Genomic DNA, 57,281 nt, shown 5'->3' with positions numbered 1-57,281 from the left:
GTCGTCAGCATCGTACGCGGGGAGGTGGCAGCCCGCGCCGCGTTGGCCGCGTGGAAGGCGGCGACGGACAGGCCGAGTGTCGCGAGGTCGGCGCCGACCTCGTTGCGCGACAGCGCGCGGGCCCAGCGATAGCCGACCGTGTCCTCGACCGATTTCGCCGCGAGCGGCGCGGTGACCTGGGCGAAGCGGATCTGCGCGTCACGCAGGCGCCGGCGCCGTCGCGGCGCGTCGGCGCCGAGCCAGCGGTCGAGCTGCGCAAGCACGGGCCGGTCGAGCGGATGCAATTCGGTCCGCGCGCGTTGCAGCGCTGCCGCGAAGACGGCCGCGTCGACCGCGCTGCGCGGGCCGGCAGACGGATACGCGCGGTAGACGGGAAAGTGGCGCGCCAATGCGCGCACGCACCGCTCGATGGCGGCCGGGCTGACGTCGCAAACGGACGGCTCGCGGCTGGCGATATCGCCGAGAACGGCCATCAGCCGTGCGATTTCGCTGCCGAACGTCTCGTCGAGCAATTGCGCGCGGGCGGCGACGACGTGCGCCGCGAGGCTGCGCGCGTCGCCGCTGTGCTCCCGCCATATCTCGGTAAGTGCCTGGGCGCTCGTGTCGTCATGGAGCACCGCCGCGACGTCGTTCATGAAATCGTATCCCGTCGTGCCGTCCGTACCCCAGGCCGGGTCGAGCGTCTCGCCGGGCATCAGGATCTTCTCGACGACGACATACGGTTGGCGGCGGCCCGCGCGCCGCAGCGCATGCGCCAGCCGCCGGCAATACGCGCCCGGGTCGGCCAGGCCGTCGATGTGATCGATGCGCACGCCGTCGATCAGTCCGTCGCCGAACAGGCGCAGCAGCAGCGCATGGCTCGCGTCGAATACCGCCGGATCGTCGACGCGGACGGCCGCGAGCGTCGTGATGTCGAAGAATCGCCGCCAGTTGAGCGCGTCGCGGCCGAGCGGCCACCATGCGAGCCGGTAATGCTGGCGTTCGAGCAGCGCGTGCCAGTCGTCGGCAGCGCGCACGGACAACGCCGCGTCGCGCGTGGCCGGGGACAACGGGAACCGCTGCCCGGCATAGTCGATCTCGGGTTCCCCATCGGTTCCCCATGCCAGTCGCAGCTGGTCACGCGCAAGCACGGTGGCGAGCGGCTCGGCGAGCACCGGCAACAGCACCTTGCCGCGCACATCGATCGCACGGTGCGCCCAGTCGATGTCGAAAAACGACGCGTAGCGGCTCGCCCGGCCATGGGTCAGCACGTCGCGCCACCAGCGGTTCGTGGCGCCAATGCCCATATGGTTCGGCACGATGTCGAGGATCAGGCCCATGCCCTTGTCGTGCAGCCGCGCGGCTAGGCGCCGCAAGGCCGTCTCGCCGCCGAGTTCGGGGTTGACGAGGTTCGGATCGACGACGTCGTAGCCATGACGTGAGCCGGGCTGTGCCGCGAAGATCGGCGATGCATAGAGATGGCTGATCCCCAGCGCCGCAAAATAGTCGATCGAAGCCTCCGCGGCACTGAACGGGTAACCGTGATGAAACTGCAGCCGCAGTGTCGCGGTCGGCTGCGTCATCGCTGCACCTCTTGGCGCACCTCGTCGCGCACTTCTTCGCGCGCCTGCACGAGCGCCCGCAGCCGAGCGACGACGCAGGCGTCGGCCAGCAGGCGCGGCGCCGCGGCCGGCAGGCGCCGGCGCCAGTTCGGGTGCCCCGTCACCACGCCGGGGAGGTTGACCGGCTCGCGCTGGCCGATCGCGTCCTCGAGCGGCAACAGCGCGAGCGGCGCCGGCGTGCGGCCGACGAACGCGGCGATTGCCGCCAGCGGCGGCTCGCGCGGCGGCGTGACCGGCGCCCCGGGCGCCAGCCCTGCGTCGCGCAGCGCACGCCACAGCGCGACGCGCGACGTGCGCCGCTGTCGCCGCGCGTCATGCGTATCATGCGCGAGTTCGCCGAGCCCGATGCGCTTTCGCCACGCGATATCGCGGCCTCGCCACCAGCCGGCCACGGTCGGCAGATCGTGCGTGCTGGTCATCGCGACGGCCTCGGCGCGCCACCGTGCGGGCAACGTGAAATCGTCGCCGTTGCGCGCGAACCAGAGTACGTCGAGGCCGAGCAAGCCCGCCGCGGACAAGTGCGTGCGCAGGTCCGGCGGCACCGTGCCGAGATCCTCGCCGAGCACGATCGCGCGATGGCGCCACGATTCGAGCGCGACCAGCGCGAGCATGTCGTCGAGCGGGTAGCGCAGGTAAGCGCCGTGGGCGGCCGGCATGCCGTCGGGCACGATCCACAGGCGCGCGAGGCCGAGCACGTGATCGATGCGCACGCCGCCCGCATGGGCGAGCACGGCCCGCAGCATCGCGATGAATGCGCGGTAGCCATGCTGCCGCAACGCCCACGGCGCGAATGTCGACAGGCCCCACGATTGCCCGAGCGGATTGAACGGATCAGGCGGCGCGCCGAGTGCCACGCCGGTCAACATGTCGGCGGCGTGGCACCAGCACTCGCTGCCGGCCGGGTCGACGCCGACTGCGAGATCGGCCAGCAGGCCGATCGACATGCCTGCATCGCGCGCGGCATGCTGCGCCGTCGCGAGGCCCTCGCGCGCGAGCCACTGCAGGAACACGTGAAACGCCACCTCGTCGCGATGTTCACGCGCGCAGCGTTCGACGTGCGGCGACTCGGGTGCGCGCACGTCGGCCGGCCAGCGGCGCCAGTCGTCGCCATGCTCGCGGCGCAGGCGGGCATGCAGCATCTCGAAGCACGCATGATGTTCGAGCGGCGCGCCGCCCGCGTCGCGGAACGCGTCCAGCGACGCGCGTTGCATCGGGCTCAGCCACCGGTCGCGCTGCGCGAACAGAAACCGCAGAACCCGCAGGCGGGCGCGCACCGCCGGTGCCCACGCGACGAGCTGCTGCGACTCGCGGCGCGCGAAGCCGGCCGACAGTGCCAGGGACACCACCGCTTCACGTACGGCGTGCGTGCCGCAACACATGGCCGGATCGACGTAAGCGACGTTGTACCAGTTGCGGTTCGACGGCGAATAGGGGCTGTACTGCGCAGGACGCGCCGCGAACATCGCATGGACCGGGCTCACGGCGAGCGCTTGAGCCCCGAGCGGTGCCGCCGCGCGCGCCAGGTCGGCCAGCGCGCCGTAGTCGCCGAGTCCGCCGTCATGCTCGTGCCGCAGGCTATAGAGCTGCACCGCCAGGCCCCATTCGCGCGCACGCTGCGGCAACTCATGGCAGCGCGGTGGCGCGACGGCGACCGTCAGGTGGCTGTCGCCGATTTCGAGGCCGTGATAACCGGGCCGGGTGAGCGGCGGCAGCCGCGGTGCGTCGCCTCCGGCGCCCGCGGCGACGTGGCCGTCGTGCGTGCCGCCGTCTTCCCAATGGAGCCGATAGCGCATGCGGCCTCGCCCGCCGAGCCAGGGCAGCGAAGCCGGTTCGCCACAGCGCGCGATCAGCAACGGCGGCGCGTCGACGACGCGTGCCGCGTCGTGCAGCCGCGCCGCGCTGTCGCCGCATTGCCGGGCCGTCATGCACGGCAGGCCGAACGCCGACAGAACGGCGCGCAACGTATCGGCCTCGACGTGGCGTGCATGGCCGGCGGCATCCTGCCAGTCGATCGCGATGCCGGCCTGCCGGGCCAGATTCGCAAGGGCGTCGGCAGAGGCGTTCATGCCGGCGCCTCCAGCCATGCGACGCAACTGGCCGGCGCCAGCATGCCGGCCGCGAGCCGCATCGCCGCGTCGTCGGGTGTGCTGCACAGCACCGTGCCCGCCGGCATTGCGGTGCAGCTGACGGCTTGCCCGTGCAGGTTCACGCACAGGGTCAGCGCGGCGCCATCGTTCATGCGCCAGCGCGCCCGCACGGCGCCGGCGCCGATCGCCTCGGCGCCGAGCGCGCGGGTGCCGGGCAGGCGCGGCACGAGCATCGCGCGTCGCGTAGCCAGCAAGGTCCGGTACCAGGCCAGCCATGCGGCGTGCCCCGGCGTGTTCGCGTCGTCCGGCGTCGGGCACGAGCGTGTGAACGTGCCGATATCGTTCGGGTCGGGAATCGCCGCACGCGCCGCCGGGTCGGCAAACGCGCGCTGGTGCGCGAACTCGGTGCGCCGGCCTTCGCGCACCGCGTCGGCCAGTGCGTCGTGGTAATCGGTGAAGTACAGGAACGGCTGCGTGCAGCCCCATTCCTCGCCCATGAACAGCAACGGGATCTGCGGCGACAGGAGCAGCAGCGCGACAGCCGCGCGCAGCGCCCGCGGGTCGCACAGTGCCGTCAACCGTTCGCCGTGGGCGCGGTTGCCGACCTGATCGTGATTCTGCAGGAACGTCACGAACGCAGTCGCCGGCAGCCACGCGCTCGGTTCGCCGCGCTGGCGCGCGAGGCGCGCGACCCGCTCGCCCTGGAACGCAAACCCGTCGGCGAGGCAACGTGCCAGTCGCGCGGCCGGGGCCTTTGCGAAGTCGCCGTAATAGCCGTCATGCTCGCCGGTCAGCAGCACGTGGATCGCATTGTGCGCGTCGTCGTTCCATTGCGCAGTGAAATCGTGCGCGAGCAGGCTCGCCCGGTTGTCCTCGTTCTCGAGCACGAGGTGGATGTGCCGGCCCGGCTCGCGCCGCGCCGTCTCCGAGCGAACCCGGCGGGCCAGGTCGACGAGAAACGACGTGTCGCCGATCGCATGGACGGCATCGAGGCGCAGGCCGTCAAAGCGGTATTCGAACAGCCAGTACAACGCGTTCTCGATGAAGAATTCGCGTACGGCCGGTTGACTGAAATCGATCGCGTCGCCCCACGGCGTGCGTCGCGACGCGTCGAAGAACGAGGCAGCCAGGCGGCCCATGACGTTGCCGTCCGGGCCGAAATGGTTGTAGACGACATCGAGGAACACCATCAGGCCGAGACCATGCGCGTCGTCGATCAGTGACTTCAGCGCGTCGGGCGAACCGTAGGCGGCTGAAGGCGCGAACGGCAGCACACCGTCGTAACCCCAGTTGCGCGTGCCGCCGAAGGTGGCGACGGGCATCAGCTCGATTGCCGTCACGCCAAGCTCGGCAAGCCGCGGCAGTTGCGCGGCGACGCCCGCATATCCGCCCAACGCGCCGGCGTGCAGTTCGTACAGCACCGTCTCGTGCCAGGGCCGGCCCTGCCAGGCGGTGTGGCGCCAGCGGAACGCGCCGGCGTCGACGACAATGCTCGCGTCGTGCGGGCCGCCGTCCTGCGCGCGCGAGGCCGGGTCGGCCAGTGCCGTCCCGTCCGCGAGCAAGTAGCGGTAGCGCGTGCCGGCGGCGCAGGCGAGCACGGCCTCGTGCCAGCCGTCGGCCTGCGCTGTCATCGGCACGCGGGCCCGGCCGTCGACGGCGAGCATCACCGCCGGGTGGCCCGGCGCCCACAGGCGAAAGCGCGCGGTGCCGTCGGCTTGCAGCGCGGCACCGAATGGCAGCGGATGGCGACAGGTGCGGGGCATCATGCGGTTTCCCCGCTGTCGGGCGCGGGCGGCGGCGCGGCGTCGCCGGAAGGCGCCGCTGTCGCTCGAGCCTGATCTTCCGGTGGTGTGGCCGGTATGGTCGGTGCGTCCGGCGTGGCCTCAGGCGGGTGCTGATCGTTGCGGACGCAGCCAGTCACGATCGCCACGCTATGCGCGGCGATCTCGATGGCCGGCCCATGGATCGCGTGCGGCAGGGCCTCGGGTTTGGCGGTGCCGATTTCCATGCGCCAGTGAGCGCCGGGCGGCGGCAGCGTGAACGACAGCGATATGCCGGCGCCGTTCATGAGCCACAACGCCAGATCGATATCGCCGCGCGCGTTGCGCGCTGCGCGCCGCAGTACGAGCGCGCGGCCCTCGGGGTTGTGCCAGTCGTCAGGTGTCAGTTCGATGCCGCGCTCGTCGAACCAGGCGGTGCCTTTGAGGTCCGGCGCGACGTCCCTCGCATCGTGCACGAATTGCTTGACGCGCAGCAGCGGCATCGCGCGCCGCAGCGCCGTCGCGCGTGCCACGAACGCCGTCAGCGCCGCGCCTTCGGGCGATGCGGCCTGGTTCCAGTCCAGCCACGACAGCGGGCTGTCCTGGCAGTACGCGTTGTTGTTGCCCTCCTGGGTGCGGCCGAATTCGTCTCCGGACAGCAGCATCGGCGTGCCGCTCGCGAGCACGTTGGTCAGCAGCAGCGAGCGCAACACTCGGGCGCGCAGCGCACGGATGGCCGGGTCGTGCGTCGGGCCCTCGACACCCCAGTTCGCACTGAAACTGTCCGGTGTGCCGTCGTGGTTGTTCTCGCCGTTTGCTTCGTTATGCTTATGCGCGTAAGCGACCAGGTCCGCCAGCGTGAAACCGTCATGCGCGGTGACGAAATTGATCGAGGCCCAAGGCTTGCGATGGCGGCGGTCGAACACGTCGGCCGACGCAAGCAGGCGGGCCGCGAGCTCGGGTCGCACACCCCTGTCGCCGCGCCAGAAGCGCCGTACCGTGTCGCGGAAGTGCCCGTTCCATTCGGCAAAGCCGGGTGGATGGTTGCCGAGCTGGAAGCCGCCCGGGCCGACGTCCCACGGTTCGGAAATCAGCTTCAGGCGCGACAGCACGGGATCCTGCAGGATCGCGTCGAAAAAGCCCGCGCCCGGATCGTAGCCCTTGCTCTCGCGGCCGAGCGTGACGCCGAGATCGAAGCGGAATCCGTCGACGTGGAGCGTTGCGACCCAGTAGCGCATCGAATCCATCACCATTTGCAGCACGCGTGGATGCGACAGGTTGAGCGTGTTGCCGCAGCCCGTATCGTTGATGAAGCGGCGCTCGTCGCCGGGCACGAGGCGGTAATAGCTGGCGTTGTCCAGACCGCGCCACGAGATGGTCGGCCCGAGTTCGTTGCCTTCGCAGGTGTGGTTGTACACCACGTCGAAGATCACCTCGATGCCGGCCGCGTGGAGGCTGCGTACGGCGTGGCGCATTTCATCGAGCCTGCCGCTGGCGAGGTACGACGGCTCGGGCGCGAAGAAGGCCATCGTGTTGTAGCCCCAGTAGTTGCGCAGCCCGCGTGCAAGCAGGAAGCGGTCCTGCATGAACGCATGCACGGGCAGCAGCTCGATCGCGGTGATGCCGAGGCGCTGCAGATGTTCGATCACCCGCGGCAATGCGAGCGCTGCGAAGGTGCCCCGCGATGGCCCGTGCAGCACGTCGAGTTGCTTCGTCAGCCCGCGCAGGTGCGCCTCGAGGATGACGGTATCGTCCCACGGCACGTGCGGCCGGTCCGGATCGTCCCAGTGCGCGCTGTCGTCGACCACCACCGCCTTCGGCATCGCGGGCGCGCTGTCGCGCCGGTCGAACGAAAGATCGGCGCGATGCGACGCGACACGGTAGCCGAACAGCGCATCGGACCACCGCAGCCTGCCTGTGAGCTGCCTCGCGTACGGATCGAGGAGCAGCTTCGCCGGGTTGAAGCGGTGGCCGTGCGCAACGTCGTAGGGGCCGTAGGCGCGATAGCCGTAGGCGAGGCCGGGGCCCGCGCCGGGCAGGTAGCCATGCCAGACCTCGTCGGTGCATTCGGGCAGGGTCATGCGCGCCAGCTCCTTGCCGCCGCTCTCGTCGAACACGCACAGGTCGATACGCGAAGCGTTGGCCGAGAAGACGGCGAAATTCACGCCGAGGCCGTCCCAGCGCGCGCCGAGCGGCGCCGCCACACCGGGCAGGAGACGGTCGGCAAAGCGCGCCATCGGCTTACTCCTCCTGGAGGAGCAACACGCAGGCCAGCGGCGGCACCGTCAGGCTCAGCGAGGCGGGCAGGCCATGGCTCGGTTCCGGCACGGCCGTCACGCCGCCCTGGTTGCCGATGCCGCTGCCGCCGTAGCAGGTCGCGTCGCTGTTGAGGATTTCGCGCCAGCGGCCGGGCCGCGGCACGCCGACGCGATAGCCGAAGCGTGGCACCGGCGTCAGGTTGAGCGCGACCAGCACCTGGCCGGGCGCATCGCACGCGCCGCTACGGCGCAGGAACACGAACACGCTGTTGTCGCGGTCGTCGCCGACGACCCACGCGAAGCCGTCGGCTTCGGTGTCGCGCGCATGGAGCGCGGTGATGCCGCGATAGCAGCGGTTCAGGTCGCGCACGAAACGCTGCACGCCCTGGTGGTCCGCATCGTCGAGCAGGTGCCAGGCCGGCGACGCGTCGTGGTTCCATTCGGTATCCTGACCGAACTCGCCGCCCATGAACAGCAGCTTCTTGCCCGGATGCGCCCACATGAAGCCCAGATAGGCGCGCAGGCCGGCGAAGCGCTGCCAGCGGTCGCCGGGCATGCGGCCGAGCAGCGAGCGCTTGCCGTGGACGACTTCGTCGTGCGACAGCGGCAGCACGAAGCGCTCGGCAAACGCGTACATGAGGCCGAAGGTCATCTCGTCATGGTGATAGCGCCGGTAGATCGGGTCACGCGACATGTACTGGAGCGTGTCGTGCATCCAGCCCATGTTCCATTTGTAGCTGAAACCGAGCCCGCCGGCGGCCACCGGTGCGCTCACGCCGGGCCACGCGGTCGATTCCTCGGCGAAGGTCGCCGCGCCCGGACACCGTTCGGCGACGACCGTATTGAAACGCCGCAGGAACGCGATGGCTTCGAGGTTTTCGCGGCCGCCGTGAATGTTCGGCACCCATGCGTCCGCGGCGCGGCTGTAGTCGCGGTACAGCAACGATGCAACGGCGTCCACGCGCAGGCCGTCGACGTGATAGCGCGTCAGCCATTCGAGCGCGCTGGCCAGCAGAAAATTCGCGACTTCGTTGCGGCCGAGGTTGTAGATCAGCGTCTGCCAGTCCTGGTGAAAGCCTTCGCGCGGATCGGCGTGCTCGTAGAGCGCGGTGCCGTCGAACTGCATCAGGCCGTGCGGATCGGTCGGGAAGTGCGCCGGCACCCAGTCGAGAATCACGCCGATGCCGGCGCCATGGCAGCGGTCGACGAAACGGGCGAACGCAGCCGGCTCGCCGAGGCGTGCCGTCGGCGCGAACAGGCCGAGCGGCTGGTAGCCCCACGAACCGGTGAACGGATGTTCGGAGAGCGGCAGGAATTCGATGTGCGTGAACCCCATGTCGGCGACGTACGGGATCAGCCGGTCGGCCAGCTCGTCCCAATGAAGGTGGCGCGCGCCGTCGTCCGGATCGCGCAGCCATGAACCGGCATGAACCTCGTAGATCGACAGCGGGGCGTTGGCGGCCTGGCGCTGCGCGCGGGTCGCGAGCCACGCGTGGTCGCTCCAGGGGAACGGCGCGGGGTCGGCCACGCGCGATGCGGTGGCCGGCGGCAGCTCCGCGGCGCGCGCGACGGGGTCGGCCTTCAGGTGGAGCAGGCCGCCGTGCGGGCCGATCAGCTCGTACTGGTAGCGCTCGCCGACGCCGAGGCGCGGCACGAACAGTTCCCAGACCCCGGCGTGATGGCGCAGGCGCATCGGATGACGGCGGCCGTCCCAGTTGTTGAAGTCGCCCACCACCGACACGCGCCGCGCGTTCGGCGCCCACACGGCGAAACGCACGCCCGGCGTGCCATCGATCGTCATCGGCTGCGCGCCGAGGCAGGCGCCGAGCTCGAGATGCCGGCCTTCCGCGAGCAGGTGCAGGTCGAGGTCACCGAGCAGCAGGCCGAACGCGTACGGATCCTCGGACACCTGCTCGGTGGCCGGCCAGCGCACGCGCAGCCGGTACGCAGGCGCGGCGGCGGCCTGGCCGTTTTCCGGCAGGATGCCGACGAACAGGCCGTCGGGGTGCGCATGCACCGTCGGCACGCGGATGTCGCCGTCGAGCTCGAGCGACACCGCGTGCGCGCCGGGCAGAAACGCGCGCACGAGCCAGCGGCCGTCGACCCGATGCGGCCCGAGCAAAGCGAACGGATCGGCATGGCGCCCGCCGATCAGGGCTTGCAGGCTCTCCGAGCAGAGCCCGGCGAGCGGATCGGAGCGGTCCTCAGCCACGCGGAGCCTCCCCATGTCTGGCAAGCAGCCGGCGGGCGAGCTCGGTCATCCCGCGCAGCGGCACCGGCACCCATGCCGGACGATTCCGGAATTCGTAGACGATCTCGTACGCGGCCTTTTCGAGCAGGAACGCATCGAGCAGGGCCGTGCGACCTGCGCCCTCGGCCAGGCCGGGCGGCGCCGTGCCGACGGCGGCGCGGTACGCGTCGAGGAATGCCGTGGCGGCGCGATCCATCGCATCGCGCAGGAACGCATCGCGGCGCGCCAGCAGCGGCTGCGGCATCTGCTCGCCGCTACCGGCGACGGCATAGCCGACATAGTCGAGCGAGCGCAACAGGCCGGCCACGTCGCGCAGCGGGCTGGCCTTTGCGCGCCGCTCGGCGAGCGGCCGCACCGGCTCTCCCTCGAAATCGATCAGGCAGGCATCGCCCTGCACCACCAGCACCTGGCCGAGATGGAAATCGCCGTGGATGCGTTGGCACGACGTGCCGACGCCATCCCGGCACAGCCGCTCGGCCAGCGCCAGCAGGGGCGCACGCTGATCGACGAGTCGCCGCGCCAGTTGCGCCGTCGCCTTGTCGTTCCATTGCCGGTGGTGCGCGAGCAGATCGAGCGCGTCGTTGACCTGGGCCCGGACACGGGCGGCCCAGACCGCGCAGTCGTCCGGCGTTGCCCGTCGCGGCGCGAAGTCCTGATGCTCGCTCGGCCGGGCGAGCACGGCGTGCATTTCGCCGAGGCGCCGCCCGACCACGCCGGCAAAGCGCGTGTACTCGGCGGTCTCGTCGTCGGATGCGTCGTCGATGTCGGTGTCGTGCGACAGTTCCTCGGTCAGGCGGGTCAGCGTCTCGAACGCCCAATCCCACGCGTTGCCCTGGTTTTCGACGAAAGCCTGCAGAATGGCGAGGGTGTGCGGCGCGCCGGCGGCATCGCGGCGGCGCACTTCGCCGAGCCACGCCGGCGCGTTGGCGAACCCGTGCTCGCTCAGGTAGCGGCCCATTTCCGCCTCGGGGTGCACGCCCGCGACAACGCGGCGCACGAGCTTCAGCGCAAGCGCGTGACCGATCGACAGCGTGCTGTTGGTCTGCTCGGCGGCGATCCAGTTGATCTCGGCATCGGCACCATACATGTCGGCCGCGAGCGCGGCCGATGCGTCGCATTCGATCATGCCGCCATCGGCATGGCCGCCGACGGGCAGGCGCGCCTGCCTGCGCATCGCGTCGCACAGCGCACGCGCGAACGGCGCGACGGCGAACGCGTCAGTCAGGAAGCCGACCTGCGGCCCGCACCGGATGCGTGCCAGCGCGAGCTGTCCCGGCAGCGGCGGCATGCCCGGTTGATCCCACGCGATCGATAGCGGCAGCAGATAGCGCTCCGTGGCGGTCTTTCCATCCGTCTCGACGTCGCTTTCCACCTCGCACAGGAACGTCGGCGCCGGCGTGCCTTCGAGCGCCGTGATGGATGCCAGGTGAGTGCGATGCAGCTTGCCGTTCTTGGAGGCGAACCAGCGCCGCTTCGGCAGGTACTGCGGCAGCGCCTTCTGCTCGAGCGCCTGGCGGTGCGCGCCGCTGAGCACCGGCTCGCCGGCCCGCCAGACCAGGGTGATGAACTCCGGCAGCTGCTCGGACGGCTCGGCGTTCCACCGCGGCGCCTGCGTATCGTCGCTGAGCTCGAACCAGTAGAAGCCGTACGGCGGCAGGGTCAGCAGGTAGGTCAGTTGGCCGATCGACGGAAACGCCGAGCCGCCGAGCAATTCCACCGGCGTGCGCCGCGCAAAGCGCGAAAGATCGAGCTCGACCGCCTGCGAAGCGCGCGACAGATTGGCCACGCACAGCAGCGGCGGATCGTTCTCGTATTCGCGCAGGTAGGCGAGCACCTTGCGGTTGACCGGCTGCAGGAACTCGATCGAGCCACGCCCGAACGCCTGGTGGTTGCGCCGCGTGGCGATCAGGCGCCGCGTCCAGTTCAGCAGCGAGTGCGGATCGCGGGTCTGGCTCTCGACATTGACCGACTCATAGCCGTACAGCGCCCCCTGGATCGCCGGCAGCGTCAGTTGCTCCGGATCGGCGCGCGAAAACCCGCCATTGCGGTCGAACGACCATTGCATCGGCGTGCGCACGCCGTCGCGGTCGCCGAGGTGAATGTTGTCGCCCATGCCGATCTCATCGCCGTAGTAGATCACGGGTGTGCCGGGCATCGACAGCAGCAGGCTGTTCATCAGTTCGATGCGGCGGCGGTCGCGCTCGAGCAGCGGCGCCAGGCGGCGCCGGATGCCGAGATTGAGACGCGCGCGCCGGTCGGTCGCATAAACCTCCCACAGATAGTCGCGCTCGCTGTCGGTCACCATCTCGAGCGTCAGCTCGTCATGATTGCGCAGGAAGATCGCCCACTGGCACGTCGACGGGATCTGTGGGGTCTGCCACAGGATGTCGGTGATCGGGAACCGGTCCTCGCGCGCGATCGCCATGTACATGCGCGGCATCAACGGAAAATGGAACGCCATGTGGCATTCGTCGCCGCTGCCGAAATACTGCTGCACGTCCTCCGGCCACTGGTTGGCCTCGGCGAGCAGCATGCGGTTCCGGTAGCGCGCATCCAGATCGGCGCGCATGCGGCGCAGTATGTCGTGCGTCTCGGGCAGGTTCTCGTTCGAGGTGCCTTCGCGCACGACCAGGTAAGGCACGGCGTCGAGGCGCAGGCCATCGACGCCGAGGTCGAGCCAGAAATGCATCACGGCGAGCACTTCCTTGACCACCTGCGGGTTGTCGAAGTTGAGGTCGGGCTGGTGCGAGTAGAAGCGATGCCAGAAGTACGCGCCGGCGACGTCGTCGTAGGACCAGTTCGAGACTTCGGTGTCGACGAAGATCACGCGCGTGCCGGCGTACTCGCGGCCGGTGTCGGACCAGACGTAGTAGTTGCGATGCGACGAGCCGGGCTTCGCGCGGCGCGCGCGCTGGAACCACGGATGCTCGTCGGACGTATGGTTGATGACGAGCTCGGTGATCACACGGATGCCGCGCGCGTGCGCGGCCGCGATCAGGCGCTTCATGTCGGCGCGCGTGCCGTAGTCGGCGTGCACGTCGCGATAGGCGGAGATGTCGTAGCCGTCGTCGCGGCGCGGCGATGGATAGAACGGCAGCAGCCAGATCGCGTCGACGCCGAGCTCGGCGATGTAGTCGAGCTTGGCCAGCAGCCCGGCGATATCGCCGATGCCGTCGTTGTTGGCGTCGAAGAACGACTTGACATGCAGCTGGTAGATCACCGCGTCCTTGTACCAGAGCGGATCGGCGGTGAGGCGTTCGAAGTACGGTTCTCGTTTCATGGCGAGGCCTCGCGGTCAAGCGGGCGCACGGCCCAGATCGCGTATGGAGCGTCAGGCGCCAGCCGCATATGCTGGCGCTTGCCGTGGAAGGTCATGCGTGTGCCGTCGAGCAGGTTTTCCGCGGCCAGCGCGGCATCGTCGGGCAGACCCCACTCCCAGAGCGGCACCTCGAAGTCGGCTTCGTGCGTGGCGAACGGGTCGAGATTGATCGCCGCAAGCACGACGTCATCGCGACGCGGCGTGGCCTTGGCGAAGTACAGGATGTGCGGGTCGAACGCGTTGTAGAACGTCACCCCGCGATGCGTGTGCAGGGCCGGATGCGCGCGCCGGATACGGTTGAGCTGCGCGATCTCCTGCGTGATGTTGCCGGGCCGATGCCAGTCCCACGCGCGCAGCTGGTACTTCTCCGAATCGAGATATTCCTCGCGGCCGGCCAGCGCCGCCGATTCGCACAGTTCAAAACCGCTGTAGACCCCCCAAAGCCCCGAGAGCAGCGCCGCTAGCGCGGCGCGGATCAGGAAGCCGGGCCGGCCGCTCGTCTGCAGGAACACCGGATTGATGTCGGGCGTGTTGACGAAGAAATGCGGCCGGAAGTACGCGGCAATATCGGGCCGGGTCAGCTCGCTCAGGTAGTCGATGAATTCCTGTTTCGAATGGCGCCACGTGAAGTACGTGTAGGACTGCGAGAAGCCGATCTTGGCGAGCCGGTACATCATCTTCGGCCGCGTGAACGCTTCGCTCAGGAAGACCACCTCGGGATGATCCGCGCGCACCGTCGCGATCAGCCATTCCCAGAACGGCAGCGGCTTGGTATGCGGGTTGTCGACGCGAAACAGCGTGACGCCATGCCCGATCCAGAACAGCACGACGTCGCGCAGCGCGAGCCACAGGCCCGGCATCGCGTCGTCCGTGTAGAAATCGACGTTGACGATGTCCTCGTATTTCTTCGGCGGGTTCTCCGCATAGCGCAGCGAGCCGTCGGGGCGCCAGTCGAACCAGCCCGGATGGGAGACGAGCCACGGGTGATCGGGCGAGCATTGCACGGCGAAGTCGAGCGCGAGGGCCAGGCCGTGCGCGTGCGCCGCCTCGTTCAGGCGCCGGAAATCGTCGAACGTGCCCAGTGCCGGGTGAAGCGCGTCGTGGCCGCCTTCGCCGGCGCCGATCGCATACGGGCTGCCGGGGTCGCCGGGTGCCGCGGACTTGCTGTTGTTGCGACCCTTGCGGTGCTTCGTGCCGATCGGATGGAGCGGCGGAAAATAGAGCACGTCGAAGCCCATCGCGCGGATCGCCGGCAGGCGTGCGATCACGTCGTCGAAGGTGCCATGACGGGACGGATCGTTGCTTTGCGAACGCGGGAACAGTTCGTACCAGCTCGCGAAGCCGGCCAGCGCGGGCTCGACATCGACAGGCTGCGGCGGCAGGTGGCGCAATACGTGCGGGCGCACGCGTGCGGCGGACACCGCGTCGGCCAATGCCGGGGCGGTCAGCGCCGAGAGCGTCCGCCCGGCATCGAGCGTATCGTCGACGCGGCTCGCACGCTCGAGCGCCAATCGCGCACGGGCGGTGACAGCGTGTCGTGCGATGTCGGCAAGCATCAGCGCGCCTTCGCGCAGCTCGAGCGAGATGTCCTGCCCGGCATCGGCCTTCTTGCGGACTTCGCGGCACCAGTTGACGTACGGATCGCGCCACGCCTCGATCGTGAATTCGTGGCGGCCGATCCGGTCCGGCCGGAATTCGGCGGTCCAGCGGTCATTGCCGAGCGGCGCCATGTCGATTTCGTGCCAGTCGGCCACGTCGGCCGGCCGCCACAGCAGCACGGCCGACGGCACGTCGTGCCCGTCGATCACGATGTCGGCCTCGACGCGAACCGCTTCGCCGGCGACACACTTGACCGCAAAGCGGCCATTGTCCACGGCGGGCGTGATCGCATCGATGAAGAGGCGCGGGGCGCGCACGGCGTCTTCTGCGACCCGCACGGCCTTGCCGGCGGCATGGCCGTCGCGTTGCGCGCGCGCGGCGCGGCTGGTTACCGGCGCCGGGCGCGTGGCGCGCCACGCACGCACTTCGCCGGGCGCCAGCCTCAGCGTGTCGACCGGCTGCGGCGAACCGACCGGCGTGTCATCGTCGTCGAGCGGCTGCACATGCGTGCAGTCGTGCCACGACCAGCCGGTCGCGTCGATCGACGCGGTGTCCGACAGACTGACGTTGGCGGCAACGAACCGCAGCAGTTCACGGCGCCGACGGTCGCCGGGCACGCGCGCGAGCATCGCGATCGGCGCTGACGGGCCGGCCAGCCGTTGCAGCGCGACGCCGCCGTCCACCTGCGCCATGGCGGCGGACCGGCGCGCGAGGCGGGCGTTCCCGCGTGCGATGGCGTCTGCGAAATCGCACTCGGCGGCCTGCCAGGCGGCATTCAGGTCGGCGGGCGTGCGTATGGCTCGCCAGAGCAGATCGGACCAGGCGAACTCCATTCCGGCCGGCATGAGAATGCCGTCACCGAGTTCGAAGGCGACGGCGAGTGCGCGCTGGCACGCCAGCATTCGGTGTCGGGGCGGCACGGCGTCGAGCGCGCGCGCGCCGAAAGGATCGTCGGCCAACGCGATGCGGCATGGGCTCGTTGCCAGGTCCGCATGCTCGTCGAGCAGCCATGCGGCACGCAAATCCCACCAGCACGACGACAGGAACACGCCGTCAAAGCTCGCGTCGGCGGTATCGATCATGCGCGCGCGAGACAGGCCCGGCGTCCATGCAAAGAACGCCGTGCCCGGCCGCGTGCCGCGCACGCGTGCCAGGCGGTCGGACCATGTCGCAATCGGCACGGCGTCGACGCCGCGCAGGCAGAAGCCGGAGATGCCGTACCCGGCCAGGGCGATCAGGCGCCGGGTCAGGTCGTCGCCATGCGGCGCAGCCGGGGTCTCGGGCGGCGGTGCCGCGGCCGGCAGCGCGCGGCGGGGGTCGGGCAGCGGACCCGCAGCGGATGCGCCGTCGACAGCGAATGACGGCGCAACGGAAGTTGCCTGGCGCTCGATCACGAGATCCAGCGCCAGGCCGTTGGCCCGTGCGGCGTCGGCGTAAGCGGCGAGCGGCTCGGCGGGATCGCACAGGGTCGTGCCGCACGTCTCGAATGTTGTCAGGATGCGCGAGAAGCCCATCTCGGCGGCACGGCGGACGCACTGCAGCCACGCGTCCCGGCCCAACGCGAACGGAAGCGGCAGGCAGTAGATGCGGGGGGCATCGCGGGTCGTGCTTGGCAGGCGTGTCATCGGCGAGGATCTCCGGAGCGGATGGCAGTGGATGCGCGCAATATTCATGCCGCTGGCCCGGCTGCCGTCAGTCGGTCGATACCACGCCGACTGTGGCGGCGCGGCTTGGGACGTTGCCTCCTCAAATCGCAACCCGACCCGATGACAGTGCGGCATGGCTGCGGTCAGGATGGGAGCAACGCGCGATAGCGTCGTCAAGCGTCGAGGCACGCCAATTGCTGCAGGGGGGAAGTTTCGGTCAACCACGTCCGCGCCATGCGCCAGCGGCGGGTAGTGGAATGTGCGGCGCGTGGCGCGCTTTGCGTGCACGGTTCGCTTCGCCGTTGGGAAAAAGCTTCAATCGCTTGTAGAAAAGGGGCTTGCGCACGGGTGCTGACTTACCCTCAGGACCGGCGCAAGCGTGCTTCTACCGGTCGCGTGCCGCACACGCCTCGCCATGGTCCGCTCGGAAAGACAGAATACGTGTGCGCCCCGTGGTTGATGCGGCCCGCGACGCGGCGGTATCCTCGCCGCTCACGGACGCCTGTTTCGCGCAGTATCGCGAAACCGAAGCGTTGGGGCTGGGCGACGACGATTTGGCGGCGGTCGTCCGGGTGTTCGACGCGCGGCCGGCGGCGGGTTCGTCATGAGCGTCTCGACGTTCGGCCTGCCGGCTTTCGGCAAGGTTGCCATCGTGGGCGAGGAAATCGGGTTGTGCACGTTGCGTCCCTCCGCGCCCGATTTCCCCGACTCAACAACGAAGGTTTCGCATGATCGTCAATACGAACAACACTGAGCATTACACGTGGAGGGAGGTCTGCGACGGATGGATCCTGTCGAAGTCGCCCGATCTGCTGGTCATCGAAGAGCGGATGCCGGCGGGTACGAACGAGCGCCGGCATTTTCATTCGAAGGCGAAGCAGTTTTTCTACGTGCTGTCGGGGGATCTCACGATGGAGATCGAAGGAAAGATCCACGTCGTTCCGCCGATGAGCGGGATCGAGATTGCGCCGGGCAAGCTGCATCAGGCGCGCAACGATTCCGGCGCGGACGTGCGCTTCCTGGTCATGTCGACGCCTTCGACGCGGGGAGACCGCACCGATATCGATGGTTGAAATCGAACGGGCGGAGAACATTGGTGGATCGCGTTTGCGTTGAATTTCCCGCTACGCGATCAGCGCGAAGGACGGCGTCGGAGGGTTCGGGTGTCGGAGCGCAGGCCCGGATATCGCGCCCGACTACGCGCGCCGATCCGCAGGCTCCGACACCGGCCGCCTTCAGAACAGATGCCGGATGCCGGCCATCACGCCAAGCTGCCCGACGCCGGCGGCGGGCGTCGTGCCGCCGCCTCCGGAGCTCAGGCTGTAACGGGCTTTCGCGCTGTTCCACAAGTACGAGCCCTGCAGGTAGACGGCGGTCGCCTTCGATAGGAAGTAAGTGCCGCGCAACGTGGTCATGGTCGCTCGCGTGTCCTGCTTGGAGTCGATAATCCGGAACACTTCGCCGTCGAGCAGCGCAGCAGGGGTGACCTGATACGACGCACCGGCGAAGAACAGGTCCGATCGCACATCGGGCACCGCCGGCGACACGGTCTCGACATGGCGTCCCACCCATCCGGCGCCCAGTTTTACCGGCCCCAACTGTCCATAGCCGCTCACCTGCATGCGGATATCCTTGTCGCCGGCGTCGGTCAGCGCGAACGGCGCGACACCGTTGAAGAAGTTGGCAGCAGCGCCGGTGCCGCCGCGCTGTTCGTCGTAGGCCGCGGACACGCCGAACGATTGCGCGTCGTACTTGACCATCGCGCTCCACTGGCGGCACTGCGTGAAGTGTCCGGCAACCTGACCGGCACACGTTCCTTGTCCCGGCGAGTTGCCGGTGCCGGCGGAATCCCGGCCGAACGAATAGGTCGCGCCGAGCGTCAGCCCGCGAAAGGTGCCCTTGTACGCGATCGTGTTGTCGCTGCGCGCGTTCGGAATGTACGCATCGAGCGACGCGCTGCCGTAGATGTCGGGGCCGAGGATGTCGGAATCCGCGAGGCCCCAGAACGTCATCGAATACTGCCGCCCGAACGACACGGTGCCCCAAGGCCCTTGCAGGCCGACCCACGCCTGGCGGCCGAACAGGCGGCCGCCTTGCCCGAGATCGCCGCCCCTCGGATTGAAACCGCTTTCGAGCTGGAACACGGTCTTCAATCCGCCGCCGAGATCCTCCGTTCCCCGCAGTCCCCAGCGCGACGGCAACTCGCCGGTGATGCCCGGCATGCGTATCACCTTGTCGCCTGCCGCGTTCGCATGCGATACGTATTCGATGCCGGTGTCGATCACGCCGTACAGCGTGACGCTGCTTTGCGCGAACGCCGGCACGGTCAGCATGCCGAGTCCGCCGATCATCCATTTCGAGAACTTCATGTGTCTCCGCTCCGTTTAACGGTTGAATGTTGTTGTGTGCGCCGGGTCGGCGTCGTTTTCTGTTCGTGAGGAATGCGTATAAACGAGGCTGCCTATGTCTTCCGGAAATTCCTGAGTCGTCGCTTGCCCCGGAAGGCTGTCAGCCGCGTTGCCTGAATGGGTGCGTTGATATGGCGGTGGCGCAGACGTGCGCCGCCACCGACGTTTTGCCGGCGGCCGATGGCGACGCTTGGTAGACTGCGTGAATCGACATCAGTCGACCCATGCGCGCGCCGCCAGCCGATGCAGCTGCATCACGCAACCGCCTGCCGGGCTTCGATCGCGCGTGCCTGCCGTCCGCACGCAAGGATCGACAACGACGCGACGGCGGCGGGCACCGCAACGATCGCGAACAGCACCGTAAACCCGATGTCGGCCGCGAGCAGCGCGCCCCCGACGAGCGCGCCGACCACGGACCCGAGGCGGCCGATGCCGAGCGCCCAGCTGATCCCGGTCACGCGGCTCGCGGTCGGATAGTAGCGGGCCGCATACGCGTTGGCGCCGATCTGCGAGCCGCTGATGCAGAAGCCGACGCCCGTGACCGCGGCGGCCAGAAGCGTGCCGGTCGCGATGCCGGTCGCAACGAGAAAGACCGCGCCGCACGCATAGGCGACGGCAAGCACGACAGTCGGCCTGGCCTTGTCCATCAGGCGGCCGATGACCAGTGCGCCGATCGTTCCGCCGACCTGATACATCACGGCCACCTTGGAGGCGATCGCAAGCGGCATCCCGGAGCGATGAACCAGCGTCGGGAGCCAGTTGGTCAGCAGGTACACGACGAGCAGGCTCGAGAAGAACACGACCCAAAGCAGCAGCGTGCCCGAGCGGCATTCGCGCGCGAACAGCTGGCGAACGGGCGAGCCGGCTTGCGCGGCTTCATGCAGGACGAAGCGGGTGCCGTCAGGCACGGTGAGCGGCGCGATCTTGTGCAGCAGGCGCGCGATCCTGTCATGCTGCGCGTCGTTTCCGAGCACGAGGTAACGGACCGACTCGGGCAGCGCGGCTAGCATGACCGGGACCAGCATCAGCGGCAGCACGCCGCCGACGAGCAGGACGCTTCGCCAGCCGTGCGTCGGGATCAGCTCCGCCGCCACGATGCCGCCGAGACCCGAGCCCAGCGTGAATCCGCAAAACATCACGGTCGTCAGGAACGACTTCTTGCGCTCCGGGCAGTATTCGGACGTCAGCGCAATAGCGTTCGGCATCGCGCCGCCGAGGCCCAGGCCGGTGACGAAGCGCAGCGCGATCAGCAACTCGATGTTGGGCGCATACGCGGTCAGCAGGCTGGCGACGCCGAAGAACGCGACCGTCGCGATCAGCGTCTTGCGGCGGCCGATGCGGTCCGCGAGCGGCCCGAAGCACAGCGCGCCGGCCATCAGCCCGACCAGCCCCGAACCGAAGAGCGTGCCCAGCACGGCCGGCGAAAGATGCCACTCGCGGCTGAGCGCGGGCGCAATGAAGCCGACGCAGGCCGTATCGAAACCGTCGACCGCGACGATCGCGAAGCAGAGCAGCAGGATGCGCCACTGAAACAGGGATACGCGCTGGCTGTCGAGCCAGCTGCGGATGTCGAGCGTGCGTTGGGGGGATTGCATGTTTCGTCTCCAGACCGTGTCGGCTTTTTGTAGTGTCCGCAAGGTAGCGGCTTTCGCGACGCGGCGTCCATGCAGGCGCATGAATTTGCATCATTCACGGCGGTTATTTCGCTGTCGCGGTACGGCAGTCGAGCGCGCCCGGCGCGAAAGCCGGGCGTGTCGGCGTGACGCCATTCAGGCAGGAAGACGACGCCCGGCTAGATCGCGAACTCGTCGAACACGAGCTGACGCAGCCATTGATTGCCGGGCTCGCGGTGATTGCGCGCGTGCCACAGCACGTTGATCGTGATCTCGGGGATCTTGACCGGGCAGGGCGCGCTGACGAGGTCGAACGGCGCGAGCGTCCGGACCGCATACGCCTCCGGCACGACGGCAATCAGGTCGGTCGTGTGCAGGATGTGGCCGACGGCGACGAAATGCGGCACGCGAAGGTGAACGGTGCGCTGAACGCCCGCTCGCTGAATCGCGGCATCGACCATCCCGTGCCCCGTTCCCTCCGCGACAATCGACACATGCTCCGAGTCCAGGAACGCCTTCATCGTCATGCCGGTCCTGGCAAGCGGATGCCCGTTGCGGAACAGGCACACATACTTCTGACGAAACAGGCGCCGCTGGAAGAACCCCGTCTTGAGATCGGGCAGAAACCCGATCGCGAGATCCACGTTGCCGCGCTCCATCTCGTCACGAAGCGAGTCCGCCTGATTGCGGACGGTGCTGATCGACACGCCGGGCGCAACCTTGGCCAGCCGCTTCATCAGGCCCGGCAGAAAGTAAATCTCGCCGATGTCGGTCATCGCAATGGTGAACGCGCGCGTACTCGCCGCCGGGTCGAAGTGCGACGTGACGTTCAACGTGTTGTGGATCGTTCCCAGCGCGTAGGCAATCGGCTCCGCGAGCGTCTCGGCGAACGGCGTCGGCACCATGCCCTTCGAGGTCCGCAGAAACAGCTCGTCGCCGAGCACCTTCCTGAGCCGGTTCAGCGCATTGCTGATCGCGGGCTGCGAAATGCCGAGCGTGGCGGCAACGGCCGACACGCGCCGTTGCCGAAGCAACTCATTGAACACGACGAGCAAGTTGAGATCGATGTCCTGGAGTTCCACGCGTTGTCTCCTCCGATATGCGATGCATTATCACTGTCGGTGATGTTGCATATCAAGGTATTTCTATTTATCAATGATCGTTGCGGCGGCATCATGCGGACACAAGTTGAACAGCCCGGAGACGCTGGCCCCATGGAAGTTTCAATTCTGCCGCTTCAGCGAACGCTCGACGTGAGATCGGGCGACAACCTGCTCGACGCGCTGCGCCGCCACCAGATTCCCGTTTCGTACAGCTGCATGGCCGGGCGCTGCGGCACGTGCCGGTGCCGGATCGTGTCGGGCAACGTGCTCGTGACCGGCGCGGCCGACACGAACCAGCCGGCGGCCCACGGGCAATCGGTGCTCGCGTGCCAGGCGACGCTCGTCGACGACTGCGTGATCGAAATTCCCGAGGTCGACGAGATCGTCGTCCATCCGCCGAAGATCATCAAGACGACGGTGGCGGGCATCGAGGATCTTACGCACGACATCAAGCGCGTGCGCCTCGCATTGTCGAAGCCGTTCGAATTCTCGCCGGGGCAGTACGCGACGCTGCAGTTCACGCCGCAGCACATCCGCCCGTATTCGATGGCGGTGACCGCGAATGGCGACGAAGCGGAATTCCATATTCGCGTAGTGCCCGGCGGGCGCGTGACCCGCTACGTTGCGACGGAACTGAAACCGGGCGATGCCGTCCGCGTGAGCGGGCCGCTCGGCACCGCGTATCTGCGCCGCAAGACGTCCGACCCGGTCATCTGCATCGCCGGCGGGACGGGCCTCGCGCCGATCCTGTCGATTCTGCGCGGGATGGCGGAACACGCGATGGCCAATCCCGTGCATGTGTATTTCGGCGTGCGTTCGCCGCAGGACATCTACGGCGTCGCGTGGCTCGACGAACTGAAGGCGCGGCTGCCGAACCTGACCGCGCATGTCGTCGTGACCTCGTCGAACGCGCCCGGGCCCTGGCGCACGGGCGTCGTGACGGACGCCGTCAATTACGATTGGGACAGCCTGAAAGGCTGGCGCGCGTATGTCGCCGGGGCGCCGATCATGGTCGATGCCGCGTCGATCCTGCTGCGCCAGAAAGGCATTCGTCCCGAACACGTATACGCGGACGCATTTCATGCAAGCGGCGTGTGACATCCGCCGCTTGCGACGTTTTCCCCATCAGGAGACAAACCATGAGTGAGGCCCCCATTGCCTTCGTGCGGCCGAGCTGGAAGGACGACGGATCGAGCCGCGTGCCGTTCTGGGCATACACGGACGACGCCACCTATCGCCGCGAGCTCGAACGCTTCTTTTACTCGGGACACTGGTGCTACGTCGGCCTCGAGGCCGAGCTGCCGAATCCGGGCGACTTCAAGCGCACCGTCGTCGGCGAGCGCTCGGTGATCGTCACGCGCACGCAGGACGGCGACATTGCCGTGGTCGAGAACGTGTGCGCGCATCGAGGCGTGCGTTTCTGCCGCGAGAAGTTCGGCAACCGCAAGGACTTCACGTGTCCGTACCACCAATGGAACTACGACCTGAAGGGCAATCTCGTCGGCGTGCCGTTCCGTCGTGGCGTGAAGGCCGACGGCAAGATCAACGGCGGCATGCCGGCGGACTTCGATCCGAAGGCGCATGGCCTGACGAAGCTGAACGTCGCGCGCCGCAATGGCGTGATCTTCGCGTCGTTCGATCACGATCTGCCTTCGCTCGAAGTGTTCCTCGGGCCGACGATTCTCGGCTATTTCGACCGCGTGTTCGACGGCCGGAAACTGAAGATTCTCGGCTACAACCGGCAGCGCATCCCCGGCAACTGGAAGCTGATGCAGGAGAACATCAAGGATCCATATCACCCGGGGCTGCTCCATACTTGGTTCGTCACGTTCGGCCTCTGGCGCGCGGACAACAAGTCCGAGCTGAAGATGGACGCGCAATTCCGCCACGCCGCAATGATCTCGACGCGCGGCGCGGGCGGCAAGGGCGACGTCACGAGCGGCGTGTCGAGCTTCAAGGATCAGATGACGCTCAACGACAACCGCTTCCTGGACGTCGTGCACGAACCGTGGTGGGGCGCGCCGACGGCCGTGATGATGACGCTGTTCCCGAGCGTGATCATCCAGCAGCAGGTCAACTCCGTTTCGACGCGCCACATTCAGCCGAACGGGCACGGGTCGTTCGATTTCGTGTGGACGCATTTCGGCTTCGAAGAGGATGACGAATCAATGACGCGCCGGCGCCTGCGGCAGGCGAATCTGTTCGGGCCGGCGGGATTCGTTTCCGCGGATGACGGCGAGGTCATCGAATTCTCGCAGGAGGGTTTCGAACAGAAGCCGTTCCACCGGACCATCGTGGAACTCGGCGGGCGCGACGTCGCGGACGCCGACCACATGGTCACCGAAACACTGATTCGCGGCATGTACGACTACTGGCGCCGCGTGATGGAGGTCTGAGATGACGGATTTCGAAACGTACCAGCAGATACTCGCGATCTATGCGGATTACGCATCGGTCGTCGACAACAACGAATGGGACAAGTGGCCGGCGTTCTTCACCGACGACTGCGTGTACAGAATCCAGCCCCGCGAGAACTTCGACCGTGGTTTTCCGCTCGCGACGCTCGCGTTCGAAAGCAAGGGGATGCTGAAGGACCGCGTGTACGGGATGACCGAAACGATCTTCCACGACCCGTACTACCAGCGTCATGTGGTGGGCATGCCGCGCATCCTGCGCGACGACGGCGAGCGGATCGACGCGGAAGCCAACTATGCGGTGTTCAGGACGAAACCGGATGAACTGACGACGGTGTTCAACGTCGGGCGCTACGTCGATACGATCCGCCGGACGCCGGACGGGCTCAGGTTCGAATCGCGCATCTGCGTATTCGACAGCGAAATGATCGCGAACTCGATCATCTATCCGATTTGAGGTGAATGATGGACAAGCAATGGACTCAAGTGATCGCGCTCGCGGCCGTGCCGACGGACGATGTGACGGCGGTGAACGCGGCAGGCCGGGAGCTGGCGATCTACGGCGTCGATGGCGACGTGTTCGCGACCGACAACATCTGCACGCACGGTCATGCGCGACTGTGCGACGGCTTCCTCGATGGCCACGAGATCGAATGTCCGCTGCATCAGGGGAAGTTCGATGTGCGATCCGGCAAGGCGATGTGCGAGCCGCTGACGGCAGACATTCGCACGTATCCGGTGAAAATCGAGGACGGTTACGTATTCTGCTTGTTCTCAAATGAAATCTGACCGGGAAATCATGTCGTAAGCTATGGATGCCAGACGAAAACGTCCTCCCAAATGTGGGCGCGCGCTCTTCTACGACAGATGCCCTGCCGTCAGGTCGACAGCAATACCTGTCGAGGTCACAGTGTGCGTCAACGAGTTCCGGCGGGCCTGCGAATCTCTGCGCCAGGGTTTTTGACGCTCCCGCGGAGTGATCCAGGCACAACGCGGTGCTACCGAAAACCCCAATCCCGGTTGCACTGTTCATCGCCGTTCGTGTGCTGTATTGTCCTTCCATCCCCGGTCGCACGACCGGTGCATGGGAGGCGCACGATGCAGAACAAGAATGCTGCAGCCGTCTGGATCCTGATCGCGATGGTGGTGGGGATCGTGATCGGCTACATGATCTTCACGAGCTTTCCTGACAAAAAGGCTACAGCCGAAATCGCCGGCTACATCTCGCTCGTATCGGACGTGTTCCTGCGCCTGATCAAGATGGTGATCGGGCCGCTCGTCTTCTCCACGCTGGTCGTCGGCATCGCGCACATGGGCGACGCGGCATCGGTCGGGCGGGTGTTTGCGAAGGCCCTCGGCTGGTTCATTACCGCATCGCTGATCTCGCTGCTGCTGGGGCTGTTCATGGCGAACCTGCTCAAGCCGGGCGATAACCTCGGCTTGCCGCTGCCGGACATTGGCGCGTCGGCGAACCTCGCGACTTCCAAGTTCACGCTGAAGGACTTCGTCGGCCACATGGTGCCGAGATCGTTCGCGGAGGCGATGAGCAACAACGAGATCCTGCAGATCGTCGTGTTCTCGATGTTCTTCGGCGTGGCGCTTGCCGCGCTCGGCGACCGCGGCAAGATCCTCGTCGCCGCGATCGACCAGCTGTCGCACGTGATGCTCAAGATCACCGGTTACGTGATGAAGCTCGCGCCGCTCGCGGTGCTGGCCGCAATGGCCGCGACCGTCGCGGTCAACGGGCTGTCGGTCCTGCTTAAGTTTGCGGTGTTCATGGGCGACTTCTACGTCAGCCTGTTCCTGCTCTGGGCGGTACTCGTCGGTGCCGGTCTGCTGTTCCTCGGACGACGCGTGTTCAAGCTGCTGGTGCTGATCAAGGAAGCGTTCATGCTGTCGTTCGCGACCGCCAGTTCCGAAGCCGCGTACCCGAAGATCCTGGACGCGCTCGATCGTTTTGGCGTGCGCCGCAAGATCTCGAGTTTCGTGATGCCGATGGGCTACTCGTTCAACCTCGACGGCTCGATGATGTACTGCACGTTCGCGGCGCTGTTCATCGCACAGGCGTACAACATCCACCTTTCGCTCGGCACGCAGGTCACGATGCTGCTGATCCTGATGCTCACGTCGAAGGGGATGGCCGGCGTGCCGCGCGCGTCGCTCGTCGTGATCGCCGCCACGCTGCACCAGTTCGGGATTCCGGAGGCGGGGCTGCTGCTGATTCTCGGCGTCGACACGTTCCTCGACATGGGGCGCTCGGCCACGAACGCGGTGGGCAACTCGATTGCGAGCGCGGTGGTCGCGAAGTGGGAAGGGGAGCTGATGTCGGAGGCGGAAGCCGAGGCCAACCTGGCGCGCATCGACGCGGAGCAGGCGGGGACGATCGCGCATCCGGCGGATGTCTGACGGAGGCCGAGCGATGAAGATGCTGCGATTCTGGAGTGCGCTCGCGCTCGCAGGCCTCCTTGCCGCAGGCATGGCCGCGCGGGCCGACGACGCGACAGCGCCGCCGCCGCCGCGCGTCGAACCGTTCGCGCCGGCCCAGTTGACCGGCACGCTCGCGAAAGTGCGCAACAGTGGCACGATCGCGCTCGGCTATCGCGACGCATCGATACCGTTCTCGTACCTGAATGCGCGCAACCAGCCGATCGGCTATTCGATCGAGCTGTGCAAGGCGCTCGTGTCCGCGATCGAGGATGCGGTCAACAAGAATCTTGCGATCCGCTGGGTACCGGTCACGGCGGACAACCGGATCGATGCGGTGGTCAGCGGCAAGGTCGACCTGGAATGCGGCTCCACGACGAGCAATCTGGAGCGTCAGAAGCGCGTGGCCTTTTCGCCGATCATCTTCGTGGCCGGCACGAAGGTCATGGTGAAAGCGGGCTCGCCGATCCGCTCGTTCCGCGATCTCGCGGGCAGGAAGGTCGCGGTAACGGCCGGCACGACCAACGAGAAGGCGCTGCGCGACCTGGACGCGCGGTTCAAGCTCGGAATCCAGTTGCAGATCGTGCCGGACCACGCGCAAGGCTTCGCGCTCGTCGCAAGCGGCCGCGCCGACGCGTTCGCGACCGACGACGTGCTGCTGTACGGCCTGATGGCCGAGAATGCGGGCAAGGGCGGCCAGTACGAGGTGGTGGGCGATTACCTTTCGTACGACCCGTACGGGATCATGTTCCGCAAGGATGATCCACAGCTCGCGCGGGTCGTGAAGGACACGTTCGAGGAACTGGCCGAGGACGGCGAGATCGCGCGTCAGTACAAGCGCTGGTTCCTGCGTCCGCTTCCGTCGGGCACCAGCCTCAACCTGCCGATGAGCCCGCAACTGGAGACCATTATCGACGCGATCGGCGTCAAGGCGGAATGAGTAACCGCCATCCGAGTCAAGTCCGATGAAGTGAAGCGTCCCAAGGCGTGTTGGTTTTGACCATGGCATTGAGCATGGTCAGAAGCTTGCGCATGCAGGCAACGAGCGCCACCTTGGCTAGTTTGCCGGCTGCCTTCAGGCGTTGATAGAAGGCTTTGATGGCAGGGTTGTAGCGCTTCGCCGGCCGCATCCGTCCGGCTGGCTAGTTGCGACGCCACGGATGCAACGAACCTCGCGCATCGGGCCGAGCGCGGCCATCCCATCCATGCACAATCAAAGGCCTCGCTCATGAAAGTCTATGTTCTGTCGTTGCTCGCCGGCGTGCTCGTCGGCGTGATCTACAGCCTGTTGCACGTCCGCTCTCCCGCGCCACCGCTCGCCGCGCTGGTCGGTGTGCTCGGCATCCCGGCCAGTGAGCAGATCGTGCCGGTCGCGAAACAGATGCTGTCGGGTACTGCGTTCCATACCGCATGGACCGAATCGAAGTGCGATCAGCATATGTTCGGCGCGCTCCCGGGACGCAACGCGGATACCTCCAGCCAGGTTGCCAGTCGCTCCACGGAGAACCGTTCATGAATACGCGTAGCGCGAAGTCGCCCGATGTCATCCTCCGCAACGGACGCTTCACGACCTGGGGCGCCACCGGCAACGATGCGGGCAAGCCGCTGCAACGTGTTGCAGCGCAAATGTGCGGCTGCGCGAGCCCCTGAGGCATTCACGGTCACGCGCATGCGCGCGCGTGGTCGAGCAACGTGCCGGCCTCGGACTTGAAGTCGTTTTGGGGCGCGCTCGGCTGTGCGTGCTGGGCCGTATGAGCGGACGCGGTCTCATTCTGCTCGCGATTGCCGAAAACGGGCGGGCGCGCTGCGGCCCCCCGTCATCCGACTCCATATCGGCGAATAAAACGCGCCACCCGTGACGTTCAACGAAGCGATGAAATCACCCATGAAAATCGAAGCCATTCTCCTGTCCGCGGTGTTCGGTCTTGCCGCCGCGGTCGGACACGTCGGCACGTCGATCGCCGCGCAGCCTTTTCGCGGAACCCCCACGGTCGCCGTCGCGCCCCAGTACGACACGACTCACGTCTATGTCGCCCCCGAGGACGTGGACCGCTTCGCCACGAGCTTCCTCGCGACCTTCGGCGGCAAGAGCACGCGCCAGGTCGTCGGGACAGTCACGCCGACGCCAAGCTCGACAAGGCGAAAGCGGCCGGCGTAACCGTGCTTGTGCCGCCGTATTCGTCCGACGGGCGAGACGAGGCGATCGTGCAGTTTCCCGGCGGCTACATCGCGGCAATCCATCAATCGACCCGGCAGTGACACTTGAATCGGCCAGGTCGCATGCCTCGCTCCACGGCTGGCGCAAGGAGCGGGCGCGACCTCCACGTGCTCTTCATCCGCGATCAAGGATACGCATGCCGCACACTGCCAGCCCGCCCCAAGCAGATGCACATCGTCCGTCGGCCGGCCTTCGCGCCGCGATGCTGTGTGCATCCCTGTTCATGTCGATACCGCTGTGGTCGTCGCCGGCTGTCGCGGAGGAGACCGATATCGCCGCCGCGCCGGACGAGATGCCGAAGTCCCGCCCCGCGATCATGACGAACCGCTGGCAGGAACGCTGGTACGCGCTGGCGAATCCGGCGTTGCGGACCGAACCGCTCGACAGCCTGAAGTACATCCCGCTGTCGTCGACTGACCCGTATAGCTACATATCGCTCGGCGCGAGCCTCCGGGAACGTTTCGAATCGATGGATGCGACCAATTTCGGCGTCGGCCATGTCGCGGGCGACTCGTATCTGATCCAGCGCTTCCAGTTCCACGCCGACGTGCATTTCAACCGGCACGTCGAATTCTTCACCGAATTCGAGGATGCGCGCGCCTTCGGCAAGAACGTCGTGACGCCGGTCGACAAGAACCCGCTCGACCTGCGTCTGGCGTTCCTGGCGTTCGTGCAGCGTTTCGATGCGGGGACATTCAAGTTCCGGGTCGGGCGACAGGACTTCCTGTTCGACTTGCAACGCTTCGTGTCGTCGCGCGACGGTCCGAACGTGCGTCAATCGTTCGATGCGGTCTGGGCGGACTGGGAAAGCGAGCCGTGGCGCGTGATCGCATTCGTCAGCCAGCCGGTTCAGTATCGCGACGAGAACGTGTTCGACGACACGTCGAATCCGCACATGCGGTTCCACACGCTGCGCGTCGAGCGCCATGTGTTCGGCAAGAACGAGCTATCCGCGTATTACTCGCTGTACGAGCGCGACAACGCCCATTTTCTGGGTGCGAGTGGCAGCGAGCGGCGCGACGTGTTCGACGCCCGTTTCGCGGGCGCCGCGAACGGCATGGATTGGGATCTGGAAGCGATGGGGCAGACGGGCCGAGTCGGGCCGGCGAAAGTGCGGGCCTGGGCGACTGGATCGCGCATGGGCTATACGTTCGACAAAATCGCATGGACGCCGCGCATCGGCCTGCAGGTCGATGCCGCATCCGGCGACCGGCACCCGGGAGACGGCACGCTCGGCACGTTCAATCCGCTGTTTCCGAACGGCTACTACTTCACGCTTGCGGGATTCACCGGCTACTCGAACATCATTCACGTGAAGCCATCGATCTCGATCAAACCGATCCCGAAGCTCTCGCTGCTGGGTGCGCTCGGCTTCCAGTGGCGCGAAACGGCAGACGACGCGGTCTATACGCAATCGGCCACGCCGATCGCGGGCACCGCCGGGCACGGCACGCGCTGGACCGGAGGGTATGCGCAGGTTCGCACCGACTACGCGTTCAACAATCACCTGACTGGTGCCGTCGAGGGCGTCTATTACGTCGTCGGCAACACGATCCGGGCTGCGGGCGGCCACAACAGCGAATACCTCGGCGTCGAACTGAAATTCGGCTGGTGATTGCTCGACCGACAGGAGTCGAGATAGCACATGACCATACAGGGATCCTGAACATGGATTTGCAAATTTTCATTCCTGATCGCGTTTTTTTCATATTGTTTATGAACCGAGCTTTTCCGCCGCATGCGCAAGGCGCGTGCATTCACTACCTAGCTTAAGGAGATTGTGATGGGCACCCCCTACAAACGCCTCGACAGGAATGACGCAGCGGTGCTGATGGTCGACCATCAGGCTGGCCTGCTCTCTCTGGTCCGCGACATCGAGCCCGATCGCTTCAAGAACAATGTGCTGGCACTGGCAGATGCAGCGAAATATTTCAAATTGCCGACCATTCTCACGACGAGCTTCGAAAATGGCCCGAACGGCCCGCTGATGCCCGAACTCAAGGCAATGTTTCCCGACGCACCGTTCATTCCACGCCCCGGTCAAATCAATGCATGGGATAACGAAGATTTCGTCAAGGCCGTCAAGGCCACGGGCAAGAAGCAGTTGCTCATCGCGGGTGTCGTGACCGAGGTCTGCGTTGCATTCCCCGCGCTTTCCGCCCTTGAGGAAGGCTACGATGTCTTCGCCGTCACCGATGCATCGGGTACCTTCAACGACATCACGCAACGTGCCGCGTGGGAGCGCATGGCCAATGCGGGCGCTCAATTGATGTCGTGGTTCGGTGTCGCGTGCGAGCTGCATCGCGATTGGAGAAACGACGTCGAAGGCCTCGCTACGCTCCTCTCCAATCACATCCCGGACTACCGCAACCTGATGACGAGTTACTCGGCGATGTCGTCTTCGAAGTAAGTGACCGTGAAGCTGCTCCCGCCCCGGTCCATCGGCCTCGTTTTTGACACTGTCGTGCGGCGTCCGATGGAAGTGCCGAATCCGGGAAGAACGCCGGGGAGGGGCGGCTTGTCATGCCTCGCTACCGCGGCGGCATGAAGAATCGATGAGCCAGTCGGGTGCGCGCGCACCAGCGAATGTGTCGCGCGCACTCACGATGCCCTTGATCAAGGTGAAGTGATGAACGAACTCGATGACTTGCTTACCCCCGAAAATTGCATTTTCCTGTTCGTCGATCTCCAGGCGGGTCTCGCATTCGCGACGGAATCGATCGCCAGGCAGGCGCTCGTCAATAATGCGGTCGCATTGGCCAAAGCAGCGGTTGCGTTTTCGGTTCCGGTGATTCTCACGACGTCGGCCACGAAGGTATATAGCGGACCTGTCCTGGATGCCGTGAAAGACGTCTTGCCCGACACGCCGGTTTTCGAGCGACGCAGCATGAACGCATGGGAAGACGATGCCACGCGAGACGCGATTGCGAATTCCGGTCGGCGGAAGTTGATCTTCTGCGGGATGCTGACTGAGGCATGCATCTCGTTTCCGGTTCTTTCTTCCATCCGGGCGGGATATGAACCCTACGTTGTCGCTGACGCGTGCGGGGGATCGTCGCCAGCCTCTCACGAGGCGGCGCTCAGCCGAATGGCGCACAAAGGCGCACAACTCACGAGCTGGCTGCAGGTTGTCCTCGAATTGCAACGGGACTGGACCCGGAAAGAAACCTACGCGCCCGTGCGCGCCATTATCGAAGAGAACGGCGGCGGTTATGGTATCGGGCTGCGGTACGCATCGCACATGCTGCCCAAGCCATGACGGCGTGTCTGCGCGGTGGTTCATCGAGCTTCGAGCGCAATTCGTCATAATTGTCCACCAAAACGTGACAGCGAATCCGTTTCAGACGGATTGATGATTCTTTCTGAGACAGTAGACTGCACCTGTGCTTCGCCAGATCCGATCCGGCACCCGCGCCACAGCGGCGCAACCGGATCGAATCGTCGGCGGCGGCCGTTCAGGCCTGACCACCGAACGCGCGAAGGGTAGTCCGCGGTGCGTGCGTTCCGTCGAATCGGGCGGCGTTCACTTCCGGACGCGTGTATCCGTCAATTCGAAGGGGTTTGCAATGCGTTACTTTTCGCTGGAATCGAAGAAGAATGAGGTGCTGCTCGCGGCTCGCGTGCTGTTGATGGTGTTGTTCGTGCTGTTCGGCTGGCAAAAGCTGGTCGGCTTCTCGGGCACCGTGGCCTATATGGCGGCGACCGGTTCGTCGTCGCCCGAACTGCAGGCGGGAATTGCCGTCGCAGTCGAACTGGTGGGCGGTCTCCTGATCGCGATCGGCTTCTACACCCGGCCGCTGGCGCTGGCGTTCGCGCTGTACTCGCTGGCCACCGCGATCATCGGACACCGCTATTGGGCGATGCACGGGATGGACCAGTTCATGGCGATGATCAACTTCTACAAGAACGTCAGCATCATGGGTGGCCTTCTGCTGCTCGCGCTGACCGGCCCCGGCAAGTACTCGGTCGACGGCAAGTAAGGTCCGGCGCATCGCGCGAAGTGCGATGCATGCGAGCCCGGCACGCGGTTGCGTGCCGGGCTTTTGCTTGTTCAGTCGGACGTCTCGGGCCAGAACAGTTGCGGCGTCCGGTCGACGAGGTACGCGTCGAGATTCCGGCCTTCGAGCCATTTGGGCCGACGGCCGTGCCCCGACCACGAGAGCCCCGTCGAAGGGTCGTAATACTTTGCGGGTGCACGCCGTTTTCGCGGTGTCACGTAGCCGAGCGCCAGCAGGACCTCCTGCTGCGAGATGTCGTACAACTCGACCTGTTTCTTGAAATCCGCCAGAGCGGCTTGTTTCTCGGCTTTCTTGGCTGCAGCCAGAAGCTGCTCGGTTTCGCGCAACTGGGCCTGGAGTTCTTGAAGCGTTGTGCTCACCATTGATTCGTCGGTTTAAGAGTGATTGACAAGGAAGGTGGACAGGTTCGATCTCGACAAGTTCTGGAGATCTAACCGCAGATGACGGCAGGCAGCCGTCCCCGCTTGCCCGATTGGAGTGAGATTATGCCTTGGTTGGCCGGCGGCGCAATCGGCAATTCGGCCAAGCGGGCGGTGAACTGGCGCGACATCAGTCCGAGGTCGGGGGCGCATCGGCAGTGAGCGGCGCGCGTCATATCACCTGTGCGTTGCCGAAAACCGGGCGCATCGGAATCCATATATTTCGATACCGGGTACGCATCGACCCGCGTCGAAGCCTCGGGGACACCGCGTCGTCGTGACATTGCGCGTTGAAATTTGCGAGCGTCTGCGCGTCACGGCTGCAAGTCCGGCACGCTGCGTGCAGTCGCGATGCAGGTCGATGCGATGCCGTATCCGAACACGCGTCGGCGGGCCGCTGCGTGCGCGCGGCCGCGATCGGTCGCGGGATCGAAGGCTGGCGCGAACCGCACTGTCTGCACAGGTACGGCGTTTGCGCCAGTCGAAGCATTCGCGCCCGCGCACGGCGGGTTGACGGCCGAAGGCCGTGGGTCACCAGGCTCGCGTTGCCGTAGCGGGTGGCGGAGGCAGGACAGGCTTGTGTCCGATCGTCGCCATCAATCTTGCGGAGGCAACATGCATGTTCTCACTGGCGCCGGCCCGCTGGTTTCGCTGATCGCCGGCATCCTGATTCTCGTGGTACCCCGCCTGTTGAATTACATCGTTGCGATTTACCTGATCGTCATCGGGCTGCTCGGGCTGTTCGGCGGACATCTCCGATGAATCCGGCTATGACACCGGCATCATCGATGCAATAGCCGGTTGCGACTGTTCTTGCGCGACAGGTCGGCGCCTGGCGGGATGTGAGGCCGGTGCCGTCACGACACGCGCGTGCGGCCGTCGGCGCGCTCGCGCTCGTCGCCGCGCACGATATGCAGTTCGCGGGTGCGGATCGGCAGCGAGCATTCGGCGTCGGCGAGCGCCTTGCGCACCTGTCGCGCAAGACGCCAGCGCATCGCCCAGAACGTGTCGGTGCGCGTCCATACCCGCATGTTCACGATCGCGGTGCTGTCGTCGAACCGCATCACCATCACGTCGGGCGCCGGATCCTGCAACGCATCCGGATCGCCGGCGGCGAGCATGCGCAGCACGTCGAGCGCGCGATCGATGTCGTCGCGCACCGACACCTCGACTTCGAGATCCAGCCGGCGCGTCGGATTGCGCGTGTAGTTGCGGATCGCGCTGCCCCAGAGCGAGCTGTTCGGCACGTATTCGCAGATGCCGTCCGGCTTGGTCAGGCGCGTCATGAACAGGCCGACCTCGTCGACCGTGCCGGCCACGCTGGCGCCGCCGTCGATGTAGTCGCCGACCTTGAACGGCCGCAGCAGGAGCAGCATGATGCCGGCCGCGATGTTCTGCATCGTCCCCTGCAACGCGAGGCCGATCGCGAGGCCGGCTGCGCCGAGTACGGCGATGATGCTGGCGGTCTCGATGCCGAGCTGCGACAGCGTGCCGACGATCGCGACGATGCGGATGCCCCAGACGGCGACGTCGCAGAGAATCGGCCGCAGCGTCTCGTCGACGCGCTCCTTGTTGGCGAGCACGCGGCTCAGCCCGTTGCCGATCCGTTTCGACAGCCACCAGCCGGCCGTCAACAGCAGCAGGCCGGCACACAGCCTGATCGAGAAGGTCGACAGCGCGCTCCAGAGAAACGTCCAGCGGTCGGGATGGAGATGGTCGAGAAACATGTGGAGTGCGATTGTTCGGAACGGAGGGCGGTCATGATAACGCGTCGGTCCGGCGCGGGATGCGCAAGCAGCGGCAAGACGGGGCGCACCGCCGCCCGCGGCGGACCGCTTTCGACGCACATCGCACAGCGCGCACCGATGCCGGCGCGTCAGCTCCTGAACGTACCGACCAGCTCGGTGTGTCCGACCACGTGGCCTTTCATCGCGCTCTCCAGGGCGGCCTTGGTCGGCTGGTGAAGATCGGGCAACACCGTGTCGAGCGCATACAGCTTGTGAAAGTAGCGGTGACGGCCGATCGGCGGGCAGGGGCCACCATACCGGGCGTGCTGGAAATCGTTGGTGCCCTGAAGCGTGCCGGCCGGCAGCGCGTTCGCCTTGACGGCTTCCGGCAAGCCAGCGGCGGACGGCGGGATGTTGTACACGACCCAGTGGACCCAGGTCATCCGCGGCGCGGCGGGGTCGGGCGCATCGGGATCGTCGACGATCAGCGCGAGGCTTTTCGCATTCGCGGGCACGCCGGACCACGCAAGCGGCGGCGACACGTCCGCGCCCTTGCAGGTGTAGCGCTGCGGTATCTCGCCTCCGTCGTGGAAGGCTTGCGAAGTCAGGGTCAGGGACATGGCGCGCTCCTCGGCGCCGGTCTGCGCGGCCAGTCCGGCCGCGCAGGTCAGCAAGATCAGGATGGATGTTGCGCGGTGGCGCATGGCATGGGCTCCGTCGGACTCGCTTTGGCGGTCACTCCGCGCTCATTCCGCATTCTCGCTCCGGCTCTTGTGCTGTGCCGCGAGCTTGTCCTGCTGGGTCGGCGGAACCGGATCGTAGTGGCTCAACTGGATGCTGTAGTTGCCGTGCCCGCCTGCAATCGCGTTCAGGCGCGACTGATAGTCGTTGAGTTCGGCGAGCGGCACCTTGCCGGTGATGACGATCGTATTGCCCGCCATCGTGCGCGTGCCGTGCACCTGTCCGCGGCGTGCGGACAGGTCGCCGATCAGGTCGCCCATCGCGGATTCCGGCGCCGTCACCTCGATGTCGACGATGGGCTCGAGCACGATCGGCCGCGCTTTCAGCACCGCATCGATGAACGCCTTGCGCCCGGCCGTGACGAAGGCCACTTCCTTCGAGTCGACCGGGTGGCTCTTGCCGTCGTACACGGTGACGCGCACGTCCTGCATCGGGAAGCCGGCCAGCGGCCCGCTGTCGATCACCTGCAGGATGCCTTTCTCCACCGCGGGAATGAACTGCGTCGGAATCGCGCCGCCCTTGACGGCATCGATGAACTCGAACCCCGCGCCGCGCGGCAACGGCTCCACGCGCAGCATGACCTCGCCGAACTGGCCGGCGCCGCCCGTCTGCTTCTTGTGGCGATGGTGGCCTTCGGCCTTGCCGCCGATGGTTTCGCGCCACGCGATCGTCGGCGGCCGCGTCAACACGTCCAGCTTGTACTGGTCGGTGAGCCGTTCCAGCATGTAGCGCAGATGCAGTTCGCCGAGGCCGCGCACGACCGTTTCGTTGGTGCCGGCCGGGTGTCCGATCGTCAGGCACGGGTCTTCGGCCGCGAGCCGCGTCAGGACTTCCCACAGACGTTGTTCGTTGCCGCGGCGGGCCGGTTCGATCGCGAGGCCGTAGATCGGCGTGGGGAATTCGAGCGGTGTCAGGTGGATGTTGCCGTCTTCCGGCGCGTCATGCAGCACGGCATCGAAGTCGATATCGTCGGCCTTGGAGACCGCACAGATATCGCCCGGGCCGGCCCGCTGCACTTCCACGTGCTCCTTGCCCTGCAGCATCAGCAGATGCGTGACCTTGAACGGCTGGCGTCCGTTGCCGATATAGAGCTGGCTGTCGCGCTTCACGGTGCCCTGATGAATGCGGAACACGGCCAGCTTGCCGAGGTACGGGTCCATCACGATCTTGAACACGTGCGCGAGCACGTGCCGGTCGGCGACAGGCTCGGCCTTCACGGTTTCCACCCGGCCGTCCACGTCACGGTAGAAGAGCGGCGGATTGCCCTCGGTGACGTTCGGCAGCAGTCGCACGAAGATGTCGAGCAACTGCGCGATGCCGGCGCCGGTTGCCGCGGACGTGAAACAGACCGGCACGAGATGACCTTCGCGCAACGCGCGCTCGAACGGCTCGTGCAGCTGCTCCGGACGGATCGCTTCGCCCTGTTCGAGATACAGCTCCATCAGCGCGGGATCCAGTTCGATCACCTGGTCGATGAGCGCGTTGTGCGCGGCTTCCACGGAATGAAAGTCGGCCTCGCCCGCGGGGTTGAAAAAGCAGTCGACCACTTCGCGGCCGCCCTGTGCGGGCAGGTTGATGGGCAGGCAGGTGTTGCCGAACAGTTCCTGGATCTGCGCGAGCAGCGCCGGCAGGTCGACTTTTTCCGCGTCGATGCCGTTTACGATGATCATCCGGCACAGATTGCGCTGTTGCGCATACGCCATCATCCGGCGGGTCTTCATCTCGATGCCGGTGCGCGCGTTGATGACGACGGCAGCCGTTTCGACCGCGGGCAGCGAGCCGAGCGACAGGCCGGTGAAGTCGGGATAACCCGGCGTGTCGAGCAGGTAGATGCGGGTGTCCTGGTAGTGGAAGTGGGCGACGGCGGAACTGAGCGAGTGATGATATTTGCGCTCGAGCGCGTCGAAATCGCACAGGGCCGTGCCTCGATTGACGCTGCCCGGCGTGTGAATCGCGCCGCCCTGGTACAGCAGCGCCTCGGCAAGCGATGTCTTGCCGCATCCGGCGTGCCCGACCAGCGCGATCGTGCGGATGGCTTCGGGACTGTAATCCATGGCCGCCATCGTCCTGTAGTGGTTGTTCGGGAATTATTGGCGAAAAACGGGCGGTGTGCCAAACGCGGACGCGAAAGCGGGGCAGCGCGACGCGCAACAGGTATGCGCGATCGCATGGGTCCGGGCGATGACGACACACGGCGGACTTGCTGCGGCGCAGTATCGCGATGGCACTGTTTCATTCACGAAACCCGATGCGCCCCGGCGATCGGCAACCGGTGTGCGATCCGCGATTCGCAAGACGTCGCGTACGTGCCGGACGCGGCACGCGACACGCGACGTTTCATTGCCTATACATTTCTTGCTGTTTTTCCGCGAACGAATGTAAGGAATTCGTACGGTTCGTTGCCGGAAGGGCGCTCGACGGAGCTGGTATGCGACTTGCGTCCGATACGGACGCCGGGAACCGCGTCGCACGCTCTGCGCAATTCCGATCCTGACTGCCTCCGCTTGTTCGGCCGGAGCCCTCGCTCAACCACGGCATGAAACCCCGACCTGCTGGTCAGGACAATATTGGCCACGCGCGGATGGCGACATGACGTGAACATGCCGCTCTCCAGTCGATCCCTGCGATCGGCGCGAATCATGAAGCCCGCGAGCGATGTCTTCAATGACCATTCCGGACAGCGCGATCCTGCTGGACCGCTTCCTGAAATGGGAAGCCGAGCGACGTGACGACGTGTATCTCACGCAGCCGTATCCGGATGGCTCCGTCGTCGACTATACGTGGGGAACGGTGGGCGATCAGGCGCGACGCCTGGCGGCTTGCCTCGCTTCGCTCGATCTTCCCGCTGGCAGCCGCATCGCGCTGCTCGGCAAGAACAGCGCGCACTGGATCATCGCCGATCTCGCGATCATGCTCGCCGGCATGGTCAGCGTGCCGCTATATCCGACGTTCAGCGCGGAATCGGTGCGCTACGTGCTTGCGCACAGCGACGCGAAACTGCTGATTCTCGGCAAGCTCGACGGCGTCAGCGACAACTGGCCGAACATCCGTGCGCAACTCCCGCCCGATCTGCCGCTGCTCGGCTTGCCGCTTTCGCCGCGCGGCGCGTTTCCGCAATGGGACGAGATCGCGGAGCAGCATGCGCCGCTCGTCGACGTGCGGCGGCCGCCGCGCGACGAACTGTGCACGATCGTCTACACGTCGGGCTCGACCGGCGAGCCGAAAGGCGTGATGCACTCGCACGCGAGCATGGCCATGCTGTTCCTGACGATCCAGCGTATCGATGGCTTCAACATTACGTCAGACGAGCGTGGATTTTCCTATCTGCCGCTGGCGCACATTGCCGAGCGCGCCGTCGTCGAGGCTGCTTCGCTCGCGTTCGGGTTTCGGGTGTTCTTTGCGAATTCGCTGGCGACGTTCACCGACGACCTGAAACGCGCGAGGCCGACGATCTTCCTGTCGGTGCCCCGGCTGTGGAACAAGTTCCAGCTGCGCGTCTGCGAAAAGATCCCCGCGCCGATGCAGGCGCGCCTGTTTGCGCTGCCCTGGGTCGGCGCGCGGGTCAAGCACAGGATCGTGCGCGAACTCGGGCTCGATCAGGCGCGCATCGTGGTGACCGGCACCGCGCCGATGCCCGAGCATCTGATGCGGTGGTATCGCAACCTTGGCCTGGAATTGCTCGACGGCTACGGCATGAGCGAATGCGGGCTGCTCCACGTGAACCGTCCGGGGCATGCGCGCGCCGGTACGGTCGGTCAACCGTATGCCGGCGTCGAGGCGCGCATTGCGGAGAATGGCGAACTTGAAATCAGAAGTGCCGGGCAGATGCTCGGGTACTACCGCCAGCCCGCGCTGACTGCGGCGCAGACCACGCCGGACGGGTTCTTTCGCACCGGCGACGTCGGCAGGATCGACGCCGATGGATTCCTCACGATCACCGGGCGGGTCAAGGACATCTTCAAGACTGCAAAGGGAAAATATGTGGTCCCGCAGCCGATCGAGCAGAAACTGATCGGCCTGTCCGGCGTCGAAGGTGCTTGCGTGGCGGGCGCGGGGTGCGCGATGCCGTTCGCGCTGCTGCAACTGTCGCCCGAGACGTGCGCGGCAATCGCGGCAGGTACGCTCGATCGCGCGGTGCTGACCGACGAGATCGATGCGCTGCGCAAACGCATCAATGACGTCGTCGAACATCATGAGCGGCTGCAATACGTCGTCGTGGTCAAGGAGGCATGGACCGTCGAGAACGCGATGCTCACGCCGACGCTGAAAATCCGGCGAAGCGCAATCGAGGCGTACTACATGTCGCGCGCCGAGCAGTGGGAAACGCTGGGGCAGGCGGTGGTCTGGGAAACCTGAAGCGCCAGGCCGGCCGTATCGGGCTCACGTGCCGGACACTGACGTGACGCGAACGACCGCTAGATCCGCGCCAGCGTGTTGTGGTCGGCTTCCCCGCCGAAGTATTTCTCGAGCGCTTCGACGAACACCGCGTTGTCGCGGGTCGCGTGCGCGAACAGCGTGACTGATGACCGGAATTTCAGGTTGTCCGGATAGCCAAAGATTGCCTGGATCGGACGGCCTTCGACATGATTGACGAGCCGCGTGCATTCGCGCAGCCGTTCGCCCAGCACCGGATGCTGAAGATACGCTTCGGCTTCGTCCAGTGACGAGATCGCGTATCGCTGCGCCATCGCGCTGTCGCCGAGCCCTTCGATCTGCGGAAAAACGAACCACATCCAGTGACTGCGCTTGTGCCCGCTCGCCAGCTCGTCGCAGACCTGCGCATACACCGCATCCTGCGCGTCGACAAAGCGCTGAAGATCATAAAGATCGTCCATGTCGCCCTCCGTCCGTTCCGCTTCGGCAAGCCGCACCCGCGATCATTGTGATCCGTGTCGGGGGCGCGTGCAAACGCATGCCGGCGTCGTGAATGCACCCTGTTTCGCGCGCCTTTCCGGCGCACGGCCAGCGCAAATCCGTCGCGCGACACCCGCTTGATCGACGCATGCCGGATATCGCCTGATGGCTGCCCGCCGGCGACAGGCGTAGCATGAAGATTCCGGCCAGCCGCGATCCTGGCGGATCAACCGTGCACAACCTCCGGTCGCGGCCGGCCGCGCGAGACGCGGTGGCAAAGGAGCCTCGATGCGCTCGCAACCGACTTCCGCGCCGCGCCTGAGACGCTATGCGATCGCGGCCGCGATCGTTGTCGCCTGCCTGATCGCCGTCGGGCGCGTCACCGGCATCCTGGTCGACTGGCTATGGTTCTCGTCGGTCGGCTACACGGGTGTTTTCTGGACGATCCTGATCACGCGGGTGCTGCTGTTCGTCGTCGCGTTCGCCGTGTCGGCGGTGACGATCGGCGCATCGGGCCTGCTCGCGCATCGTTACGCGACGCGCATCAGTGTCTGGCAAGTCGCGGACGTGTCGACGTCGCGTGCGGAGGACGTGATCCGGGCGCTGGCGGAGCAGTTCGCGGCGCGCATTCCGTGGCGCCTCGTCGTCACTGTGGCCTCGTGCCTCCTCGCACTCCCGATCGCCGGCAACGCGATGTCGCACTGGGACATCGTGCTGCGCTTCCTGCATCAGGTGCCGTTCGGCGAGCGCGATCCGATCTTCGGCAAGGACATCGGCTTCTATCTGTTCTCGCTGCCCGTCCTGATCGCGGTCAGGAACTGGCTGCTGGAATTGCTGATCGGCTGCACGATCGTCGCGGTCGGCGTCTACTGGGTGCGCGGCGACATCGCGCGCCGGCAGCCGAAGCGGTTCTCGTCCGCTGCCGCCACGCACGGCGTTGTGCTGCTCGCGCTCTTCTTCCTGTTGAGGGCGTGGTCATGGTGGCTCAGCCGCTATCTGCTGCTCTATGACAACAACGGCGTCGTGGTCGGCGCCGGTTATACCGATGTCCACGTCGTGCTGCCGGTGCGATGGCTGCTGATCGGTCTTGCGATTGCGGCGGCCGTCGCACTGGCGTTCAACGTGCGCCGACCCGGCTACCGCCTGCCGGCCGCCGCCGCGTTGCTGGTGTTCGGCAGCTCGTTCGTGCTCGGCGTCGTCTATCCGGCGCTGTTCCAGCGCTTCTACGTGAAGCCGAGCGAGCTGCAGCTCGAAACGCCGTTCATCGAGAACAACATCGCGTTGACGCGGCAGGCCTACGGTCTCGCGCAGATCGCGGTCAAGCCGTTTCCGGCCGAGCAGGGCCTGGATCTCGCGGCGCTGCAGGCGAACCGTGCGACCGTCGACAACATCCGGCTGTGGGATGTGCAGCCGCTGCTGGATACCTACGCGCAGTTGCAGGAAATCCGCACGTACTACAAGTTCTTCTCCGTCGATATCGACCGCTACCCGCTCGCGTCCGGCTACCGGCAGGTATTGCTGTCGGCGCGCGAACTGGAACCGTCGATGCTCGCCGGGAATGCGCGAACCTGGGTGAACCTGCATCTGCTGTTCACGCACGGCTATGGCGCCGTGATGTCGCCGGTCACCGAGAAATCCGCGGAAGGCCTGCCGTCGCTTTATCTGCGGGACATTCCGCCTGTCTCCGACGGCGGGCCGCCGATCCGCGAGCCAAGGCTCTATTTCGGCCAAGGCGAGCAGGGCTATGTGATCGTGAAGGGCAGCGTGCCCGAATTCGACTACCCGAAAGGGGACGGCAACGTCTACACGCGTTACAGCGGGCGCGACGGCGTCGCGATCGGCGGCACTGCGCGGCGCAGCCTGTTCGCGTGGCAGTTCGACGATCCGAACATCCTGCTGACCCACTACATCGCGAACGACAGCCGGATCCTGTTTCATCGGAACCTCGTCGACCGGATACGGATGATCGCGCCGTTCCTGTCGCTCGATCGCGATCCGTATCTCGTCGCGAGCAGCGGTCACCTGTTCTGGATGCAGGATGCCTATACCACCAGCCGCTGGTTTCCGTACGCGCCGCCGGGCGTCGACGACGGCGGCAATTACATCCGCAATGCGGTCAAGGTGGTGGTCGATGCGTACGACGGCACGGTCGGCTTCTATGTCAGCGATCCGGCCGATCCGATCGTGCGGACCTACGCGCGCATCTTCCCCGGCATGTTCAGGCCGCTCGAGGCAATGCCGCAGGACCTGCTGCAGCACATCCGCTACCCGGAGGACCTGTTCCTGATCCAGGCGAACCTCTACCGGGCGTACCACATGGATGCGCCGGAAGTGTTCTACAACCGCGAGGATCTGTGGCAGTTCCCGCGCGAGCTGAGCGACATCGACGGCGGCGATGCCGCCGGCACGAAGATGGCGCCGTACTACACGATGATGCGCCTGCCCGGCGACGCGCACGCGGAGTTCGTGCTGATGCTGCCGATGGTGCCGAGTCAGCGCGAGAACATGATCGCGTGGCTGGCGGCGCGTTGCGATCCGCCCGAGTACGGCAAGCTGCTCGTCTACGCGTTCCCGAAGGAGAAGCTCGTCTACGGCCCGTTCCAGATCGAGGCGCGCATCCAGCAGAGCACCGAGATCTCGCAGCAGATCTCGCTGTGGAACCAGATGGGTTCGCGCGTGATACGCGGCCACCTCGTCGTCGTGCCGATCGAGAACTCGATCCTCTACGTGTCCCCGCTCTATCTGCGCGCGGCGTCCGGGCAGCTCCCGGAATTGAAGCGCGTGATCGCCGCGTATGGCGACCGCGTCGTCATGGAGGAGACGCTGGGCGAAGCCCTCGCAGCGCTGTTCAAGCAGAAGCTGCCGGCGGCAGCCCCCGCCGCCGGGGCCGCGGATGCGCGTGCCCGCGACGCCCTTGCGCATTACGACCGCGCGATCGAACGGCTGAAGGCGGGCGACTGGGCCGGCTTCGGCTCGGAGCTCGATGCGCTGCGGCCGCTGCTCGAATCGATGGGGGGCGGCCGTGCCGGAACGCGACGGTGAGCGGCGCGCACCGCACGAGCCGCCCCCACGCCGCCCGCACCGCCTGATAGCGGTCTGGGACCTGCCGACCCGGATGTTTCACTGGCTGATGGTGCTGCTGGTCGCGGCGGCCTATGTGACGGTGCGGCTCAACTGGCTCGCCCTGCATGTGCGCGTCGGCGAGACGCTGCTCGCGCTGCTGCTGTTCCGCGTGCTGTGGGGCTGTTTCGGCAGCGAGACGGCGCGGTTTCGCAGCTTTCTCGCGCCGCCTGCCGCCGCGCTCCGGCATCTGCGCCACCTGTTCCGCCGCGAGCCCGATCTCGAGGTCGGACACAATCCGGCGGGCGGGTGGATGGTGGTGCTGTTGCTCGCGTTGCTGCTGGGCGAGACGCTGAGCGGACTCTACGTGTACAACGACATCGCGGATGTCGGCCCGCTGACCGCATGGGTGCCGGCGCCGGTCGCCAACGCGATCGACGAGCTGCATGCCACGTTATGGGACGTGCTGCTCGCCGCGGTCGCGCTGCACGTGCTGGCCATCGCGCTTTATGCGGCAGCGAAAGGGCACAACCTGCTGCGCCCGATGCTGACGGGCCGCAAGTCGCTGCCGGCCGACATTCGCGCGCCGCGGCTCGCGCCGGCGGGGCGGGCGCTTGTGCTCCTGCTCGTCGCGGCCGCCGCCGTCGCGCTGCTCGCGACGTATCTTTGAGTGCCCGGCGTCAGTTGCCCTTCGGCGGCACGACCTGGCCGCGGATCTCGCCGGCCGGGTGGTCTTTCGTATGCACGTTGATGTACATGTCACCGGCCATGAACGCCTGCGCGTCGGACGGGGACAGCGTCGCCTGGCCGCTGAGCGGGCTCGCGGTCGACATCGCGCCTTTCTGCGACAGCCAGACCACCGGGGACGCATTCTTGCCGGCCGGCGCCGGGCTGTGGAAGTGCGCCATCGTGGCGGCGCTCGACAGGCCGTTGAACGTGACCGTCCACTTGACGACGCGGGTGTCCGGATCGTAGGTCAGGTCGGCCGTGCCGGTGCCCTGGGTCTGGACGGGCGGGACTTCCTGCGCGCCGGCAAGCGGCACGGAAAACGACACCGGAGCCGCCTGCGCGAGCGTCATCGCGCCCGCGCAAACGAGCCCGGCAACCGCCACGGAGGCCTGCCGCAACATTGAAGTAACCATCTGCCATCTCCTATGCGGTGTTGCCTGGACGGACGGCGGCGATCGGCCATCGTTCGGCCTGGGCGTGAGCACCGAAAGCAAGAACATGTGGAAAGCGTTGAATGCAGGCTTTGCCGCAGCGATGCGTCGAACGCGAGAAAGGGACAAAGCCCGAAATCATTCTAGTTCAGTCGTTCCGGTTTGCCCGGGCGCGATTGAAGGTGTTGCAGCGGACCCGATGCGGCGGGATGGCAGGCATGCGGCTTCGGGATCAGATCGTGCTGCCCGCGCGTGTCCACGGTGGTGCATCACGCCGGAGGCAGGCCGCCGCTACAACGTGGGCAGCCGCTCGAATGCGTCGAAGCGCGTGAATGGCGGCGGGACGTCCGTCACCTCGAGTTTCTCGACGAGCGCGGCGGACATGCCGTCGTACATCCATTCGCACATGTCGGCCACCTGCGCCGGGGCGCCCTGAAGCATCGCCTCGACGGAGCCGTCCATGCGGTTGCGCACCCAGCCCGTCACGTTCAGCACGCGCGCGTGGTGCACGCAGGCCTCGCGGTACCCGATGCCCTGAACCCGTCCGTAAGCCCGCACCAGCCGGGTCTCGAGCCCGCCGTCGTTGCCGTTCATCAGAGACGTCCCCTCGCGTGCCCGTTGCGCCCGGTCGGCATCCGCATGCCGCGTCGGAATCGCGTTGCGTCCGCGCCGGTGCGGCGACAGAATGGATGTTCGTCCACCTGTGAGTATAGGAGGATGTATGCGCATCCTGGTCGTCGGAGCGACAGGGCTCCTCGGAAAGGAAATCGTCGACTTGCTGTCGGCGGAACACGACGTGATCGGCGCGAGCCGCAAAGGGTCGGCCATCACGGTAGACATCTCGGACAAGGCGTCGATCGTCGCGATGTACCAGCACGCCGAGCCGCTCGATGCGGTGGTCTGCGTGGCCGGCACGGCCCGATTCGCGCCGCTCGACACGCTCGCCGACGGCGACTTCGCGTTCAGCCTCGCGAACAAGCTGATGGGTCAGGTGAATCTCGTGCGCTGCGGCGTCGCGAGCATCCGGCAAGGCGGGTCGATCACGCTGACGAGCGGGCTGCTCGCCCAGCACCCCGCGCCGGGCAGCGCCGCGGTGAGCATCGTCAATGCGGGCGTGGAGGCGTTCGCCCGCGCGGCGGCGCTCGAACTGAAAGGCAGGCTGCGCGTGAATGTCGTGAGTCCGGGGTGGGTCGCCGAGACGCTTCAGGCAATGGGGCGCGATCCGAGCGGCGGCGTGCACGCAGCGGTTGTCGCGCAGGCGTTTCGCAAGTGCGTGGTGGAAGACATTACCGGGCAGGTCGTGTCTGCGACGCACGGATGACGTAAGTCGTGCCGACCGAATGCCGCCGTGAATGCCCGTCGCGACGCGATGCGCGGCGCTCGCGATGCATGCGTATCCATTGCCTAAAATCAATGTGCATGCAAACCGGTCCCGGCGCGCTGCGTTGTCATCCACATCGCATGCGCAGGCATCCGCCACGTTGCAATCGTAAGCGGAATGGCGGCGGCAGCCCGATGCTCCGGTTTCTCTGACTGATCGAGTCGTTCACTCTTTCTCGGGAGATCACCATGAATGCGGAAACCACCGGCAACGTGCGCGCTTTCGTGCAGACCGCGGAGCAAGCGGGCGCGTTTGTCTGGGTCATCTCGGTCGTCGATTTCGACGCGCAAATGCTAAAGCGTGCGTTCGTTTCGGAAGAAACGTTCGGCACCGCGGCGGCGGCAAGGGACGCCGGCGAGGCCCGGCTGACCGGCATGAGGCAGGATCACTGACGGATCGCGCGGTGCGCACGGACGGATGTTGCTTGCGCGCACCGGCAAACCCAGGTTGGACCATCGGCAAAGGGCCAGAAGAGGAGAACGTCCATGCCCAATGCATCCGCAACACCCGGGTCGCCTCCCGGCGTATCGGTCGACGCGGGCAGCTATTGCGTCGTCCGCCCCGCGAGCGTGAACGACGTCATCGATCAGCTGCACGCGAACAATATCCAGATCGTCGACCTGAAGTTCACCGATCTGCCAGGGCTCTGGCAACACTTCTCGATTACGCTTCCCGAAGTTCACGAAGGCCTGTTCGAAGCCGGCATCGGTTTCGACGGTTCGTCGATTCGCGGCTTCCAGGAGATCCATGAGTCGGACATGCTGTTGCGGCCGGATCCCGCCACCGCGTTCATCGATCCGGCCTGCAGCACGCCGACGCTGTCGATGATCTGCGACGTCGTCGATCCCGTGCTGCGGCAGCCGTATTCGCGCGATCCGCGCTATGTCGCGAAAAAGGCCGAGGATTACCTGAAGCAGACCCGCATCGCGACGACGTGCTACTTCGGGCCCGAGCTCGAGTTCTTCATTTTCGATTCGATCCGCTTCGGACAGGATCAGCACAGCGGCTACTACTACGTCGAATCGGCCGAGGGCGACTGGACCACCGGCCGCGACGAAGGCGCATACGGCGGCGGTAATCTCGGCTACAAGGCACGTTACAAGGAAGGCTATTTTCCGGTTCCGCCGCAGGACACGCTGCAGGAAATACGCTCCGAAATCGCGTTGACGCTGCAACAGGCGGGCGTGCAGGTCGAGGTGCACCATCACGAGGTGGCGACGGCCGGACAGAACGAGATCGACATGCGCTTCGCGACGCTGACGCGGATGGCCGACAACGTGATGATCTACAAGTACATCTGCAAGAACGTCGCGCGCCGGCACGGCAAGGTCGCCACTTTCATGCCGAAGCCGCTCTTCGCCGACAATGCGAGCGGCATGCACTGTCACCAGAGCCTGTGGGACGACGAACGCAATCTCTTTTACGACGCGGGCGGCTGGGCGCTGACGTCGGACCTGTGCCGCTGGTACATCGGCGGCCTGTTGCGGCATGCCCCCGCGTTGATGGCGTTCTGCGCGCCGACGACGAATTCGTACAAGCGGCTGGTGCCCGGCTACGAGGCGCCGGTCAATCTGGCGATGTCGCAGCGCAACCGGTCCGCCGCGGCGCGCATTCCGATGTATTCGGATTCGCCGGCGGCGCGGCGCGTCGAGTTTCGCTGTCCCGACCCGTCCGCCAACGCGTATCTCGCGTTTGCGGCGATGCTGATGGCCGGTCTCGACGGCATAGAGAACAAGATGGATCCGGGCGATCCGCTCGACCGGAACATCTACGACCTGCCGCCGGAGGAGGCGCGCAACATCCGGCAGGTGCCGGATTCGCTCGACGCCGCGCTGCAGGCGCTCGAAACGGACAACGCGTTCCTGCGCAAAGGCGACGTGTTCAGCGAGGACCTGATCCGGACATGGATCGATTACAAGCGCAAGCGGGAAGTCGATGCGATCAGGCTGCGCCCGCATCCGTGGGAGTTCTATCTTTACTTTGATATCTGACGCAACGATGGGCCGGCGCATCGGGCCGACGAGGCCGCGATCGCCGGCGGACGCATCACCATGAGGGCGATAACATGGGGCACACGACACTGACGGCTCATCTGCCGACGGTCGATGTCGAGATCACGCGGCACGAACTTCCGGACAGGCATGCGGAAGCGATGACCATCCGCATTACGGCGACGCCGTCGTTCGATGCCGCGGCGCAATGGCTGTTGCAGACGGGGATGTTTCCCGTCGCATCGCCGTTTTCGCAGTGGGTCGATGTGATGCAAGCCTGGCAGCGTGCGTGGTATCCGGTCTGGCAGCCGTGGCTGCCGGCCGGTCTTCGTCAGGCCGAGTCGCTTGGTAAGCCGGAATGACACGTCTCCGCAAACATCAAACAGGTCTGGGCGACGCCGCGGAATTTGGCCTGCATTCTTATGGAAATCTCATGAGATTGAAGCGTGGGCCCGTTCGCGTCACATGATGGAAACGGAAAGCCGGCGTGTCTGACTGTCGAGACGTTACATCCAGTCCTGACGGTCTTCGTTGCAAAGCAGCCTCACAAGCCGGCGCAGCTCGGGGCGTTCGGCTTTCATTCTCGGGACAAATGCGCAATACGGATGCCCGAGTTGAATCGAATGCGTCGAGAGCGCAATCAGCCGTCCGGCTTCCAGATCAGTCTGAGCCAGCAGCTTTTGAGCCAGGGCAATCCCGAGCCCCGATCGCGCCATGGCGATTGCGAGGCTGGAGAGTCCCACCCGCCTGCCATTCGAGGGATCGAGATGGCGCTCATTGTCGATTCGCAAAAACCAGTCGTTCCAGGTCGGGTGCGACGCGTAATTCGGCCCCCAGTTCGTATGGATGAACAGGCTTTCGTGGATGTCGTTCAAATTGAAGTTGCCATTGCCATGGCGATGCCAGAATTCAGGCGCACAGACAGGGACGACTTCATCATGAACCAGCGGAATCGTCTGGATGGAGGGGTAATGATAATCGCCGTAACTTACCCTGATATCAATATTCTGGCGTAGCAGATCGACGGGATCTTCCTCCACTCGAATATCAATTGCAATTTGCGGATGGATTTCGAACAGCTGCGTCAGTTTGGGGACGAGCCAGGTTTCCGTCAGTGACGACGGCACGCTGACGACCAGATGTGCCTGCAACTCGCCTTCAAGAATGCGCTCCGTCATTGTCGCGATGTCCCTGAGCGCCCGGGACGTCTGAGGGAAGATCGCACGCCCGGCATCGGTCAGCGAAATGCGATTGCCGTTCCGCACGAACAGTTGCTTGCCGAGGTACGCCTCGAGATTGCGCACCTGCTGGCTGACGGCGGCTGACGAGACGCCGAGATCGGCGGCGGCCAGCGCAAAGCTGCCGGTCCTGGCCGCCACTTCGAAGGCCTTGACCGCATTAAGCGGCGGGAGCTCACGCACGGCACCTCCTCCGAAAGATTTTCTTTGCCAAGTGCAACATTTTCTACTGTTGAAGTCAATTTTTTGTTTCGGTAGCTTACGCCTTGTTGGGAAAGTTTGCGCAATCTCAACACTTGGCACCCGCACCGCCGAACCAGCAAGGGTGGCGCAATGACGGGAAGATCGAATGATCCGATGAATCGGACAGTAGGAGACAAGCGATGCAAGTACGGAAGCGGCCGGCGAAATTCCTCGCACTGGTGTCGGCGATGGCCTTCAGCCTTTTTCCCCACCTTTCTCACGCCAAGGACTGGAAAGAGGCCACGATTGCGCTCGAGGGTGCATATGAGCCGTGGAACGTCACCCGTCCGGATGGAACACTCGATGGATTCGAGCCCGAACTCGCCGCCAACCTGTGCGCGCGGGCTCAGGTCAAATGCAAGCTGATCGCCCAGGACTGGGACGGCATGATGGCCGCACTCAAGGTGGGCAAGTTCGACGTCATCATGGATGGGCTCGCGATCACCGAAGAGCGCAAAAAGGAAATCGCATTTTCCGTACCCTATGCCAATACGCCGGCATCCTTCGCAGCCGCGAAGAACGGCCCGCTCCGCAATCTGCCCGGCACCGGAACGGAGATCGAACTGTCGGGCAGCCCGGCGGCGGACAAGCCGCTACTCGAGCCGTTGCGCCGCGTCCTGAAAGGCAAGGTGATCGGCATTCAAACCGGCACGTCGTTCACGCCCTTCATCTACAGTCATTTCGGCGATGTCGCCACGATTCGTGAATACAAGTCTGCAGCGGAGCACGACCTGGATCTGAATAGCGGCCGGATCGACGTGGCATTCGACGATGCGACGTACTTTTCGTCCGCGTTCTCCAAATCCGAGAACAAGGATCTCGCGTTTGCCGGGCCGCGAATGAAGGGGCGGGCGTTCGGGCCGGGCGAGGCACTCGGGTTTCGACAGTCCGACGTCGATCTGAAGAACAAATTCGATGGCGCAATCAAGGCGGCGCTCGCAGACGGAACCGTCAAACGGCTGAGCGAGAAATGGTTCAGGATGAATGTCGCGCCATGAACGCATCCCCGAAAGCATCAGGATGACTTAACGGTAACGGGGGCGGGCGGAGCGGTTCGAATCGCCTTGCCCCGCAGACCGGCCGAAACCCGCATTGACCGGGAGGAGACGTTGATGTTGTCGGTATTCGAGTTGTTGGGCTGGGGATCCAGCGGATGGGGCGGGACGCTTCTGCTGGCGACGGCGACCACCATCGAAGTGACGTTCGCCGCGCTTGCCGTTGGCGCAGTGGTGGGGTCCGCCGTGGCGTGGTCGAAGCTTTCTCGCTACCGGCTGGCGCGCGCTTTCGGAGACGCGTATACGACGGTGTTTCGCGGCGTACCCGAGTTGCTCATCATCTACCTGATCTATTTCGGCGGGTCGTCGATCGCGACGCAAATCGGCAGGTACTTTGGCGCCGAGGGCTTTCTCGGGTTGCCGACTTTTCTGTCCGGGGCACTGGCAGTCGGTGTCATTTCCGGCTCGTATCAGGCCGAAGTCTATCGCGGCGCGTATCTGGCCGTTGCGCGAGGAGAGATCGAGGCCGCGGTGGCGATGGGCATGTCACGCAGCAAGCTGTTGCTCCGCATCGTCGGCCCTCAGGTATTCCGCTTTGCGTTGCCGGGGTTGGGCAACGTATGGCAGATGACGTTGAAGGACTCGGCGCTGATCTCGATTACGGGCCTCGTCGAATTGATGCGTGCCAGCCAGATCGCTGCCGGATCGACCCACCAGTATTTCATGTTCTTCATCGCCGGGGGAGCCCTGTACCTGGTTCTGACGGCGCTTTCCGGAAAAATATTCAATCGTCTCGAAGACCGCATGGGAAGAAGTTCCCGGCGGATCGCATGAGGGCCCTGCCATGGATTTCGATTTCTTGCTGGACACCCTGTCGCAGTTGCTGTCCGCGCTGCCCGTCACGCTCACGCTGTTCATGCTGGCGATCGCCTTCGGCGGGGTGATTGCATTGGGTTTGACGTGGATGCGATTCTCCGGCGTCAAGTATCTCGAGAAGTTCTCGAGCGGGTATGTCTTCGTGTTCCGGGGTACGCCGTTGCTGATTCAGCTGTTCCTGCTTTATTACGGCATGGGCCAGTTTGACTTCGTTCGTGACAGCGTCTTCTGGCCGATCATCCGTGAGCCATTCGGATGCGCCGTGTTGTCACTTGGACTGTGTACGGCCGGTTACACGACCGAGATCTTCCGTGGCGGGGTGTTGGCGGTGCCGGCGAATCAGCTCGAAGCCGCACGTGCGATGGGCATGTCGGGCTGGCTGCTGTTTCGCCGGGTGATCGCACCCGTGGCCTTGCGTCACGCGTTGCCGGCTTATTCGACGGAGATCGTGCTGATGGTGAAGGCGACTGCGCTTGCGAGTCTCGTGACGGTCATGGAGATGACCGGTGTCGCTCAACGCATCATTGCGCATACGTACCGCACGACGGAAGTCTTTCTGTGCGCCGCGGCCATTTACCTGTTGCTCAATTTCCTCATCGTTCGTGCGATCGCAATGCTCGAATACTCCTTGACGCCATATCGTCGACCCATGTCGTCGCCCGTTGTCAATTGAAAGGCCGATGCTATGAAACTCAATGATCTAGCCGATGAACTGAAGGTTGCTCCCGCCATCGCGGTCGCCAATCTGCATAAGCGCTATGGAGACAACCATGTATTGAGAGGCGTATCGCTTTCGGCTCGCGAGGGCGACGTCATTTCGATCCTCGGGTCAAGCGGATCCGGCAAGAGTACGCTGCTGCGTTGCATCAACCTGCTGGAGACGCCGGATGACGGCGACGTGCTCATCGCCGGCGAGAAACTCGAATTGCGCGCGAACGGTCGCGGCCATCGTGAGCCGGCGAATCGCCGTCAGGTGGATCGCATCCGCTCGCAATTGGGCATGGTGTTCCAGAGTTTCAACCTGTTCTCTCACATGACGATCCTCGAGAACCTCATCGAGGGGCCCGTGCATGTCCAGAAACGCAAGCGCGCAGAATGTATCGATGAGGCGATGGTGTTGCTCGAGAAGGTCGGGATTGCAGATAAATTCAGGCACTATCCCGCCCACCTCTCGGGCGGGCAGCAGCAGCGCGCCGCGATCGCGCGAGCACTGGCAATGAGGCCCCGGGTCATGCTGTTCGACGAACCAACATCCGCCCTGGATCCGGAGCGGGTAGGCGAGGTGCTGAAGGTCATGCGACAACTGGCCGAGGAAGGATGCACGATGCTGATCGTCACGCATGAAATGAATTTCGCCCGCAGCGTGTCGAGCCGAGTCGTTTTCATGCATCAGGGTGTCGTGGAAAGCGAAGGGGCGCCGGACGAGTTGTTTCGACAACAGAAATCAGAGCGCTTCTGCCGATTCATTTCAAGCCACGAATCCGTGTAACACCGCCGAAGCGAAGAATCTCGACATTCATCCAGCGTTTATAAAAGTTAATATGCATACCATAACAATTGACGATGCACCGCTGACCTGGAGGGCGGTGGCAGAGATCGCCAGTGGCGCACGGCTGTCGCTTGGGCGGGGAACCTGGGACAGGCTGCGCAGCGCGCGTGCGATCGTTGACCGGATCGTCGATCGTCAGGAGCGCGCCTACGGCATTACGACGGGACTTGGCGCCTTGTGCGACACCGTGCTGTCACCGGGAAAGCTCACTGAATTGTCGACGAATGCGCTGAAAAGCCACGCGTGTGGCGTCGGCGCAGCATTGCCGACCGATGCCGTGCGTGCGATTCTCGCGGCGCAAATCCAGAACTTCGCTCACGGCCGTTCCGGTGTCTCGCCCGAGGTTGTCGAACGATTGATGGATTTCATCAATCTTCATATCACGCCCGTCGTGCCATCGGAAGGATCGGTCGGCTATCTCACGCATATGGCCCACGCGGCGTTGCCGATGATCGGCCTTGGGGAGGCCTGGGTGGACGATCAGAGATTGCCGGGCATCGATGCACTGCAACGCCGAGCGCTGCGGCCGGTGTCCCTTGCCGCGAAGGACGGGTTGTCCCTGATCAACGGAACGCCATGCTCCACTGGCATGTTGTCCATTGCGTTGCAGCGTACCGAGCGCCTGATGAAATGGGCTGACATCGTCGCGGCGATGAGCTTCGAGGCGCTGAGGGGGCAACTGGCCGCCTTTTCGTCCGAAGCGCTTGCGGCGAAGCCGCATCCCGGTGCGCAAAGAGTCGGAAAGAACCTGCGTCATTTGCTGGAGAACAGCACGAACCTATTGGAGAGTCGGGGCATTCGAACGCAGGACGCACTCAGCATTCGCTCGATTCCGCAGATCCATGGCGCGAGCCGCGACCAGTTTTCGCATGTCGAGAAACAGGTCAATCTCGAACTCGCATCGGCGACGGACAATCCGCAAGTCTTCGGCAACCGGGACGACTACCGCGTCATCTCGCAGGCCAATCCGCACGGGCAGAACATGGCCATTGCGGCCGATATCCTGGCGATCGCGCTGGCGGAACTTGCGGGCGTGTCGGAGCGGCGCGTCGACCGGCTCGTCAACCCGATGACGAGCGGCCTGCCGCCGTTCCTGTTGCGCGAGAGCGGTGTGAATTCCGGTCTGATGATCGTGCAGTACGTTGCCGCGTCGCTGGTTGCCGAGAACAAGACCCTGGCGAGTCCGCGGGTGGTCGACAACTATGTGACATCAGGCTTGCAGGAGGACCACCTGAGCCTGTCCACCCCGGCCGCGCTCAGAGTGTCGAAGGTGCTCGACAATGCAGAAACCGTGCTCGCGATCGAATTCCTCGTTGCCGGTCAGGCGCTGTCTTTCATCAAATTCGCGGACATCGGCACGGGTTGTCGCAGCGCACTCCAGATCCTGCACGACGAAATACCACCCTATACCGAGGATCGGGTCGTGGCGCCCGACATTGCGAAAGCGCTCGCGTTGCTGCGCGACCCGGCAACCCTGATGCGTATCGAGCGTGAAATCGCCTATTCGTTGTAACGCGTGCATCGATTCGCTGTTTGTTCCGTGGCAGCCATGCACCGGCGGACAGGCGTGAATGAAGTCCGGAGATCTGGCGTCGGCCGCCGCAGGCGCGACAAGGTGATGCGAAAGATTCCGACACCGCTTCTACTGTTCCATGCGTTTGCGCGCGTCAAATGACGCCAGGGATGCAGGTGTCGAAGATGTGGACTGTCGGGCGTGCGACAAGTTTTTCTAAATGACGGGGAAGAAATTACCCGGTTGATGGGTGACTTGTTTGTAAATAATATGTCTTTCATATATTTCGGCATGCGAATCATCATGACGAAAAGAGAAGGTGTGGTTCGATATTTCATTTCTGGTGTGTCTTGAGGCTGGTCTGTTCCCAAACGCCGAAGCGACAGCTTTTTCGTTGGGTGCTGTGTATCTACTGAAAATATCCCATTGGTAAATCATGAAAAACATTCTTGATCTGGATCGGTATCCGCTTGACCGTGAGGGCAGCAGCGAATGGAATGCGCTTGTCGAAAAGGCAGCCGCCGACCTTGGGCGCGACGGCATGTTCAATCTCGAAGATTTCGTCCGGCCCGAGGTGGTATCGCGAGCAGTCGCCGAGATCTCGCCGGTCATGGACAAGCACTCGCATACGCACAAGCGGATGCACAACATCTATTTCCTGCCCGACATTCCGGAGCTCGCGCCTGGCCATCCGGCGCTTCGCAAGGTTGAAACGGTCAATCACACGGTATGCGCTGACCAGATTCCGAACAGCGTCATTGCGAGCATTTACGCGTACGAGCCGTTGGTGAGATTCCTTGCCGCGACGATGCGCAAGGAAAATCTGTACCTGATGGACGATCCGCTGGCGAAGATCAACGTGATGTCGTATCGCGAAGGCGAAGCCCTGAACTGGCATTTCGATCGATCGGAATTCACGACGACGCTCCTGCTGCAAGAACCGATGCAAGGGGGCGAGTTCGAATACCGGACTGACCTGCGATCCGACTCCGATCCGAACTACGACGGCGTGGCGGCCTTGCTGGAAGGGCGAGATCCGCGTGTGCAGAGCATCCGCCTGAAAGCGGGAACGCTGAATGTTTTCCGCGGCAAGAACACCGCACATCGCGTCACACCCGTCGAGGGCGAGCGGGATCGAATGGTGACGGTGTTTTCCTACTACGAGAAGCCCGGGGTGACGTTCCACGGGGAAGAGCGCATGGGGTTTTATGGCCGCGCGCATTGAGAATGCGCGGGTTAAGTGTGACTGCCGGATGGCAGCGTCGCGAAGCACTGCCATCGGCGTTCATGGCTTCCCGGAGAAGCACGTGTCGGAAGGCGGTGCTGCGACGGTGGTTCGCGAGCGGCGGAGATCGCGTCAGCAACGTGTGTGATGTCGACGACACATATCGGTTCGGAGAATGGAGACCCTGATGAAGAAAATGCGTGTGGTGGCCGGTGGGCTTGTTCTTGTCTCGTCACTGGTGCATGCCGAGAATTCCGTGACGTTGTACGGGATTATCGATGAAGGTTTCAACTATACGACCAACACCGGGGGCAAGCATAGCTACGAAATGCAGAGCGGATACGCGGCAGGCAGCCGCTGGGGGCTCAAGGGGCAGGAGGATCTGGGTGGCGGACTGGCCGCCATTTTCACGCTCGAAAACGGCTTTGACGTCAATTCCGGACAACTGATGCAAGGCGGACGGATGTTCGGCCGTCAAGCCTTTGTCGGCGTGCAAAGCGACAAGCTGGGGAGCCTGACGTTCGGGCGGCAATATGACTCGGTGGTCGATTATCTCGCGCCGTTGACTGCGAACGGATGGTACTCGGGATACCTTTTCTCGCATCCGTACGATAACGACAACACGGACAATTCTTTCCGCGTGAACAATGCAATCAAGTATTCGAGCCCGAACCTCGATGGCCTGACGTTCGGCGGACTGTATGGGTTCAGTAACGGTGCCGGCGCATTCTCCGACAACCGGCTGTACAGCTTCGGGGCGGCATACACCCATGGCCCGTTCTCGATCGGCGCGGCCTATATGGACATCAATCATGTCGGTGGCAACGCTTTGGGTGCCGTTGCCGCGAACGACGCCAGTTTCTACGCGGGGCATCAGCGCGTCTACGGTGCCGGTCTCTCGTATGCGATCGGTTCTGCCACGCTCGGGTTCGCCTATAGCGATACCTTGCTCGAGAACCCGGCCGGCAACGCGTATGTCGGTGGAAGCTTCAGCGGAACAGGTGCCGATTCACTCCGATTCGACAACTTCGAATTCAATGTGAAATACGACTTCACGCCGGCGTTTTTCGTTCAGGCGATGTATACGTACACGCTTGGAAAATACTCGGCGAGCAGCGGCACGGTACGCCCGAAGTGGCATCAGGCCGGTCTGATGTTCGACTACGCCATTTCGAAGCGTACGGATGTCTATCTGCAGGGGCAGTTCCAGCAAGTGGCGGGGGGCGAGACGGGAACGTTCCTCGACGATGCCTTTATCACGGGCGCAAGCGGCGCCTCGTCGAATAACCGGCAGTTCATTGCCCGCGCTGCCATCCGTCACACGTTCTAAGCGCAGCGATCGTGACTTGAGGTTAGCGAGCCATACAGAATCCTGATTGCAATGTTGAAAATCAGGAATGCAGAGTTTTATATCGGAATGAACTGAATGAAATCAAGAGCTGCCATTGCATGGAAGGCCGGGGCCCCGCTGACGATCGAGGAAGTCGATCTGGAAGGGCCGCGCGCGGGCGAAGTGCTGATCGAGGTGAAGGCCACGGGCATTTGCCACACCGACTACTACACGCTGTCGGGCGCGGATCCGGAAGGGT

At 65.2% G+C, this 57,281-nt stretch carries 48 protein-coding genes and 3 pseudogenes (1 of these 51 running past the window's edge); 32 read left to right on the top strand and 19 right to left on the bottom strand.

The annotated features are described in order from the left end of the window. The 7 genes in view from treY to ACV22Z_RS18215 are tightly spaced (at most 4 nt apart) and all read right to left on the bottom strand, a layout consistent with a single transcriptional unit that may run on beyond the window. Positions 1-1,562, bottom strand: the 5' portion of a protein-coding gene (treY, locus tag ACV22Z_RS18245; RefSeq protein ID WP_448077686.1) for a malto-oligosyltrehalose synthase. 1,084 nt of this gene lie to the left of the window's left edge; only the first 1,562 of its 2,646 coding nucleotides appear in the window; the start codon lies at positions 1,560-1,562; its stop codon lies beyond the left edge, outside the window. Next, positions 1,559-3,667: a 4-alpha-glucanotransferase gene (gene malQ / locus ACV22Z_RS18240; protein ID WP_448077685.1), complete on the bottom strand. Its 2,109-nt coding sequence runs from the start codon at positions 3,665-3,667 to the stop codon at positions 1,559-1,561. Before malQ ends, treY begins: the two co-directional genes overlap by 4 nt. Next, positions 3,664-5,454, bottom strand: a complete 1,791-nt coding sequence (gene treZ, locus ACV22Z_RS18235) for a malto-oligosyltrehalose trehalohydrolase (RefSeq protein WP_448077684.1) — start codon at positions 5,452-5,454, stop codon at positions 3,664-3,666. The genes malQ and treZ overlap by 4 nt, the downstream gene beginning before the upstream one ends. Further along, positions 5,451-7,685: a glycogen debranching protein GlgX gene (gene glgX, locus ACV22Z_RS18230; protein WP_448077683.1), complete on the bottom strand. Its 2,235-nt coding sequence runs from the start codon at positions 7,683-7,685 to the stop codon at positions 5,451-5,453. The genes treZ and glgX overlap by 4 nt, the downstream gene beginning before the upstream one ends. Before the next feature lie 4 nt (positions 7,686-7,689). Further along, positions 7,690-9,918: a 1,4-alpha-glucan branching protein GlgB gene (gene glgB, locus ACV22Z_RS18225; protein ID WP_448077682.1), complete on the bottom strand. Its 2,229-nt coding sequence runs from the start codon at positions 9,916-9,918 to the stop codon at positions 7,690-7,692. After that, positions 9,911-13,237 carry a maltose alpha-D-glucosyltransferase gene (gene treS, locus ACV22Z_RS18220; RefSeq protein ID WP_448077681.1) on the bottom strand — a complete coding sequence of 1,109 codons (3,327 nt, stop codon included), beginning with the start codon at positions 13,235-13,237 and terminating at the stop codon, positions 9,911-9,913. The genes glgB and treS overlap by 8 nt, the downstream gene beginning before the upstream one ends. Beyond that, a complete protein-coding gene (locus ACV22Z_RS18215; protein WP_448077680.1) occupies positions 13,234-16,500 on the bottom strand; it encodes an alpha-1,4-glucan--maltose-1-phosphate maltosyltransferase in 3,267 nt (1,088 codons plus the stop codon). Before ACV22Z_RS18215 ends, treS begins: the two co-directional genes overlap by 4 nt. Positions 16,501-16,973: 473 nt before the next feature. On the opposite strand from ACV22Z_RS18215, the gene ACV22Z_RS18210 reads away from it, so the two are divergent. Genes ACV22Z_RS18210 through ACV22Z_RS18200 form a run of 3 tightly spaced genes read left to right on the top strand, consistent with a single transcriptional unit; the run spans position 16,974 to position 17,594 of the window. Beyond that, positions 16,974-17,129, top strand: coding sequence for a hypothetical protein (locus tag ACV22Z_RS18210; RefSeq protein ID WP_448077679.1), 156 nt, complete (start codon positions 16,974-16,976; stop codon positions 17,127-17,129). Next, positions 17,126-17,275 carry a hypothetical protein gene (locus ACV22Z_RS18205; protein ID WP_448077678.1) on the top strand — a complete coding sequence of 50 codons (150 nt, stop codon included), beginning with the start codon at positions 17,126-17,128 and terminating at the stop codon, positions 17,273-17,275. Before ACV22Z_RS18210 ends, ACV22Z_RS18205 begins: the two co-directional genes overlap by 4 nt. Continuing rightward, entirely contained in the window at positions 17,250-17,594 is a 345-nt protein-coding gene (locus tag ACV22Z_RS18200) for a cupin domain-containing protein (protein WP_448077677.1), read from the top strand. The genes ACV22Z_RS18205 and ACV22Z_RS18200 overlap by 26 nt, the downstream gene beginning before the upstream one ends. Positions 17,595-17,756: 162 nt before the next feature. Here ACV22Z_RS18200 and ACV22Z_RS18195 read toward each other — a convergent pair whose 3' ends face one another. From ACV22Z_RS18195 to ACV22Z_RS18185, 3 genes are all read right to left on the bottom strand, one after another. Next, positions 17,757-18,890, bottom strand: coding sequence for a porin (locus ACV22Z_RS18195; protein WP_448077676.1), 1,134 nt, complete (start codon positions 18,888-18,890; stop codon positions 17,757-17,759). 293 nt (positions 18,891-19,183) lie between these two features. Next, entirely contained in the window at positions 19,184-20,524 is a 1,341-nt protein-coding gene (locus tag ACV22Z_RS18190; RefSeq protein WP_448077675.1) for an MFS transporter, read from the bottom strand. A 197-nt stretch (positions 20,525-20,721) separates the two neighbouring features. Continuing rightward, positions 20,722-21,624 (bottom strand): LysR family transcriptional regulator, encoded by a 903-nt coding sequence (locus tag ACV22Z_RS18185; RefSeq protein WP_448077674.1) that lies wholly within the window; start codon positions 21,622-21,624, stop codon positions 20,722-20,724. 132 nt (positions 21,625-21,756) lie between these two features. Here ACV22Z_RS18185 and ACV22Z_RS18180 point away from each other — a divergent pair, with 132 nt between their 5' ends. From ACV22Z_RS18180 to ACV22Z_RS18155, 6 genes are all read left to right on the top strand, one after another. Further along, positions 21,757-22,743, top strand: coding sequence for a 2Fe-2S iron-sulfur cluster-binding protein (locus ACV22Z_RS18180; protein WP_448077673.1), 987 nt, complete (start codon positions 21,757-21,759; stop codon positions 22,741-22,743). Between the two features lie 41 nt (positions 22,744-22,784). Continuing rightward, positions 22,785-24,041, top strand: coding sequence for an aromatic ring-hydroxylating dioxygenase subunit alpha (locus ACV22Z_RS18175; RefSeq protein ID WP_448077672.1), 1,257 nt, complete (start codon positions 22,785-22,787; stop codon positions 24,039-24,041). A gap of 1 nt (position 24,042) precedes the next feature. Then, positions 24,043-24,516, top strand: a complete 474-nt coding sequence (locus ACV22Z_RS18170) for an aromatic-ring-hydroxylating dioxygenase subunit beta (protein WP_448077671.1) — start codon at positions 24,043-24,045, stop codon at positions 24,514-24,516. An 8-nt stretch (positions 24,517-24,524) separates the two neighbouring features. Beyond that, complete coding sequence (locus tag ACV22Z_RS18165; protein ID WP_448077933.1) at positions 24,525-24,848, top strand: non-heme iron oxygenase ferredoxin subunit; 324 nt, start codon at positions 24,525-24,527, stop codon at positions 24,846-24,848. 309 nt (positions 24,849-25,157) lie between these two features. Continuing rightward, on the top strand, positions 25,158-26,465 hold the full coding sequence (locus ACV22Z_RS18160; RefSeq protein WP_448077670.1) for a dicarboxylate/amino acid:cation symporter: 1,308 nt from the start codon (positions 25,158-25,160) through the stop codon (positions 26,463-26,465). 13 nt (positions 26,466-26,478) lie between these two features. After that, on the top strand, positions 26,479-27,423 hold the full coding sequence (locus ACV22Z_RS18155; RefSeq protein WP_448077669.1) for an amino acid ABC transporter substrate-binding protein: 945 nt from the start codon (positions 26,479-26,481) through the stop codon (positions 27,421-27,423). A 16-nt stretch (positions 27,424-27,439) separates the two neighbouring features. Here ACV22Z_RS18155 and ACV22Z_RS18150 read toward each other — a convergent pair. Next, a pseudogene (locus ACV22Z_RS18150) lies at positions 27,440-27,604 on the bottom strand (IS110 family transposase); the annotation flags it as partial. Positions 27,605-27,711: 107 nt separating this feature from the next. Between ACV22Z_RS18150 and ACV22Z_RS18145 the strand changes: the two are divergent. The 7 genes and pseudogenes from ACV22Z_RS18145 (at position 27,712) to ACV22Z_RS18115 (ending at position 32,681) form a co-directional block, all read left to right on the top strand. Further along, positions 27,712-27,999 (top strand): XapX domain-containing protein, encoded by a 288-nt coding sequence (locus ACV22Z_RS18145; RefSeq protein WP_448077668.1) that lies wholly within the window; start codon positions 27,712-27,714, stop codon positions 27,997-27,999. Next, on the top strand, positions 27,996-28,133 hold the full coding sequence (locus ACV22Z_RS18140) for a hypothetical protein (RefSeq protein ID WP_448077667.1): 138 nt from the start codon (positions 27,996-27,998) through the stop codon (positions 28,131-28,133). Before ACV22Z_RS18145 ends, ACV22Z_RS18140 begins: the two co-directional genes overlap by 4 nt. 223 nt (positions 28,134-28,356) lie before the next feature. Then, positions 28,357-28,620, top strand: a pseudogene (locus ACV22Z_RS18135) (glyoxalase); the annotation flags it as partial. A gap of 304 nt (positions 28,621-28,924) precedes the next feature. Then, complete coding sequence (locus ACV22Z_RS18130) at positions 28,925-30,316, top strand: alginate export family protein (protein WP_448077666.1); 1,392 nt, start codon at positions 28,925-28,927, stop codon at positions 30,314-30,316. Positions 30,317-30,484: 168 nt separating this feature from the next. Further along, positions 30,485-31,111: an isochorismate family cysteine hydrolase YcaC gene (gene ycaC, locus ACV22Z_RS18125; protein WP_448077665.1), complete on the top strand. Its 627-nt coding sequence runs from the start codon at positions 30,485-30,487 to the stop codon at positions 31,109-31,111. Positions 31,112-31,330: 219 nt separating this feature from the next. Then, positions 31,331-31,960 carry a hydrolase gene (locus ACV22Z_RS18120; protein WP_448077664.1) on the top strand — a complete coding sequence of 210 codons (630 nt, stop codon included), beginning with the start codon at positions 31,331-31,333 and terminating at the stop codon, positions 31,958-31,960. Between the two features lie 307 nt (positions 31,961-32,267). Beyond that, on the top strand, positions 32,268-32,681 hold the full coding sequence (locus ACV22Z_RS18115; protein WP_448077663.1) for a DoxX family protein: 414 nt from the start codon (positions 32,268-32,270) through the stop codon (positions 32,679-32,681). Between the two features lie 71 nt (positions 32,682-32,752). Here the strand turns inward: ACV22Z_RS18115 and ACV22Z_RS18110 are convergent, their stop codons facing one another. Next, positions 32,753-33,079: an H-NS histone family protein gene (locus ACV22Z_RS18110; RefSeq protein ID WP_448077662.1), complete on the bottom strand. Its 327-nt coding sequence runs from the start codon at positions 33,077-33,079 to the stop codon at positions 32,753-32,755. Between the two features lie 675 nt (positions 33,080-33,754). Here ACV22Z_RS18110 and ACV22Z_RS18105 point away from each other — a divergent pair. After that, a complete protein-coding gene (locus tag ACV22Z_RS18105; protein WP_448077661.1) occupies positions 33,755-33,901 on the top strand; it encodes a DUF3096 domain-containing protein in 147 nt (48 codons plus the stop codon). 95 nt (positions 33,902-33,996) lie between these two features. Here the strand turns inward: ACV22Z_RS18105 and ACV22Z_RS18100 are convergent, their stop codons facing one another. From ACV22Z_RS18100 to fusA, 3 genes are all read right to left on the bottom strand, one after another. After that, on the bottom strand, positions 33,997-34,866 hold the full coding sequence (locus ACV22Z_RS18100; protein ID WP_448077660.1) for a mechanosensitive ion channel family protein: 870 nt from the start codon (positions 34,864-34,866) through the stop codon (positions 33,997-33,999). Positions 34,867-35,015: 149 nt separating this feature from the next. Next, the gene (locus ACV22Z_RS18095) at positions 35,016-35,486 is read right to left on the bottom strand and encodes a YbhB/YbcL family Raf kinase inhibitor-like protein (protein ID WP_448077932.1); all 471 of its coding nucleotides are present in this window, start codon (positions 35,484-35,486) and stop codon (positions 35,016-35,018) included. Positions 35,487-35,612: 126 nt separating this feature from the next. Further along, entirely contained in the window at positions 35,613-37,661 is a 2,049-nt protein-coding gene (gene fusA / locus ACV22Z_RS18090; protein WP_448077659.1) for an elongation factor G, read from the bottom strand. A gap of 601 nt (positions 37,662-38,262) precedes the next feature. On the opposite strand from fusA, the gene ACV22Z_RS18085 reads away from it, so the two are divergent. Next, positions 38,263-39,963 carry an AMP-binding protein gene (locus ACV22Z_RS18085; RefSeq protein WP_448077658.1) on the top strand — a complete coding sequence of 567 codons (1,701 nt, stop codon included), beginning with the start codon at positions 38,263-38,265 and terminating at the stop codon, positions 39,961-39,963. A gap of 59 nt (positions 39,964-40,022) precedes the next feature. On the opposite strand, the gene ACV22Z_RS18080 is transcribed toward ACV22Z_RS18085, so the two are convergent. Continuing rightward, entirely contained in the window at positions 40,023-40,442 is a 420-nt protein-coding gene (locus ACV22Z_RS18080) for a DUF1810 domain-containing protein (protein ID WP_448077657.1), read from the bottom strand. Positions 40,443-40,749: 307 nt separating this feature from the next. Between ACV22Z_RS18080 and ACV22Z_RS18075 the strand changes: the two genes are divergently transcribed. Both ACV22Z_RS18075 and ACV22Z_RS18070 read left to right on the top strand, forming a co-directional pair. Then, positions 40,750-43,503, top strand: coding sequence for a UPF0182 family membrane protein (locus ACV22Z_RS18075; protein WP_448077656.1), 2,754 nt, complete (start codon positions 40,750-40,752; stop codon positions 43,501-43,503). 46 nt (positions 43,504-43,549) lie between these two features. Then, on the top strand, positions 43,550-44,191 hold the full coding sequence (locus ACV22Z_RS18070; protein ID WP_448077931.1) for a cytochrome b/b6 domain-containing protein: 642 nt from the start codon (positions 43,550-43,552) through the stop codon (positions 44,189-44,191). 10 nt (positions 44,192-44,201) lie between these two features. Here the strand turns inward: ACV22Z_RS18070 and ACV22Z_RS18065 are convergent, their stop codons facing one another. Beyond that, complete coding sequence (locus tag ACV22Z_RS18065; RefSeq protein ID WP_448077655.1) at positions 44,202-44,663, bottom strand: CHRD domain-containing protein; 462 nt, start codon at positions 44,661-44,663, stop codon at positions 44,202-44,204. Between the two features lie 309 nt (positions 44,664-44,972). Then, the gene (locus ACV22Z_RS18060) at positions 44,973-45,275 is read right to left on the bottom strand and encodes an acylphosphatase (RefSeq protein WP_448077654.1); all 303 of its coding nucleotides are present in this window, start codon (positions 45,273-45,275) and stop codon (positions 44,973-44,975) included. A gap of 127 nt (positions 45,276-45,402) precedes the next feature. Between ACV22Z_RS18060 and ACV22Z_RS18055 the strand changes: the two genes are divergently transcribed. The 4 genes from ACV22Z_RS18055 to ACV22Z_RS18040 all read left to right on the top strand — a co-directional run bounded on the left by ACV22Z_RS18055 (position 45,403) and on the right by ACV22Z_RS18040 (position 48,415). Continuing rightward, a complete protein-coding gene (locus ACV22Z_RS18055; RefSeq protein WP_448077653.1) occupies positions 45,403-46,002 on the top strand; it encodes a short chain dehydrogenase in 600 nt (199 codons plus the stop codon). Between the two features lie 248 nt (positions 46,003-46,250). Continuing rightward, positions 46,251-46,454 carry a hypothetical protein gene (locus ACV22Z_RS18050; RefSeq protein WP_448077652.1) on the top strand — a complete coding sequence of 68 codons (204 nt, stop codon included), beginning with the start codon at positions 46,251-46,253 and terminating at the stop codon, positions 46,452-46,454. 93 nt (positions 46,455-46,547) lie between these two features. Further along, a complete protein-coding gene (glnA, locus tag ACV22Z_RS18045) occupies positions 46,548-48,053 on the top strand; it encodes a type I glutamate--ammonia ligase (protein ID WP_448077651.1) in 1,506 nt (501 codons plus the stop codon). Between the two features lie 74 nt (positions 48,054-48,127). Then, positions 48,128-48,415 carry a hypothetical protein gene (locus ACV22Z_RS18040; protein WP_448077650.1) on the top strand — a complete coding sequence of 96 codons (288 nt, stop codon included), beginning with the start codon at positions 48,128-48,130 and terminating at the stop codon, positions 48,413-48,415. A 144-nt stretch (positions 48,416-48,559) separates the two neighbouring features. Here the strand turns inward: ACV22Z_RS18040 and ACV22Z_RS18035 are convergent, their stop codons facing one another. After that, positions 48,560-49,474: a LysR substrate-binding domain-containing protein gene (locus tag ACV22Z_RS18035; protein WP_448077649.1), complete on the bottom strand. Its 915-nt coding sequence runs from the start codon at positions 49,472-49,474 to the stop codon at positions 48,560-48,562. Between the two features lie 200 nt (positions 49,475-49,674). On the opposite strand from ACV22Z_RS18035, the gene ACV22Z_RS18030 reads away from it, so the two are divergent. From ACV22Z_RS18030 to ACV22Z_RS17995, 8 genes and pseudogenes are all read left to right on the top strand, one after another. Then, complete coding sequence (locus ACV22Z_RS18030; protein ID WP_448077648.1) at positions 49,675-50,532, top strand: transporter substrate-binding domain-containing protein; 858 nt, start codon at positions 49,675-49,677, stop codon at positions 50,530-50,532. 114 nt (positions 50,533-50,646) lie between these two features. Then, the gene (locus ACV22Z_RS18025; RefSeq protein ID WP_448077647.1) at positions 50,647-51,363 is read left to right on the top strand and encodes an ABC transporter permease; all 717 of its coding nucleotides are present in this window, start codon (positions 50,647-50,649) and stop codon (positions 51,361-51,363) included. Positions 51,364-51,373: 10 nt separating this feature from the next. Further along, positions 51,374-52,078, top strand: a complete 705-nt coding sequence (locus ACV22Z_RS18020; RefSeq protein ID WP_448077646.1) for an ABC transporter permease — start codon at positions 51,374-51,376, stop codon at positions 52,076-52,078. A gap of 12 nt (positions 52,079-52,090) precedes the next feature. Beyond that, the gene (locus ACV22Z_RS18015; RefSeq protein ID WP_448077645.1) at positions 52,091-52,894 is read left to right on the top strand and encodes an ABC transporter ATP-binding protein; all 804 of its coding nucleotides are present in this window, start codon (positions 52,091-52,093) and stop codon (positions 52,892-52,894) included. A 52-nt stretch (positions 52,895-52,946) separates the two neighbouring features. Continuing rightward, a complete protein-coding gene (locus tag ACV22Z_RS18010) occupies positions 52,947-54,467 on the top strand; it encodes an HAL/PAL/TAL family ammonia-lyase (RefSeq protein WP_448077644.1) in 1,521 nt (506 codons plus the stop codon). 436 nt (positions 54,468-54,903) lie between these two features. After that, positions 54,904-55,692 (top strand): HalD/BesD family halogenase, encoded by a 789-nt coding sequence (locus ACV22Z_RS18005; RefSeq protein ID WP_448077643.1) that lies wholly within the window; start codon positions 54,904-54,906, stop codon positions 55,690-55,692. Positions 55,693-55,879: 187 nt separating this feature from the next. After that, on the top strand, positions 55,880-57,022 hold the full coding sequence (locus ACV22Z_RS18000) for a porin (protein WP_448077642.1): 1,143 nt from the start codon (positions 55,880-55,882) through the stop codon (positions 57,020-57,022). Positions 57,023-57,118: 96 nt separating this feature from the next. Then, positions 57,119-57,281: pseudogene (locus tag ACV22Z_RS17995) on the top strand (S-(hydroxymethyl)glutathione dehydrogenase); the annotation flags it as partial.

The sequence above is a fragment of the Burkholderia sp. PU8-34 genome (genome assembly GCF_053427725.1).
Note: the sequence above shows the minus strand (reverse complement) of the source record. Positions and strands in the feature narration are given on the sequence as shown.

Bases quoted from the DNA above. Each gene is read 5' to 3' on its own strand.
- ACV22Z_RS18190 (WP_448077675.1), bottom strand. From the start codon at position 20,524: ATGCAATCCCCCCAACGCACGCTCGACATCCGCAGCTGGCTCGACAGC.
- ACV22Z_RS18165 (WP_448077933.1), top strand. From the start codon at position 24,525: ATGGACAAGCAATGGACTCAAGTGATCGCGCTCGCGGCCGTGCCGACG.
- ACV22Z_RS18140 (WP_448077667.1), top strand. From the start codon at position 27,996: ATGAATACGCGTAGCGCGAAGTCGCCCGATGTCATCCTCCGCAACGGA.
- ACV22Z_RS18105 (WP_448077661.1), top strand. From the start codon at position 33,755: ATGCATGTTCTCACTGGCGCCGGCCCGCTGGTTTCGCTGATCGCCGGC.
- ACV22Z_RS18080 (WP_448077657.1), bottom strand. From the start codon at position 40,442: ATGGACGATCTTTATGATCTTCAGCGCTTTGTCGACGCGCAGGATGCG.
- ACV22Z_RS18095 (WP_448077932.1), bottom strand. From the start codon at position 35,486: ATGTCCCTGACCCTGACTTCGCAAGCCTTCCACGACGGAGGCGAGATA.
- treS (WP_448077681.1), bottom strand. From the start codon at position 13,237: ATGAAACGAGAACCGTACTTCGAACGCCTCACCGCCGATCCGCTCTGG.
- ACV22Z_RS18170 (WP_448077671.1), top strand. From the start codon at position 24,043: ATGACGGATTTCGAAACGTACCAGCAGATACTCGCGATCTATGCGGAT.
- ACV22Z_RS18010 (WP_448077644.1), top strand. From the start codon at position 52,947: ATGCATACCATAACAATTGACGATGCACCGCTGACCTGGAGGGCGGTG.
- ACV22Z_RS18025 (WP_448077647.1), top strand. From the start codon at position 50,647: ATGTTGTCGGTATTCGAGTTGTTGGGCTGGGGATCCAGCGGATGGGGC.
- ACV22Z_RS18215 (WP_448077680.1), bottom strand. From the start codon at position 16,500: ATGACACGCCTGCCAAGCACGACCCGCGATGCCCCCCGCATCTACTGC.
- ACV22Z_RS18005 (WP_448077643.1), top strand. From the start codon at position 54,904: ATGAAAAACATTCTTGATCTGGATCGGTATCCGCTTGACCGTGAGGGC.
- ACV22Z_RS18205 (WP_448077678.1), top strand. From the start codon at position 17,126: ATGAGCGTCTCGACGTTCGGCCTGCCGGCTTTCGGCAAGGTTGCCATC.
- malQ (WP_448077685.1), bottom strand. From the start codon at position 3,667: ATGAACGCCTCTGCCGACGCCCTTGCGAATCTGGCCCGGCAGGCCGGC.
- ACV22Z_RS18050 (WP_448077652.1), top strand. From the start codon at position 46,251: ATGAATGCGGAAACCACCGGCAACGTGCGCGCTTTCGTGCAGACCGCG.
- ACV22Z_RS18060 (WP_448077654.1), bottom strand. From the start codon at position 45,275: ATGAACGGCAACGACGGCGGGCTCGAGACCCGGCTGGTGCGGGCTTAC.
- ACV22Z_RS18055 (WP_448077653.1), top strand. From the start codon at position 45,403: ATGCGCATCCTGGTCGTCGGAGCGACAGGGCTCCTCGGAAAGGAAATC.
- ACV22Z_RS18040 (WP_448077650.1), top strand. From the start codon at position 48,128: ATGGGGCACACGACACTGACGGCTCATCTGCCGACGGTCGATGTCGAG.
- ACV22Z_RS18130 (WP_448077666.1), top strand. From the start codon at position 28,925: ATGTCGATACCGCTGTGGTCGTCGCCGGCTGTCGCGGAGGAGACCGAT.
- ACV22Z_RS18175 (WP_448077672.1), top strand. From the start codon at position 22,785: ATGAGTGAGGCCCCCATTGCCTTCGTGCGGCCGAGCTGGAAGGACGAC.
- ACV22Z_RS18100 (WP_448077660.1), bottom strand. From the start codon at position 34,866: ATGTTTCTCGACCATCTCCATCCCGACCGCTGGACGTTTCTCTGGAGC.
- ACV22Z_RS18015 (WP_448077645.1), top strand. From the start codon at position 52,091: ATGAAACTCAATGATCTAGCCGATGAACTGAAGGTTGCTCCCGCCATC.
- ACV22Z_RS18065 (WP_448077655.1), bottom strand. From the start codon at position 44,663: ATGGTTACTTCAATGTTGCGGCAGGCCTCCGTGGCGGTTGCCGGGCTC.
- ACV22Z_RS18020 (WP_448077646.1), top strand. From the start codon at position 51,374: ATGGATTTCGATTTCTTGCTGGACACCCTGTCGCAGTTGCTGTCCGCG.
- treZ (WP_448077684.1), bottom strand. From the start codon at position 5,454: ATGATGCCCCGCACCTGTCGCCATCCGCTGCCATTCGGTGCCGCGCTG.
- ACV22Z_RS18200 (WP_448077677.1), top strand. From the start codon at position 17,250: ATGATCGTCAATACGAACAACACTGAGCATTACACGTGGAGGGAGGTC.
- ACV22Z_RS18030 (WP_448077648.1), top strand. From the start codon at position 49,675: ATGCAAGTACGGAAGCGGCCGGCGAAATTCCTCGCACTGGTGTCGGCG.
- ACV22Z_RS18160 (WP_448077670.1), top strand. From the start codon at position 25,158: ATGCAGAACAAGAATGCTGCAGCCGTCTGGATCCTGATCGCGATGGTG.
- ACV22Z_RS18115 (WP_448077663.1), top strand. From the start codon at position 32,268: ATGCGTTACTTTTCGCTGGAATCGAAGAAGAATGAGGTGCTGCTCGCG.
- ACV22Z_RS18155 (WP_448077669.1), top strand. From the start codon at position 26,479: ATGAAGATGCTGCGATTCTGGAGTGCGCTCGCGCTCGCAGGCCTCCTT.
- ACV22Z_RS18085 (WP_448077658.1), top strand. From the start codon at position 38,263: ATGTCTTCAATGACCATTCCGGACAGCGCGATCCTGCTGGACCGCTTC.
- ACV22Z_RS18075 (WP_448077656.1), top strand. From the start codon at position 40,750: ATGCGCTCGCAACCGACTTCCGCGCCGCGCCTGAGACGCTATGCGATC.
- glgX (WP_448077683.1), bottom strand. From the start codon at position 7,685: ATGGCGCGCTTTGCCGACCGTCTCCTGCCCGGTGTGGCGGCGCCGCTC.
- ACV22Z_RS18120 (WP_448077664.1), top strand. From the start codon at position 31,331: ATGAACGAACTCGATGACTTGCTTACCCCCGAAAATTGCATTTTCCTG.
- fusA (WP_448077659.1), bottom strand. From the start codon at position 37,661: ATGGATTACAGTCCCGAAGCCATCCGCACGATCGCGCTGGTCGGGCAC.
- ACV22Z_RS18195 (WP_448077676.1), bottom strand. From the start codon at position 18,890: ATGAAGTTCTCGAAATGGATGATCGGCGGACTCGGCATGCTGACCGTG.
- glnA (WP_448077651.1), top strand. From the start codon at position 46,548: ATGCCCAATGCATCCGCAACACCCGGGTCGCCTCCCGGCGTATCGGTC.
- ACV22Z_RS18145 (WP_448077668.1), top strand. From the start codon at position 27,712: ATGAAAGTCTATGTTCTGTCGTTGCTCGCCGGCGTGCTCGTCGGCGTG.
- ycaC (WP_448077665.1), top strand. From the start codon at position 30,485: ATGGGCACCCCCTACAAACGCCTCGACAGGAATGACGCAGCGGTGCTG.
- ACV22Z_RS18000 (WP_448077642.1), top strand. From the start codon at position 55,880: ATGAAGAAAATGCGTGTGGTGGCCGGTGGGCTTGTTCTTGTCTCGTCA.
- ACV22Z_RS18180 (WP_448077673.1), top strand. From the start codon at position 21,757: ATGGAAGTTTCAATTCTGCCGCTTCAGCGAACGCTCGACGTGAGATCG.